A 57,671-nucleotide genomic window follows, 5' to 3' on the forward strand; every position below is an offset into this window, starting at 1 on the left:
TCCCTTTGGCCGGATCCGCATAAAAACTTTCAATATTCCCAGGCTTCACTTGACCTGAAATTAACTTCGTATTATTCAGCTTACGCTCCGTTACCTTCTCAAAACTTACTGCGTCAGCCGTTGTTGCTGCCCCCTTCTTCTTCCCTTGCATTACAAAAATATTAACTGCTGCTACAATAACAATTAGTGCAATAACCCCGATAATAATCCATTTCTTCTTCTTGTTTGGAGTACGAACCGTATTTGGTACCATATTCTCTCTCCTTTTTATAACTTAATAGTTTAATATGAAATTGTATAAAACTTTCTGAAAATGAATTACATATTATTACATTCTTTTTACAAAGTTTTACACATCCATTTATATTGTAACAAAAATTCCAATGATTAGAAATATGACATTATGTCTTTTAAGATAGATTTAAGGAAAGATTATAGTAATATAAAAAAAACTATCCTTTATTAATAAACTCCTCACAAAGATAAATTATTAAAATTATTTTCCTAATTGCATCACTATCATTTTTGTCATATATATTTGACTTTTCATTTATTCAATTATAAAATGTCACATATACATGACATTTTGATGCACAAGGTCTACAACTATTAACTAGGAGGTTTATATTTGAATAACGTTAAACAATATCGAAAATCTGAAGGTCTCTCGCAGCTAGAATTAGCTAAAAGAGTTAAAGTGGCGAGACAGACAATAAACTTAATTGAAAACAATAAATATAATCCCTCTTTAGCCTTATGTATCGAATTAGCAAAAGCACTAAAAACAGATTTAAACAGTCTATTTTGGGAGGGAGATTAAATGATGAAAATTGAATGGAAAGAAAGAGTTTATAATAGTTTTGTTGGAACAATGAGTGAGCGAGATGAATATCAAAAACAAGAAATCAATAAAGAATTATCTGTAGCTGGAATTGGTTTATGGTGGTTAAATATGTTGGTCATGCTTATTATGTTACTCGTTGATACTATGAACCATACAATATCTATAGGAACTATATTAGTTTTTCTATCTAATATGATTTACGCTAATTATTTAGCCTTTAAATTTAAGAAAAAAGGTTTAAGTGATACTGAATGTGCAACAAAAGAAGAATATTTACAACACAAGAAAAAATTAAGAAAAGCTGGCTTAAAAGCAGGTTTTCTTTGGGGCTTTCAAATGTTTGTTTTTATGAATTATATCCTTCCCTATGTAGGTTCGGAGGAAATCTCTATTTCTTTATTTAAAGTTGTAATTTTCATCTGTGGTGGCGGATTTTTCGGTCTAACTATGTACGTAATTGGTTTATTAAATCTAAAAAAATTATATTAATTAATAAAAATCATTTACATATTAAACTGCAATTTTACATACTGATTTTCCTCGTATAAAAATATAAAAGCTATCCAGTATATAAACTGGATAGCTTTTTAAAATGAAATATTATGCTACTTTAGAAGCTTTTCTCTCATGTCCTATTTGAACAATCAATAAGAATATTGTTGATAAAATACCACCTGCTAACAGTAACATGAAGCAACCATCCCAGCCAGAACGATCAACAATAATACCAATTGCGGCGTTTGCTATGAAACTTCCTCCAACATAACCGAACAGACCACACATACCAACTGTCGTACCTACTGCAAATTTCGGTACTAATTCCATTGCACTTAAACCGATTAAGAATTGTGGTACATAAATTAAACAACCGATAATAGAAACTGCAATACTCACAACTATAATATTAGTTGCTTGCCAATACACGATTGTTCCAACAACAACCCCAGCCATACTTATAACACATAACGGCATACGTTTCCCTTTGAATAATTTATCACTTAAAAAACCGACAATTAAAGAACTTGGAATCGCTGCTGTTTCAAATATTGAATACGCAAAATGCGCCTCTGTTTTTGTAAAACCTTTAACTGTTGTTAAATAAATTGGTACCCAATTAATAACACCGAAACGAATTAAGTAAACAAATGCATTCGCAATACATAAGAACCATACAAATTTATTTTTCACTACATACTTCATTAAGATTTCTTTTGGTGACATCTTGTTAGCGTTATCTACTTTTTCAAGCTCTTCATAGTCATTACGATATTCATCAATTGGCGGAAGACCTTCTGATTCCGGTGTATCCTTCGCATTAATCCAAACAAGAACTGCAATTACCATTGCGATAATCGCTGGGAAAATAAATACGCCACCTTGCCAATGACTTTCCCCAAAAATACCTACACCAATTCCAATGAATGGCGGAACAAGTAGTGCTCCAACGTTATGTGAAATATTCCAAAGACCTGTTTTCGTACCGCGTTCTTTCTTTGAAAACCATTTCGTCATAACGATACTACAAGGTGGTGCACCCATACCTTGCACAATACCGTTTAGAACAAGTAATGTTAAAATCATCCCAAAGGAAGATGCATAGCCGAAACAAATATTAACAAGTCCAGATAAAAATAAACCTACTGCAATAAATCGTTGAGCAAATGCCTTATCAGATAAATTACCCATAAAGAATTTACTAAGTCCGTAAACAACAGCCATTACTGCACCCAATAACCCAATTTGTGTAGTGCTAAATCCGAACTCATCAACTAAATATGTAGTAGATAAATTAAAATTACTACGAACTAAATAATAAGCAGCATATCCAACTGAAATTCCGATTAACACACGAATACGTAGTAATCGATATACACGGTCGATCATATCCGCAGGCAATCTTTCAATTGCAGGTGCTGGCTTGAGCCATTTAAACATATTCTTTCGTCTCCTTTTCTCACTTCTGAGAGAGACGTTGTCTATTCCATATCTCGATTATTCCACTATTTGATATATGTTGGTTCGTTCTTCTAACCGGCTGTCCTTCTATTTCTTTCTCGTTCTTCGCAAACATCGTTGGCACGCCAAACGAAACCTTTTCTAAAATGTGACCCGCTTCTTCTGATAAACAATAATCAATAAATAAATCCGCAATAATACCATTCGGTGCACGTTTTAGTTTCGAAATCGCATTAACAGATAGACCTGTTTGCTCAGGTACGATACTTACAACTGGAAAGCCTTGTTTTTGAAGCATTCTTTGATCTCCCATGAAATTGATGCCTATCATATACTCACCACTCGCAACAAGCTCTACTGGCATGTAACCATTCACTGTTACTTCACCAACTTGCCCTGCAAAGTTCTTAACATATTCTTTTGCTTTCTCTTCACCTACAGTATCAATAAGTGATTGAAAAAACGTATAGGCTGTTCCTGAAACATTTGGATCTGGCATAACAATCTTTCCCTTATATACTGGATTTAATAAATCTTGCCACCTTGATGGATAAGGAAGTCCGAGCGGGGCTAATTCTTCGTTCCACCGCTCTTTATTGATCGCAATTGCCAGCTTCTCTACTTCATAACCGTACCAATAACCATCTTTATCTTTCACAGTTTTTGAAATACGGTTCGCATGCTGACTCGTAACAGGAATAGATAGATTTTTTTGCTTCATCATTTGATGCGCGTCTACCGTACCGCCAATAATAATATCCGCTTTCGGATTTCCAGCTTCCTCTTCTACCCTTCGAAGAAGCTCTTCTGTCGAAAGACGAATAAATTCATACGTACAGCCGCGTGGTTTACAAAATGATGAAAGCAACGCTTCCCCAACTTCCTCGCGAGCCGCTACATACGCAACAAGATGACGATCATTCAAAATAGGGAGACCACTTTTATTATATTTAATAGAGGTTGTATCTCGAGAGCAACTAGACATCGCTCCTCCAATTACTAGCAAAAAGAAGAAAAAGGCTATCTTTCTCATGACACATTCTCCTTTACAAATACATTTGCGAGGGAGCTTTTCATATACATGACATTCCCATTATTATCACCGAGATATTGCACAACAAAATACGATGGATACACAGAAATAGTAAGAATGTCTTCACGCTCATTCTTTATACGCTTACCAGTTTTATAAGCGGTAATATAAGCGATCGGTTCATTCTGTGATTGTAATAATTTCTGGATTTCTCCGTAATCTGTAATTTGCTTTGCATACCGAATCGAATCAAGTATGTGCGTAACATTCACCACACGTTCTACATCACCTTGGCGTACTATGACATCTTGTGCTGACGCAAAAAAATCACCAATACGTTCTGGTGTGTAATACAGACTTAACAAATACGTTTGAAATGCTGAAATCATTGGATCCGTACCATTCCTTCCGTACATATCAGCCCCGTACTGGAACAAGTCACCTACTGCAAAAGTACGCTTCTGTCCATTCAAGTACGTTACTTCTCCAGTAAATACTTGTTCTTGATTCTTAGCTTCACTCGGATTGATTTGAATTCGGTCAAAGAATGAAACAATCGTATGCAAACGAACTTCATCCGTTATAACAATTTCTCCCCACTTTTCATGCCTAACCTTCATTTCAGTAGGCAGGGATTCATTCACTCTTTGTAAAACAGCTTGTTTGTCATTCACGATTGTGATCCGATTATATATTTGCTTCTCCATCACATAAAACAAAATAAGAGAAACGATTATACAAAGGACAAATATAAGAATTTGAAATGATAGCCTTTTCATTTCTGCCTACCTCCAAGATAAAAAAACGTTGTTTCGAAAATACCGCATAATTGTTTCATAAATGTATCATTTAACCGCTTTCAAGTTTTTTATGTCTTCCATCCGTCTCGGAAGTAAAAATGTAATAAATATGGTAGTACCAACCTCTTCACTACTCTCAATTCGCATACTTCCGCCCTGCTTATTCATAATCTCCTGACAAATATACAAACCATACCCATTCCCGTAACTAGAAGAAAGTACCTTCCCTTCTGGCGATTCATTCCACTCTGCCAGCACACCTTCATCTATACCAATGCCATCATCATGAACAAACACCTTCGCCTCACGTTCATTTACAATGACATTCATACGAATTTGCGTAGCGTCGCTATATTTTATCGCATTATCAAGCACATTTAAGAAGATCTGTTTCGTCTTATCGAAATCGGAAACAACATATACATCTGTTAACTCATTGATAACTTCAATCTCAAATTTCTGCAAGCGAGGTTTCACGATTGAAACTGCTTCTTCGGCTAATTCCTTTATATTCACAACTGTAGGTGATATTTCAAACGTACTCGTCCCGTACTTTGAAGACTTAAGTAATTCCTCTACAAGTGATAATAAACGCTCACTTTCTACAGCTACATAGCGCAAGCTCTCCTGTACATCTTCCTTCGCCTTTAACTTCGGAATTAAATCCACATAGCCAATAATCGCCGTTAGCGGTGTTTTTAGCTCATGCGTAATACGGTCTAAGAAATCTTTCTGCTTCTCTTTCTCTTCCTTCAATTGCTTAATATGTAGTTCAATCCCATCAGCCATCGCATTAAAAGACGCTGAAAGCTGCGCAATTTCCACATATTCATTTAGCTCAATCTTACTTTTATAATCACCATTCGCAAGCCGGTGCGCCATTTGTCTTAACTGATCAATCGGCTTATGAAGAGACTTTGCCAAACGAATCGCAAAGAAAATACCCGCAGCTACGAGACAAAGAGACGTCATTAAAAACGTCCAACCGACATTTGTTAACACTTCCTTCTCACCCGTTAACTCATTTATAAAACGAACACTACCAATGACATCGTTTCCATAATAAACCGGGCTTGAAAACAAAAGAATTGGAGCTGGGTCTCCCTCTTCAAACACATAAGATTTCTTTCCCTTCAAAGAACTCTCAATATCAATATTCCGATGAAGAAGCGCTCCCTTTTGCGTATCCGCCACAACATCCCCATTCTTCCCGATCATCTGTACACGGACATCCATGCGCTTTGCTAAATACGAAGCAATTAAAAGTGAATTCGGACCGAGCGTCTCTACCTCTGCTTCCTTCTCTAAATAATTCATCGTATAAATTTGTGCTTCTACACTTAACTTTTCTAAAGAATTTGCCGCGTTATGATACATATTCTTTTCTAACGTAATATAAACAACTGCGTACAAAAGAACAAATATCGGGATTAATAGTCCAACGATTCCAAACACCATATTTCTTTTTAAAGACATACCATCACCACTTAACAATCCAGTTTATAACCAACGCCATAAATTGTCTTAATATATTCTCCGCTATTCCCTAACTTCTTCCGCAGTCTTTGCACCATAATATCAACCGCTCTCGTATTTCCGATATACTCAAATCCCCATACTTTCTCAAGTAACTCATCTCTCATAAATACACGCTGCGGATTGGAAACAAACAACTGACATAAATTAAACTCTCGGTACGTTAACTGAATCTCTTGCCCACTCACATGCACTTTTCTTTCCTTAGGACAAATCGTTATCTCTCCCGCCCCAATTACTTCATGGCTTACCGTTACCTCCTTCTTCTTCACGCGCCGCGTCATATTCTTGACCCGAAGAATAAGCTCCGCATAATTAAATGGCTTCGTCACATAATCATCTGCACCAAGCTGCAAGCCAAGCAATTTATCATTCATCTGACTCTTCGCAGTTAACATGAGCACTGGAATATCCCGATCCTTCTCCCGGAACAAACGAAGTAACTCATACCCATCTGTATCTGGAAGCATAACATCCAAAATCAAAACATCCGGCCCTTCATTCCATCTCTCTAAAGCTTCTCTCCCGTCAGCCGCCGTAAGCACTTCATATCCTTCCATCTCAAGCTGCATCCGAATCAAATTACGAATACTCGATTCATCATCCACTACAAGTATTTTCATCATTCTCCTCCTTCCATCCTGTATTATAGTACAGTTTAGTATAGCAAAAATCTTATAAAAAAAGAGAGGGTATTGTCGAACATATGTTGAACGACAATACCCTCTCCTTCACTTATTAGTCTTACTTATCATACCCATTAGGTTTCTTCTGATGCCAATTCCAAGCATGCTCAATGATTGTCTTCACATTTACATACTGAGGATCCCAACCTAACTTCTCTTTCGCTTTCTGAGAAGAAGCAACTAAACGTGCTGGATCTCCCGCACGGCGCGGTGCTACTTCAGCTGGAATTTCATGATTTGTAACTTCACGAACTGCATCAACGATTTCTTTAACACTGAAACCATTACCATTTCCTAAGTTATAGAAATCACTTTCTCCGCCGTTTTGTAGATCTTTAAGACCTAAGAAGTGAGCTGCTACTAAATCTTCAACGTGAATATAATCACGGATACAAGTACCGTCTGGTGTATTATAATCATCACCAAACATCATAATCTTCTCACGTTGACCTAACGCCACTTGCAATACAAGAGGAATTAAATGCGTCTCTGGACGGTGATCTTCCCCAATAATACCATTTGGAGTTGCACCAGCCACGTTAAAATATCTGAAAATCTTATAACGTAAATTAGAAGCTTGGCTATACCAATGAAGCATCTTCTCGATTGCTAACTTCGTCTCTCCATACGTATTCGTTGGATTTGTCATCGTTTCCTCAGTAATAAGGTCTACATCTACCTCACCATACGTCGCCGCAGTAGAAGAGAAAATAAACTTATCTACCTTAAACTCATCCATTACCTCTAATAAACAAAGTGCACCATACACGTTATTATTATAATATTGAAGAGGCTTCTCCATACTAACTCCCACTAAAGAATCAGCCGCGAAATGCATAACCGCCTCAATATTTTCTTGTGTAAACACATCTCTTAAAAATGCTTTATCACGAAGGTCGCCATTATAAAACTTCGCACCTTCCGTAATTGCATCCTCATGACCCGTTTGTAAGTTATCTACTACTACTACAGATAAACCTTCGTCTACTAATTTTTTCACAGCGTGCGAACCGATATAACCAGCTCCACCGCAGATTAGAATCGAACTCATAGTTCTCCTCCTACATATATTAAGATTTCTTATTCACTCTCTTATTATAAAAGGTATACGATTGCTCGTATACCTTTTGTGTACCTTTATTACTTAGCAACGAAATAATCCGTTACATATTGTGCCCAAACTTCGTGGCCTTTAGCACTTGGGAAACCGAATTCTTCTGTTAAATATGGCAAGATAGCCTTTGTTGACGCATCAGGCCATGCTCCCCAATGATCCACATATGTATAACCATTTTGCGTCGCAAATTGCTTTAACGCCTCAATTGCCTTCGGATAATTCTTCGCACCATACACTGGGTTTGATGGTTGAATCATAATCGTAGCACCTTTTGCACTAGTAGAAAGTGCTTGTACAAATTTTTGCGTACTCGGAACTGAGTTTCCATTACCAGTCTTACCATTGTCAGTAATAAACGGTGGCTCGAATAAAATCACATCTGGATTTTCTTTCGCAATCTCTTTATCACGCTTATTTGCGATTAACTCTTCTGTACTTTCACCCTTATATTCTTTGACTATCACATTCCATAACCCTTTACCATAAGAAGCATCTAGGTTAGCAGTTAACTTAGCTGCCCAAGCATCTTTTGCAGATGAAGAAGCTTCATCACCAACAATAACAAGATTTACTGCCTTCTTGCCCTCAGCGGCTTTCTTTAACTTCTCTTTCACTTCATCCGGTAAATTCTTCGCATATGCTTCATTAAAAGATGACTTCGCATCTTGTTTTTTCTCTGTTTTCTTCACACCGCTATCTTTCACTTCAGACTTCGTTTTCGTCACTTCACTCGTCTGTCCTGTCGCATTCGCAACTTTCTTATTCCAATATAATTTACCGCTCACAACCGAAGCGACAAACAATACAAAAATAACTAGGACAAGTACCGCTTTCTTATTCATCGATTCACCTCATCTATTATTCTCACAACATATAATACTAATATAAATTCACGCAAAAATAAACCCAACTCCTACCAAGGGAGTTGGGTTATTACATATTACTTAGTCAATTCAAGATGAGCTCTTAACTTATTCGTAATATCTTGTTTCGCTGCATCCGGAACATAGTAGTACCAAATACCATCAGCGGCTTTGTGACCGTCGCCTGGAATTTGAATTTCTTCACTGTTCTCCATACAATCTTTATAATTCTTTTGAATATCAAACATTTGATCTTGCGTTAAGCTTGTTTTAACATTTTTCTCAATCGCTTTTAATACATCACCGTAATTTGCTAATGAAGAAACACTAGCACCCTTTTTAATTACTGCTTGGATTACTTGACGTTGGCGCATTTGACGGCCAAAGTCACCGCGTGGATCTTCATAACGCATACGAGTATACTTTAATGCTGTTTCACCATTTAAATGGATATTCCCTTTAGCAAAATGTTGCTCTCTTGACGTAAACTCCAAATCGTTATCTACATCAACACCACCAACAGCATCTACAATATCCCTAAATCCAGCCATATTTACTTCAATGTAATGATCAACCGGTACATTTAGGAAATTCTCAACTGTTTTTACAGACATATCAATACCACCAAATGCATAAGCATGGTTGATTTTATCTTTTTTCCCTTTACCTACAATCTCCGTATAAGAGTCACGTGGAATACTCGTAATTTTCATAGATTTTGTTTTTGGATTTAAGGTAAATAACATAAGTGAGTCTGATCTACCTGTCCCATTATCTTCCTGATCTACACCCATCAATAAAATAGAGATAGGTTTATTATCCGAAACGTCTACTTTCTTATCTCGTTTATCAGACTTATCGCGATCCAAAGGCTTATGCACCGTATTTAACGTATTAGATACATTAGAGTAAACAGTATATGCATATACACCACCAGCAATAACAAGAACACCAATGATACCTAGGATCCAAAATAGAATCTTTTTCTTCATTATTTTCTCCTTCTTTCAATTCAAAACTTTAATTAAATCAGTTTGAAGTTTTCTACATAAAATATTAACAAATTATATTATCTTTAGTTTCAAACACTTATATATTATTAGCATCTAGTAATCCTTTATTCCAATTTTATTTTTATAAAATATTAGCTTAATCCACACCACTTCAAAAATTCATTATAGTCTTTGAACATTGGTTTACTATTTAAGAATCCTTCCATATCCTTTTTAGCGTCTAAACTATCCCCAAATGAATAACCACTTTCATAAAATTTTTGCTCATTCCGTTCAAGGAACAACGGGAAAAACTCATGAAACTTGCCAATAGGCGGCAATTGATTATATTTTTTATAGTATTCTACAGCCAATTCTTTTGCTTCATTTATATACTCTTTTTTTCTCTTTTGATAATATTCTTCAATAGACATTATAACCCTCGCTGGATTACCTGCAATAACTACATTATCTGGCACTTCCTTATTAACAAGTGAGTTAGCTCCAATAATGACATTATTCCCTATACTAACTCCTTTTAATATTGTCGAATTTGCACCTACAAAGACATTATTCCCTATTTTCACTTTTCCTGAAGAACCAATTACTTCATGATACATATTTTTCAAGACAGACCAGTCGTAACCGTGAGTTAATATAGTTACCCCTTTTGCAATTTTTACACCTTCTCCAATATTAATAAGCCATGGGCGTGTAACATCAATAAAAGTACTAGGTGGATCATAGATTACAGTTTTATCTCCTATTGAACATCCAGCATTTCTTAGAAAGGATACATACGAACTTGAATCTGCTCGATTTCCATATATAATTTTCTTCACAATCTTTTTTACATACGACATTTGAATTATCTCCTATTTTATAGTACGCAAAATTTTTGCGATTTAAAATCATCTCAAATATTATATATCTAGCTTCTCTCACTTCCTAATAAGTACTATTGGGAAGCCCTAACTCTATATATTATCTTTAAAATCGCTAAGATTTAATTCGATACTTAACAATATAAAGCAAAAACAATGGAATACCAATTACATATCTTTTAAACATTCTCTTTGGTTCCAATAACAAACGAAATACCCATTCTAACTTACAAGTCCGCATCCACTTAGGTGCTCTTCTAACCTTATTTGCAGAAAAATCTAAAAAAGCTCCTACGCCTATTAAAACCTTTGTATTTAACCCTTCAAAGTGTTTTGAAATCCAATTTTCCTGTAATGGCACCCCGAATCCTACTATTAAAATATCTGGGCTATGTTTATTAATATCTTCTATAATCTCTGCTTCATCATCAAAAAAATAGCCATGATGGGAACCAACAATATTCAATTTTTCAAACTTTCCCTCGAAATTTTTCTGAGCCTTCTTAACTACGCCCGGTTCTCCCCCCAAAAGATATACAGTTAATCCTTGTTTCTCTGCATATTCTAATAGTTTAGGGGTAAAATCTGTCCCATTCATATTTTGCGGAAATTTAAAACCAAACAATTTGGAAGCAATGTCCAAACCAATTCCATCATTTAAAAGTAGGTGAGCGTTGTTAATATTTTCTTTATAGGTATTATTTGCCTGAGCAACATTAAAGCAATGTGCGTTTAAAAAAAATACTTTTGTCTTTTCTTCTTTATTTATTCTTTTATCTAGATATTCTATTACTTCATATTCGTTTGTAATATTAACTTGTATATCACCGATTATTTTCTTATCCATTTTTCCCCTCTAGAATACTGATTTTGTTATTTTAATACCGGCATGTTATTTTTTCTTTGCCCGGTTCCATGCACCACGCACACTATTTCTTCTACATTCATTTAATAATATTTCACCTTCACCTTTTAAAAGTGGAGCCTTTATATTTACATAAATAAATTTTATAAATGTTTCTATAAATAGTTTGATTTTGTCTTTTTTATTTGTACACATTAATTTTTTTGTTACTCCTTGGAAATAAAATCTTTCCAAAACCCATTTTTTTGTTAATCGTTCTTTTGGAACAAAGTGCTCCACAACCATACCTGGAATATAGCAGTAGTTCCATCCTTCTTCCTGAATTTTACTAAACAGCCACGTCTCTTCTCCTGAAATAAGTGTAGTACCTTTTCGACCTAAATGGTTGGGAAATTCATACTTATTAAAAACACTCGTCCTAAATGCCATATTAGCACCAAATGGATACAGTTTAGATGGGTATTGTTGCTTATTGGAACCTAAATCCACAATAGTATACGAGTATTCTAAACCTTTAACTAACCAGTCAGGACGATCAGTCTCAAATTTAGGGATTATTTTCCCACCAATTGCATATAAGGTCAAATCTTTCTCAAAAGCAGCGATAATTGTATTTATCCATTCTGAGTCAGGTATGGCATCATCATCTAAGAATGCTATATATTCACAACTTGCTCTTTGAATTGCAGTATTCCTTGCATAAGAAAGTCCTTGACGTTTTTCATTTATATATTCTAAATTATAGTTCAAATCTCCAATTAATTTCTCCACTTCAGCCCTTGTACCATCTGTAGAATTATTGTCTACAATTATTACTTGAGCATCATTGATATTCTTTAATTCGGAAAGTGATTGGATTGTCTCTATTAATAAATCGACCCTATTAAAAGTGCAAATTGCAATGGTCAGCTTTGATTTTCTCATACTTTCTCTCCTTAATACAATTATCATTTCCAGATACTATTATATTTTAGTTATAAATAGATTTTTATCCGAATAAATAATAGTACCCCAACTTTGGTTTTTATTAATAATACTAAAATTAAAATTTATCCTTTAAATTTAATTATACTCCGATATAAAAATAAAGGTGTGATACACTTGATAATCCCTTTAAACAATTCACTTATATTAAGAACGTTATTTTTCCAAGCCTTTAAATAAATTTGAAAAGCTTTTTTTCTCTGTTTATCAAATATTAGAGGTTTAGTTACTACTTGAACTAAGAATGCGTGCTTAGCCTTCTCTGAAATACTATCTTCAACACTCGCTAACCACTTTAAAGATTGTAAATATTTATTGTTGTTACCAATCCTTCCATCTCTTTCATCTAGATAATACGTAGTTAAAGGCTCAGGGAGATTAACAAAATTTGCCCCATTATTACTTAATCTTAAACAAAAATCCCAATCTTGATGTTTTTTTAAAGTAGGATTAAATAAAGTTTCTTTCCCCAACTTACTCGAAAACATATAAGTACTAGTTTGAACCCAATTTTTATCTATTAAAATATATTCTAAAATATTAGTTCCATCCACAAATTCATTATTATTGGAATATCTTATTTTTTTTGCTTCTTTTAATTTTAGATCTGTAAAACATACCATCTTCTCATCATTGAATTGCTGAAGAAATTTCAATTGTCTTTCTAATTTAGTTGGTAACCACTCATCATCAGAATCCAACAATGCTATATATTGTCCTTGGCTTTCCTGAATCCCAATATTTCTAGGTTTTGTTCCTTGAGAATTTTTATCTAATTTAATAAATTTTATTCTACTATCCTCATAACCCTTAATTATTTCCACTGTGTTATCTGTAGAAGCATCATCTACAATTATTAATTCAAAATTTTCATGTGTTTGATTTAATACACTATCGATAGTATTTTTTATCAATGTTTCCCTATTATACGTTGGTACAACTACGCTTACCAAAATATTTTCAACATTCAATAAAAACACCTCCTTTAAAGATTTAAGACACGACTAATAATTATGTCTTCCACTCATGTTCAATTTACAATTTTCCTCACTATCAATCTAAGGATTCTAGATACAATTTTTTCATTTGTTTTCCATATTTAACTGGACAATGCTCTTCTCTTATTCTTTCCAAGCATTTAATACCTTTTTCTTTTATTACATCTCTATCTACTACAATACTCTCTATTATATTTTCCAGATCATTAATTAACTTCTTTCTAATAAAACTTCTAGCTTCTACCCCTACATATTCAGCTTCCCCAGTATTACTTAAAGGCAAATTAATCATCCAGCCCACTTCTTCGCTATTAATCTCTGGCAAGGCTCTTATATTTGTCGTAATCACAGGAACACCTGCCGCTTGCATTTCTAAAACTGAATATCCATAAGTATCGGACCAACTAGGAAGTAAACCCACATGACTCTTTTGCAATAAATTCACTATTTCTATATGTGATAATTCCTTATAATGAATAATCCTATTATTTTTTTGTATTATTTGTTTTATTTCATCAATCTCTTGTCTTGTTACTGGTTTGGTATTATCTTCATATGCCTCTATATCTCCCACTAATATTAATTCTGCTTTTATATTCGGCTCCTTATTACATATCTCATCAAATGCTCTTGTTACTTCATATCCACCTTTTCTAAAAAAATGTCTACCAATAAAAATAAACTTAATCACTAATTCATCTACTGACTTTTCTTCATAACTCTCAACAATTAGCGATTGTGGCGGATGTATAACAACTATTTTATTTTGAACCTCCCTTTGTTTCTCCAAATTACTTTTTTCTAATAAATTCACTTGAATTTTCTTTGCATTTTCAGAAAGAGAAACTATTTTTTTACAATTATCAGATGTTAATACACTTAATTCCGTTTGAAGTAACTCTTCTTTCAAATGATCATGACTATTAGATGTTAGATAAGAGAAAAAAAATTCGTCCCTTCTTGGGACGAATGACTCAAAACTTGTTATATATATAACATCGGACGAACTTACCAAGTTAAAAAAATGATATAAATCTATATCTTTTCTTCGAAAAATACTTCTATGATTAAAAGTATTCCTCACTCCTTTATGCGCCCTACCAAAAATCTTTAGTTGACTATTAATTTTATTTTTTAGAGAGAACCAATTATTATTTTTATCGTAAATATAATCAACATCCTCTACTTTCCCTATAATATTCCTGATTTCGGGATACTTACTTGATACATAACCTACTTTCATTATAAATACTCCTTTTCCAATTAGTAATATTATTAATTTCTTGTATTAAATATCTCTCCCGATTTCATCACTTATAAACATATCTTCTATAAAGATGAAAACCTTATAAAATTACACCTATTATAATTTATTGGTACGCCTACTGTATTTTTTACTAATAATAGGTATTAATACTATTATAAAGTATATAATGCATACTTGAATTGAATGTATAATTTGAGAAGTAAGAAAAGAACAAATTATTAAAAATGGAATATACACTATAGAAATAATCATGAAATATTCATCTTTTGTGTTTATAAAACATTTTATATTAACCCCAAAAGCATATATCATAATTATTATTACAATTCCTACTCCAACTAATCCGAATTTTGAATAGAAGGAAATAAAAAAATTATCTATCCAACTTCCCTCACTAACTAAATGTCCTCCAGCATTTAAAAACTTTAATGGGTAACCAATTCCATTACCTAAAATAGGAGATTGCATTCCTTCTAATATGTTGTTATTAGTATACAATCTAGAATCAATTGATCCACTTCCCTCATTAAACCTATTTAGTATATCTACGGCCACTGAATCCTCCATTAAATGTAAAGTTTTCACACCAACTAAAAGGACTACACATGTTAAAGGAATACATATTAATATAAAAACTAGATGTTTTAATTTTAAGGTTTTTGATAATAAATACTTCATGAATATACATAATCCTATAATCAAAAAGCATACATAATACAATGCAATAATACTTCTAGTCTGTGATAATAAAATGGCTATATTAAATAACACTATAGCAAAAAAATTGAGTTTTACATTTTCCCCTCTGAAAATCATATATAAGGAAAAAAAACTTATCATAAACAATACTGTGACATTCTGAAAGGTTACCCTGCCAGTCGCTCCCCAAATTTCGCTATAAAAATCGCCATAAACACTTGGCAAATAATCCTTCCAAAATAGAGAAAGAAGAATAGCAATAACACTGTATACACTTCCTCCAACTATACACATATTTAGTAAATCTAACATTTGTATTTTGAATTTTTTAATCCAAACCATTAGGGTAAATAAAGTTATAGAAATTTGAATGTACAATACCATCTCTGATTTAATTAACGGATTTCCATTAATTAACCCTTTAATTAATGAAATCATAAATAAACATAAAAGTACAAAAAACCAAATTAAATTAAACATCTTAAATTTAATTCTACTTTTATCTAATTTCAACATGATAAAGACAAACATGATTATCACTATTAACCATCTAAGATCAAAGAAAATACTTCTATGTATATCTATACCTATACCAAACATTTTTTCTATATCGTTATTTCTAGGAATCCCTAATATACTTATTATATAAACACTTAAGGCAAATACATAATTCTTCTTTATTAAACAAATAATAAAGATACCTAATAAAACAAATCCCATATTTTTCTCCTATTTAGAGTAATATTATTTATTTTGAATCAATATTATTTACTTTTTTAAATATTTTTTCGGAAAATACTCTATTAAAACATTCCTATACATGACATTAAGTAATACAAAATTCATCACAAAAAATAAAATGTAATAAATATCAAACTCTTTAAAAGTTGCATATAATGCAAATAAACATAACCCCATAGTTATAACATAAAATTTAAATAGCGAATACTTAACACTATATAAGGATTTGGAAATTAAAGTTCTCATTGTAAAAAACACGATATAGGATATACCTGTAGAGATTGCCGCACCTTTAGCCCCAAAACTAGGAACAAGCACTATATTTCCCACCACATTAGTAATTGCCGCTATTACCGCTATAACTATATGATAACTTGATTTCTTCAAAAAACTTATCCCTAACACTGTCGTCTCAGAAATCGTATACATTACTGGCATAAAAACTAGAAAAGGTATTATTCCACTTGCTTCTCTAAATTCTTCTCCCAATAGAACTACTATTAGATCCTTAAACATAATAATTAAAATACCCATCAAAAACATAATATACGTTACTAAACCATTTATTTTCTGGAAAAATTGAACGTTTTCTTTGTCCTTATGATACGCTTCATATGCTACAGGTACCCAAAAAGTTGTAAAGGCACCCTGTATCGCATTTAATAAAGCAATTATGGAAAAAGCAGCTGAATATATACCTAATTCATTATAATCATTGTACTGTTGGATGAAAATTCTATCAATTGACTGAAACAACCAAGTAACTAAAAATGTAAATACCAAAGGTGCTCCAAATTTTAAAAGTTCTACATTAGAGGTATTCAATTCACCCTTTTTCTTAATACTACTCCATAATCTTCTTTCATAGTACATTGCAATAATGGTAACAACTATATTAGCAATTACAAAAGCATATACTAACACTATAAAGTTATTTTGAAAAAACATAAAGAATATGATGATTAAAGCAATATTTAAAACTTTTTGGATTACTTGTGTACTAGAATATAATTTACCTTTTTGTTGCATACGTATAGCCAGCAATGCAAAGCGATTAAGAATCATAAAGAAATTATTTAAAATTAATAAGATTAACAGTTGATTATTTGATACACCAAAAATTCCATCAGCTAATTGTTTATAAAAAATTACTATCACCATACAACTTACTAAACACATTAACATTGGAATTTTTAAATTTTTATATAATAATTTCCCTCTAACCTTTTCTTCTTCTTCATAAAAATATCGAACAAAAGACTGATCTAATCCTACCAATAGAAGGGCGTTAATTACATTTGTTATTAATAAAAACATTGAAAATTTCCCAAATTCCGTAGGAGAAAATAATCGGGTATTAAGTGGAGATGAAATGAACCCTATTATAAGTACTATTCCACTTCCTAGGGCGTATTCCATAAATTTTTTTAATAAATTGTTTTTTGGATACAAAACTATCACCTAAATCCCTTGACTGGACTTTAATAAACTCATTTCAAATTGATTATTTTGTCTAATTCTTTTTCAATCGTTACTTCATAACTGCATATTTCATTTATTCTATCAGATGCCTTTTTAGACATCTCTTTAAAACCCACTGGGTCGTGATATAAACTTAATATAGCGTTAGCTATATCTTTAGGTCCTTTTGTCAAAAATCCTGCTCTATTCTGATCAACAAATTCCGGAATAGCTGTATTATTTGATGTAATTGGTACTAAACCGCTTGCCATAGCTTCACACATTGAGACCCCTTGGGCATCTTGTCTAGTAGGACATAAAAAAACACCAAATTTTTTGTGCATATCGGCTATCTCTTCTTGTTTTAAAAATCTATTATTTATTTTCACATTTTGAAACCTTTTTAATTGTTCAGTATCTTTCTTGAAATATTTACCTTCTCCATAGATACTAAATTCTAAATCCTTAAACTCTGGGAATTTACTTAACTCTATAATTGCCTTAGCAGCAATATCATTGGCGTATTTTCTATTATGAAAAGGACGAATTAACAGTATTTTTTTTCGTTGCTCTTCATTTTTATGTTCATAATTAAATAACTCTGTGTTAATATAATTTGGAATTATATAGTTATTCTTAAATTTAGTATTAATATCTTTTTCGGCTATTTCTTTCATCCAATTAGAAACAAATATATATGATACGTGTTTTAACTTATTCTGTTCATTAAAACGCTTAAAAGCTTTCAGCTGGTTATAATTCTCTTTTATCTTTAAGCCTCTCCATGCCGATAAATTCCATGGATTAAATAATCGGTGATTCCATTTCAAAGCCTCATATCCATGCACCCATACTAAAACCGGAATATTAATATCTATATTAAGTAAAGCATCAACCATATTCTCTAATAAAAAATGTATTAAAATCCTATCAATTTTTTCTTCTTTCATATATCTATTAAACTCTTTAGGATTCCCTTCAATAACCATCACACCGTCAAAATAATAGACTTCTTTATCCTTTTGATCATTCATAACCCATATAACTGTATTATGTCCGTTCTTAGAATAAGCTTTTACTCTCTGATGAACAAATCCATTTCTATACAAGTTCGTTTTTTTAGGATATTGGTTTGTTAATATAAGAAAATTCATCCTCAACCTCAACCTTCAATAAAAAATTTATAAGTTAAACATCCGAAGTAAGTTACCTAAAAAAGAGGCTAAATTCAATTTGTAGTTATCTACTACTGATTTGACTTAGCCTCTATTTCCCTTTATCTATGATAACACAGGTGAATTAATGATTACTCGATTTCGCCCTATAGAATAATAATTAATTCCTGCCTTTTCCATATTGTCATTATCAAAACAATTTCTACCATCGTATAGATTCGCAAATTTCATCTCTGTTTTAAACACTTTTGCTGGAATCTGCTTAAATTCATCCCATTCTGTTAAAATAAATACCATATCAGTATCCTTTATAACTTCAGTACTGCTATCACAATATATTACATCTGATGGTAACTCTTTTTTTGCATTTTCAATTGCCACTGGATCGTATACCTTTACTCTAGCACCCATCCCAATTAAAGTTGGTATAATAGCTAAAGAAGCCGATTCACGGATATCATCTGTATTGGGTTTAAATGCAAGTCCTAGTACGCCTACTTCTTTATTCTCTAACGAACCAAAATCCTTTATAGCCTGTTCTAAAAGTTTATATTGTTGCTTATTATTGAATTCAATAACTGCACTTAAAAGACTAAAATCATACTCCACATTATCTGCAATTTTCCTTAAAGCTTTGGTATCTTTTGGAAAACATGATCCACCGTAACCAATTCCGGCTTTTAAGAACTGATTTCCCACGCGACTGTCTAATCCCATCCCATATGCAACCTCTTCTATATCTGCATTCACCTTCTCGCAAATATTTGCAATTTCATTTATAAATGAAATTTTTGTAGCAAGAAAGGCATTAGAAGCATATTTAATCATTTCTGCACTACAAATGCTAGTGCGATAAATCATTAAACCAAAAGGTTGATTAATTTTTTCAATTACATCTCCTGCTTCTTTATTATCTGCACCAATGACAATTCTATCTCCATTAAATACATCATAAATTGCCGAACCTTCACGTAAAAATTCAGGATTTGATACTACTTCTACCCCAATTGATTTTCCATTAAGGCTTTTTTTAATATGCTTTTTAATTTTATGATTGGTTCCCACTGGTACTGTACTTTTCACAACTACAATAATATCTTTAGTAACTGAGCGAGCAATATCCTCACATGCACTATAAATATATTCTAAATTTGCTGAGCCATCATCTAATTCAGGTGTTCCAACAGCAAGATATATGATATCAGTTTCTTTATATGCATCTTCATTTGCAATTCCGAAAGCTAAAGTCCCTTTAGATAAGTTTTTTGCTATTAATTCCTCAATCCCTGGCTCATAAATAGGCGAATTACCTTGTCTTAACTTATTAATTTTGTTTTTATCTAAATCCAGACAAGTAACATTATGTCCAATTTCAGCAAGAGATACACCTGTTACTAATCCAACATAGCCTGTGCCAACCACCACTATCTTCATAGTCTTAGACTCCTTTTTATTAAGACGCACCATTAGATTTAAAGATAACTACTATAGTTTTAAATATTATTTTTAAATCTAATGTTAATTTTCGTCTTTTTATATATTTTAAATCTAATTCAACCATTTCTTTAAAGCCAACATTATTTCTTTCAGTCACTTGCCAAAGCCCCGTACAACCAGGAGTTACTAGTAATCTCTGTTTATCGTACGAAGTATATTCTTTCACTTCTCTTAGTAACGGTGGCCTTGGGCCAACTAAACTCATATCACCCTTTAGTACATTAAATAATTGTGGTAATTCATCAATACTTGTTTTACGAATAAATTTTCCGATCCTAGTCACACGAGGATCATCTTTCATTTTAAACATTGCTCCAGATACTTCATTATGTTTTAATAAATCATTTAACCGCTCTTCTGCATCTACTATCATTGAACGGAATTTATACATTCCAAATTCTTTTTCATCCTTTCCAATACGGACCTGCTTAAAAAAAACAGGACCTTTAGGATCTTCTAACTTAATAAGTAATGCTACGATAAGAAAAACTGGAGAAAGAAACACTAGACCCATTACCGAACCAAATATATCCATTAAACGCTTCGTAAATAAATAAAATCCATTTTGGTTTACCTCTTCAGCAACAAGTAACCCTCGTTCTTTTACAGTCCCACTTGATACTTTAGTTAAGGCCAATGCCTTTTCACCTCACTTTATATATGTACATTCTCTTTTTTTACAAGTTCACTCATATAGCTTATTAACTCTTCTCTTAATGATTCGTGTTGAAGGGCCATCTCGATCGTCGTCTTAATAAAACCAAATTTTTCCCCAACATCGTAACGCGTACCTTCAAAATCATAAGCAAATACTCGTTGAATTTCATTTAAACGTTGAATTGCATCTGTTAATTGAATTTCCCCACCAGCACCTGTTTGTTGATTTTCAAGGAACATAAAGATTTCTGGTGTTAATACGTAACGTCCCATAATTGCTAAATTTGATGGTGCTGTACCTTCTGCTGGCTTTTCAACAAATTGACGTACTTGATAACGACGTTCATTTTTTTCAATTGGATCGATAATACCGTAACGATGTGTTTCGCTCTCAGGCACTGTTTGTACACCAATAACTGACGACTGTGTCCCTTCATATTGATCCATTAATTGACGTAAACAAGGTGTTTCAGCTTGTACAATATCATCACCAAGTAATACCGCAAATGGCTCATTTCCAATAAATTTACGCGCACACCATACTGCATGCCCTAGACCTTTTGGTTCTTTCTGTCTTATGTAATGAATATTAATTTTTGAGGAAGCTTGTACTTTTTCTAGCATCTCATACTTTCCTTTTTCTAATAAGCTTTGCTCTAATTCAAAGGAATGATCAAAATGATCTTCAATTGCACGTTTTCCTTTTCCTGTTACAACAATAATATCTTCAATTCCTGATTCTATCGCTTCTTCTATTATGTATTGAATTGTCGGTTTATCAACGATTGGTAACATTTCTTTCGGCATCGCTTTCGTTGCTGGTAAAAATCTTGTTCCCAGACCAGCTGCTGGAATAATTGCTTTTCTTACTTTTTTCAAATCTAGTACCCCCAAAATAAATTATTATATTTATATGTAGCAATAACAAAAAACCTACCTATAAAGTCATAGTTATTACTCCATAGGTAGAGTTTCTGTTAAAAATAAATTATGGGCATCTAACCCATCCTCACGTCATACTCCCGACGACAAGCGTCTAAGGTAGGTTCGAAAATAAATTTTCTACCCACAGCACGACCGAGTGCCCCCGTTGATAACGGTTAGGAGACATCACCAATTCTTTATTTAAAAAATACCGAACAATTTTTTACGACGAATTTGTTCTGGATCTTCTTTGTAAATTGCCTTCCCGCTAATTAATAAGTACGGATTTTCTTTCAAATCACTCATAACATTCATTCCAAATTCTTTCTCAATTAGTTCATAGCTTTCTGCTAAATGAAATCCTCTTGACGTTATGTTATGTGCATCTGAAGCAACCATATGTGTTAAGTTGTGTTCTACAAGTTGAATTGAAAACTTTTTAATTTTTTTACCGAATTTCCCTAATAAACTACCTGCCGTTACTTGCGTTAATGCCCCTTTATTTACAAGGTTATATAACTTATCTGGCCGCTCGATTAACTCGGCATTACGTTCTGGGTGAACGATAATTGGAATCATTCCCTTTACACGTAATTCGTATAATAATTGTTCGGCATAACGAGGTACGTGATTCGATGGAAATTCAATGAATATATATTTATTTGTTTCATTTAAAGTAACGATTTTACCAGCTTCATAGTCTTCTAATAAATCGCCATATAACCTGACTTCTTGCCCAGGTAAAATAGTAAGTGAAATATTATGTTGTTGTAGTTCATCATTTAGTTGTTTTACTTGATGAATAATTGAGGTACGTTCATTTACATATTTTCCATTTTGATGGTGCGGTGTTGCGACAATTGTATGAATTCCTTCCTCTATTGCCTTTTGCGCCATCACTAAACTATCTGTTACTGTTTGTGCACCGTCATCGATACCAGGTAAAATGTGACAATGTAAATCAATCATTTTTTCACCCTCCCTCTCGTATAAAGATCCTTTTTTCCCTTGAATATGAGATAAATCTCATATTCAAGGGAAAAAAGGAGATATGTTCTTGCCATATCTCACTTTTAAGTTAGTTTGCACCGTAATAGTAGTATAAGCCGTGTTCTCGCTCACGATCGTTCAGAACAACGCCTAACAATTTACCTTTTGCCGAATCTAATAATCCTTTTGCTTTTACAGCCGTTTCTTTCTCTGTCGCTTCACTACGTACGACAAGAATAGATGCATCACATACATTTGCCATAATTTGCGCATCCGTTACAGCTAAAATTGGTGGTAAGTCAAAGATAACTAAGTCGTACATACTATATGCTTGTGCAAGAAGTTCTTGCATCGATTTTGAACCTAATAATTCCGCTGGATTTGGCGGGATTGGCCCACACGCTAAAAAGTGTAGATTATCAACTGATGTTTTTTGCACACACTTCTCAAAACGCTCACTATGTGTTAATACGTTCGTCAATCCGAAAATATTATCAACTTGGAACATTTGATGCATCGCCGGTTTACGCATATCTGCATCAATTAATAATACTTTCTTACCTTGTTGAGCAAATACAACTGCCATATTCGCTGTCGTCGTTGTTTTCCCTTCACTTGGGTTCGCAGACGTTACCATTAATGAATGTAAATTTGTATCAACAGACGCAAACTCAACATTCGTTCGAATATTACGATATTGTTCGGAAATTGGTGATTTCGGTTGTTGATGAGCAATTAATTGACGACGTTGACGATGATTCTTTTTCTTTTTAAATAAATTAAGAGCCAATTGTTTGTCCCCTCACTTTTCTTGATGATGGAGCGTGCGATTTCACACTTGGTGTTTCTTCATCCATGCGAGCTACAATACCTAACACTGGTAAACCAAGTAAGTTTTCTACATCTTCTTCTTTTTTCACTGTGTTATCTAAGTATTCTAGTAAGAATGCAAGACCAACTGCAGCCATTAAGCCAACAACGAAGGCAATTGCTACATTTAACATTGGACGTGGTTTAATCGGAGATTGATTTTCTGCAACTTCCGCTTTAGATAGTACTGTTACGTTATCCACGTTCATAATTTTTGCAACTTCACCTTTAAATACATCTGCAGTAGCATTTGCAATATCACGAGCTAATTTCGGATCTTTGTCCTCAGCTGTTACAGAGATTACCTGTGAATCTTTTTCATTCGCAACATTAATCTTTCCTGTTAACGCTTGCGCTGTCATATTTAATTTTAATTTTTCATTTACTTGATCTAAGATTACTGGGCTTTTAATAATAACCTTATATGTATTCGTTAATTGAATATTCGTTTGAACTTCACCAGCTTGAATCATTGCACCTTCTTGTTTCTTCTGGTTAACAAGAATTTGCGTCGAAGATTGATAGATTGGTGTCATAAAGAAGAAGCTAATGATAGCACTTACAATGGCTGCACCAAAGGCGATTACGAGGATCATTGCTAAACGTTTTTTTAAAATATGAAATAACTCTTTCAAACTAATTGTTTCTTCCATAAGTTCCTCCAACTTTCTAAAATTTGCACATAAGAAAAATTATAACATATAAATCTTACATTTTTTATTTTGATTGATTTCGTTCGACATTTATTCACATCAAGCACATATAATCTTACAAAATAATCTTAAATCTGACAACACATTCCAACAAATTTCCAAAATTTCCATTATATCATGTTTTTTATATAATGCAATTATATACTTTACAAAAATTCGAAAAAGCCGATAAAATTATTTATCAGCTCAGAATTTACTATTCTACACATTATTTTCTAATAATATCCATATTGTTCCTTTTCTTCTCTCTTATCGTTTAAAACGACACCAAGTTGTTTACCAGATGCCTTGTCTAATATTTGCTTCGCCTTTACGATTTTATCTTTTTCTGTTTTTTCACTACGTACGACCAGTACAATTCCATCACATTTATTTGCAAGTATTTGTGCATCGGTAACCGCAAGGACTGGTGGTGTGTCGATTAAAATAATATCAAACATGTTATATGCTTCTAGTAATAGCTCGTCCATTGCCCGGCTACCTAATAGTTCAGCCGGGTTTGGCGGGATTGGACCTGAAGTCATTAAGTATACATTCTCTATATCTGTTTTTTGAATACATTGCATGAATTTCGCTTGTCCTGATAATAGGTTCGTTAAGCCATTAGGGCTATGAACAGCAAATAAGTTTTGAATTGTTGGCTTACGTAAGTCTGCTCCAATTAACAATACCTTTTTCCCTTGTTGACCGAAAACAACTGCTAGATTGGAAACGGTCGTTGTTTTTCCTTCACCCGGATTTGCCGAAGTGACAACAATAGAACGGATACTGCTATCTATAGATGTAAACTCAATGTTTGTACGGATGTTACGGTACTGTTCCGCAATACGTGACTTAGGCTCTTTATGTGTAATTAATTGTCGTAATGGTTTTCTTTTTTTTCTCCCGAACATGGTATGATCTCCTCTTTTCAAAATGCGACACTTTCCCCTTTATCTCTCTATGTTCGATATGCTACGCTCATTTTTCATTTTTTTATACTGTTAATTTCCCCCATCACTTTCCTCTACACTTCATCATAACCAATCATAATAAGCTTTGTCCTAGCTCATACCCTTTATAATGTGACAACCGCGTCTCTATTTTTATCGCGCTATCATTTATCTTAGTTTCAAGATATTTATAGCGTCATTATATACGAACTTCCATTCATTTACAACAAGAATTCTGATTAATCTGTATTTTAATATTTCGGATAAAAGATATATAAATTAAAAAAATTCTCCTGCATGTTGCAGAAGAATTTTTTTAATTCACATCTATTCTTTTTTATCACCAATCGCAAATGTAATTTCAGCTTCACAAGCAATTTCACCATCTACTGTTGCGATTGCTTTTCCTTTTCCGATTGGACCACGTACACGCGTCATTTCTACTTCTAGACGAAGTTGATCACCTGGACGTACTTGTTTTTTGAAACGACAATTGTCGATACCTGCGAAGAAAGCAAGTCTTCCGCGGTTTTCTTCTTTCTTTAATACAGCAACTGCTCCAACTTGTGCTAATGCTTCTACAATAAGTACACCGGGCATAACTGCGTAGTCAGGAAAGTGCCCGTTAAAGAATTCTTCGTTTGCGGATACATTTTTAATTCCAACCGCTCTTTTTCCTTCATCTACTTCTAATATTTTATCAACAAGTAAAAATGGATAGCGGTGAGGAATGATTTCTTTAATTTGTTCTATATTTAGCATATAACAATCGCCCCTTTTGTAATATTGGTCTTACCACTTGGACATATTGTCTATTATCCCATTTTGTTTATTGTTTGTCATTATAAAGTGAAACTTTACTTCCTATTTATAAAAAAATGCATACACTCTATTCTCTTAAAATAGTTGCATATCCTTGCAACTGACACGGAGGTAGAAAAGAGTGTATGCCCAGATTAGGGAAAGGCAATATGTATTTGAACATGATTTGCCTTAATGTCGTATTCGACTCATTATATTATAAACGTTTTCAAATACGGAAATATTAAATTTAACCATATATATGAATATTTTACCTATATTCTTCGTTTTTCTTTATTTTTCTTCTATTTTCTCAATAAATCGAAATACAAAAATAAAAATACAAAAAAAGAACTAAGGCTTACACCTTAGTTCCTTTCACTTTATCGTAAAGCACGCTTTGGTAATCTATCGATATTCTCTAACATAATACCTGTACCAACCGCAACGCAGTGCATTGGGTTTTCAGCAATTAATACTGGTACTTTTAGCTCTTCTGCTAGAAGCATATCAATACCGTGTAGTAAAGCTCCACCGCCTGTTAGAATAACACCGCGGTCGATGATGTCCGCTGATAATTCTGGTGGTGTGCGCTCTAGTACGCCTTTTGCAGCTTGTACAATAACAGCTGCATTTTCTTTTAATGCTTCTGTAATTTCTTCAGAGCATACTGTAATTGTGCGTGGTAAACCTGTTACCATGTCGCGTCCGCGAATTTCAAGTTCTTCGCTACGTGCACCTGGGAATACTGTACCAACTTTAATTTTAATATCTTCTGAAGTACGTTCTCCAATTAATAGCTTATACTTACGTTTAATGTAGTTTAAAATCTCCATATCAAACTTATCGCCAGCCATTTTGATAGAGGAAGAGGTAACAATATCACCCATAGATAGTACAGCGATATCTGTTGTACCTCCACCAATATCAACAACCATGTTACCGCTTGGTTGGAAGATTTCCATACCAGCACCAACTGCGGCTACTTTTGGTTCTTCTTCTAAAAATACCGTTTTACCACCTGAACGTTCAGCAGCCTCACGAATTGCTTTTTGTTCTACTGATGTGATATTTGTTGGACAACAAATTAAAATGCGAGGTTTTGAAAAGAAGCTCTTTACGTCCAATTTGTTAATGAAATACTTCAACATTGCTTCTGTAATTTCGAAATCTGCGATTACACCATCTTTTAGTGGACGAATGGCTACAATATTACCAGGCGTACGTCCCACCATACTTCTTGCTTCTTCACCTACTGCTAATACTTTACCTGTGTTACGATCAATAGCAACAACAGATGGCTCATTTAATACAATACCTTTACCTTTAACATGGATTAATACGTTAGCCGTACCTAGGTCAATTCCGATATCTCGCGCAAACATTCCCGTTTTTTCCTCCTCGATATTCAAAATCAGGTTACACCCGAATTCTTTTACACCTAATTTCTGATTTTATCATAAATTTAACAGAAACGTAATATTCGCAAAAAGAATTCTTCTGAAAAATATTACCGAATTGAAACGGAATGCTTGCGATCGCATATTTATTGACGTACCGGCTTTTCTACATCTTCTTTTCTATACTTTTGCTTTGTTGCTTCTCCGCCTCTTAAATGACGAATAGACTTATGATAATCAAGAATTTCTTTCACTTCATTTGCGAGCTCTGGATTAATTTCTGGTAGACGCTCCGTTAAATCTTTATGGACTGTACTCTTTGATACCCCAAATTCCTTTGCAATGACACGCACTGTCTTTCTTGTCTCCACGATATACTTACCAATCTTGATAGTTCTCTCTTTGATGTAATCGTGCACACCACTCGCCTCCCTAAATTGGATGTGAGAAGTGTGAAATGAGCCTCGCTGCATACGACTTAGAAGTAAGTGTGAGTGCTGTTTGTAAGCGTTAAACATTCTTGGATTTATAATGAAATGATTCACGATTTCTCACCTCAAACACTCTCTTTGCTTTGGTTTATACCATTGTATTGCCCGCACTACTGATATATGCTACATGTTCACTATTTTTGCGGACTAAGTTAAGAAAAATTACGTTTTTTTGTGAGAAATACGTTAACAGTGACTATTTTGGCAAAAAAAATGACACCTTGTATATAAGGCGTCATTCTTCTCTTTCAAATTCTTCTTCTAACAATTGATGGTGGGGAACCTCTTTCTTACCGGCAATGTAATAATATAGAGTGAATAAAACAAACAATAAAATAATAGCAGTCGACAGAACAAACAAAAATGACACAGTATCCCCTCCTTTTTGTAATATATATTCGTGAATCTCGTCATTTTTCCTTGTTATTGCAACTTTTTTCTCGAAATTGAGTATTTTTATATAGAAATAAAAAAATCAGCTCTCTATTGAGAACTGATTTTTTCACTTTCTTATTCTTGTGAAGAAGAACTGTTAGATGATTCTGTAGAACCATTTGTTGATTTTTCTTCTTTCTTCGGTTCTTCTTTTTTGTCACTAGTTGAACCGCTAGTTGATTTCTCTTCTTTTTGAGACTTGTCTTCTGTTTTACTTTCTGGTTTCGTGCTCGTTGACTTTTCTTCTTTTTGAGATTTGTCATCAGCTTTTTTACCAGAAGCGTTCGTTGCCTTTGCAGCACCTGCATCAGCTTTAATTTCTGCTACTGACTTATTTAAGTAGCGCTCAGGGTTCACAGCCACATTGTCTTTACGTACTTCAAAGTGAACGTGAGAACCTGCTTCTTTATTCATTGCACTTAGACCGGATTTTCCTAATACTTCACCTTGTACAACTCGTGCACCTTTTTCTACTTTCACACTGCCTAAGCTTTGATAAGAAGCTGCTACACCATTTCCGCTATCAACTGTTACAACATAACCAAGAAGTGAATCTTTTTCAGCTTTCGTTACTGTACCACTTAAAGCAGCTGTAACATTGAATTCTTTTCCATTCTTCGCAGCAATGTCAATTCCTTTGTTCGGGGAATATGTGTTGTTATAAAAGACAAGTGCTTTTTCTTGTTCCGCCTCAGTTGCTGCATCTTCATAGAACTTCTTCTGTACAACTACTTCCGCATTAGCAGGAGCTGGCATTTTCACTACTTCTGAAGACTTCGTTACTGGTACTGCTGGATCTTCCGTTTGTGTATACGGCGTTGCTTGATCTTGGTTCGGAGTCTTCTTCGGATTAGCTCCTTGGAACCATAGCGCAACCATTAAAATTACCGCTGCACAAGCAATGTATAGTGCCGGAAATACCCATCTTTTTTGAAATAAATGTACTACCTTTTGCGACTTTTTATTATTTCTTCCTCGCATTCCATCATCACCTCAGCAATCATTTTGAACAATATTCACGCATCCTATACAACCTATAACTAATTACTTTTCGACAAAATATGTAAAAATATGTATAAGAATTGTAAAATTTCCGAGGAAATGATAGAAAAAAGAAAAAACTGAGCGTTTTGGCTCAGTTTTTAGTCCATTTGTTTCTTTTTGTAAACTACAATACAAAGAATAATGGAAAGCACACACCAAATTATAATATTGATTAAATCACCACTAACAGTCGAAAATCCTTTTCCAGCCAGCAATTTCGGCATTGCGTCCGCAAGATGCTTCGTTGGAAGGAAATCGATTGCCTTTTTTACAAACTCACTTTTAATAAATCCGCCTAACATTGGAGCTAGAAAAAAAACAAATAGAATCGGCATACCTACTACTGATGTTGACGCCGTTGTTTTAGCTATTAATCCAATCCCCGTACCTAACATAAGGAAGAAAAATATACTAACAAGTAAAAATAGAGCAATTAAAACCATATTCCCCTTTATTACACCTAAAATCGCAAAGTTACTAATACAAATTACGAATGTAATAAGAGCTGTTAATGCGCTTTTTCCTAGCAATACTTCTAATGTTGATGCTGGAGATAACATCATTACACGTAGCGTTTGTTTTTCTTTTTCCTCCGCAATTAAAGCTGCTTGAACAAAGCTTCCTACCATTGTTAAAGCCATTAAAGTTACCATATTAGCGATTTGCTCTTTCGGTCCATCCATCTGTTGATAAACAAAAGAAAATACGAGTGGCAGTGCCGCCATTACGAGTACAGATGCATTTGCTTTAATATCCTGTACCTCTTTCCGAAAAATAGCTGAAAATCTTCTCATTGAAAATGTCATTATAATCCCCTCCCAGTAACTTCAATAAAGATATCGCCTAGCGTTGGTTCGTGTGAGTGAATGGATAGTAATTCACCTTTTTTCATCCATTCTGAAATACGTTTTGCACCTAATTCATCTTTTTGCACCACTTCTTTTTGCTTATCTTTTAATACGACTTGTATTTGATCTTTCGCATATTGTAAGCGAAGGTTCTCTGGTGTATCAAGTGCTACAATTTCTCCGCCACATAGAAAGGCGATGCGGTTACAAAGCGTCTCTGCTTCTTCCATATTGTGAGTCGTTAAGAAAATCGTCGTTCCTTCTTTATTTAAATCTTTTAAGACCTTATGAATGTTTTGTACGTTAACTGGATCGAGTGCAGATGTTGGTTCGTCTAAGAAGAGGATATCTGGTTTATGAAGGATTGCTCTAGCTAATGTAACGCGCTGCTTCATTCCCTTTGATAGTTTTTTTACTAATGTTTTTTTATCATCTAATAAGTTTACTTGCGCTAGTACTTCATCGATTCGTTCTTTTTTGCAATCGTATAAGTCACAAAATAATAGTAGATTATCATAAATGCTAAGTCTCTCATATAAACCGCTGTTGTCTGTTAAAATACCAATTCGTTTATAATCGATGCTGCTTGGCCCTGTAATATCTTTCCCTAATACTTTTACCGTTCCAACGCTATGAAGTAATTGAGAAGTTAAAATTTTTACTGTTGTCGTTTTCCCAGAGCCACTCGGTCCGAGGAATCCGAAAATCTCTCCTTGCTTCACCTCAATATTTACATTTCGAAGTGCCGTTTTTTCATTGAAACTTTTCATTACATCTTTCATTTCAATTGCCAATGTCATCTCGTCATCCCCTTTGTTTTTTCTTTTATAGATGAAAGTCGCTTTAGCGCTTTTCGTTTGTTTGTTTCGCTTTTCTTGACTCAATCATATGAAAATCAAAGGGTTTACGCAGTAAAATACCGGTAAAAGGAGTATTTTTACCGATGAATGGATCGTATTTTGAGCTTATTGGAGCACTTTTTATAGCCCAATTACACCTTTCAACTCATCCATTCGTCCTTTCGAAAGCGGGATTGAACTTTTTCTTTCGTCATCCAAAATTAAACTAAAGCTATTACGAGTCCACGTAATCACTTCTCGTACTCTTTGCAAATTTACAAGATACGAGCGATGACATCTAAAGAAACCAAAACCTGTTAATCTTGCTTCTAGTTCACTTAATGTTAATGCGCATACGAAATCCCCTTCACGAACGTGAATATGTGTTACTCCGTTTTGCGTTTCAATGAAATGGATTTCCATTGGGTCTAATAAGATGATTTTATCGTTTACTTTCGCTGGTATTCTTTCTAACTTCATTTGCGGAATCATTTGAACGACTTTTTCTTCATCGACCTCTTCTGCTTCCTCTTGTTCAATTTCTACTTTTTTCACACCATCATTGTTTAATATGTATACATCTTCTGTTAACGAAAGAGCGTCCGATAGGAAAGATGATGTAATAAAAATCGCCTTTCCTTGCTCTTTCATTTTCATAATTGCTTTTCGAATCACAATCGTACTCTCTGTATCTACATTTTGCTCTGGTTCTTCCAAAATAACTAAATCCGGATTATGAATCATAACTCGCCCAATATGAAGACGACGTTTCTCTGAAAATGATAGTTTTTCTATTTTAACGTTTAATTTATCTAAAAGGCCGACATATTGTACAACTTCTTCTATACTCATATTCGATTCATAGAGCCCTATTAAAAACTTAAAGTATTCCTTCACCTTCAAACGATCATATGCCTCATCTTTCAAAAAACAAAAGCCGATGCGAGAATAGTTTTTCTTTCCAATCGACTCTCCCTCAAATAGCACATTGCCAGTTGAAGCTTCTTCCTCACCAATAATAATACGGTGTAACACTTTAGCTGTATGGTTATTACATTGCAAAACAACACATTGCCCCTTCTCAACCTTCAGTTCAACTGCCGGTAACTGGTTCGTCTTACCTAATTGTTTCAACTCCAGTAACGCCATTTTGTCTCCCCCAAATACTTTTTATCCTATTATACCAAACAATTAATGGAAAATTATGATATTTTAAACAAAAAGCAGGTGCCAGGAGACCCTGACACCTACTTCTTCACCATCAACTTACCTTCATAATCGTTCATCGTCTTTATTTCAACGCCTTTATAGTAATGAGCGACGATATCTGTATATTTCTTACCTTCCGCCGCCATGCCATTCGCGCCGTATTGGCTCATACCAACGCCGTGGCCGAAGCCTTTCGTCGTAACAATGATTTTATCTCCATCTTGTTTCCACGTGAAGTCAGAAGAGCGTAACTCTAATTTGTCACGTACATCTCTTCCGGTTAATGTTTTCCCTTGAAACGCTACTTCTTTTACACGTTTTCCTTCTGTACGCCCTTTAATATCACCAACTTTTCCGTCTGCTAGCACTTTCACACCGAGACGTTTTTGAAAATCAGCTACGGTAAAGGTTTGCTCGCTCGTAAATTTCGGAGAAGCTTGATCCCACGGGCTATCTACACTCTTTAAGTACGGATAATCATTTCCCCAGTAATCGGCTGCATTTTCTGTCCGGCCATTACTCGTTGAGAAGAATGATGCTGAGATTGGCTTTCCGTCATACGTTAAAACTTGTCCTGCGGTTTTCGAAACAGCTTCTTCGATTTTCTTCAAATTATTTTCGTAGTTATTGCCCCATTGTTTTTTCAATTCTTCTTTGCTTTTGTACACTTGATCTTTCACCGTATCTGTCACGTCCGCATTGTTTTTCTTACCTCCGCTTAGCATACGCTGCACGACAAATGTTCTCGCTGCTAATGCCTGCGCCTTTAGCGCCTCTATTTCAAAACTGGCATTCATCTCAGAAGCTACTACACCGGTCACATACTCCTCCATAGGTAATGACTCTACCTTCTTTTGTTTCTCGCGATATACAGCAACTTGAACCGCTGTATCCACTTTTCCTGGAGCTGGTATACTTTCTATCGCTGGAGGAGTTTTAGAAGCTGCTTTTCCCTCTACTTTTGCTTTCGCAAACGGAATCACAAGAGCAGCAGGTACAATGATAACGAGCGCTATGAGAAGCGCTACTGTAATAAAAAGTGGCTTTGAAAATTTCATCTTATTTCCCCCAATATAAAGTGAAACTTTAATCAGTGGGGGTTTCCTTCATCCCCCACTGATTATTAGTTGAACCAATCGGGCTTTTATGGGCAGTTGATCCCCCACCTAACTTCTTTGCTTTTGCTGAATTTTGAGGTGGGGGTCTTACTGCCCATTAAAGCGGGATAAAAAAAGCTTTACTCCATTCATTCTTATGGAACAACTCTTTCTTTTAGAACATACTTAAGGGGATCCATATAAAACAAAAATTTTCTAAATATTTTTACTGGTACGTGCATAAGTATAGAATTTCTTGACTATAACAGTAATAAGCCCAAAAAAATAGCCCCTATGTCAAAAGACATAGAGACTATTTCAATTAAGCATGAAGATCAGAAACTTCTTGTTCTTTCACTTCTTCTACTTTTTCGTTTACACGTTCAATAGTTGCACCTAATGCAGCTAATTTCTTATGGAAGTTTACATAGCCACGGTCAAGATGTTTTAACTCAGTTACACGAGTGTAACCTTCTGATACTAAACCAGCTAAGATTAATGCAGCTGCAGCACGTAAATCAGTTGCTGCTACTTCAGCACCTTGTAAGCTGTTTGGACCGTTCATAATAACAGAACGACCTTCGATTTTAATATCAGCATTCATACGACGGAATTCTTCAACGTGCATAAAGCGGTTTTCAAATACCGTTTCTGTAATCATACTTGTTCCATCAGCTTGTAGTAATAATGCCATCATTTGTGATTGCATGTCTGTTGGGAAACCTGGGTGAGGCATAGTTTTAATATCAACCGCTTTTAACTTATCTGGGCCGATAACACGTACACCTTCATTTTCCTCAATAATTTTAACACCCATTTCTTCCATCTTCGCTGTAATTGAGCGTAAATGTTCAGGCACAGCATTTTCAATTAAGATGTCTCCACCAGTAATTGCCGCTGCAACCATGAATGTTCCCGCTTCAATACGGTCAGGAATAATAGAGTGGTTTGCACCATATAATTTATCGACGCCTTCGATACGAATCGTTCCAGTTCCAGCTCCGCGTACTTTCGCTCCCATCGCATTTAAGAAGTTAGCTAAGTCAACGATTTCTGGTTCTTTCGCTGCGTTTTCAAGGATTGTTGTCCCTTTTGCTAATGTAGCTGCAGACATAATGTTTTCTGTCGCGCCCACGCTTGGGAAGTCTAAATAAATTTTAGCTCCTTTTAGTTCTCCCTCAACGTATGCCTCAACAAAACCGTTACCAACCTGTACTTTTGCTCCCATTGCTTCGAAGCCTTTTAAATGTTGGTCAATTGGACGTGAACCAATTGCACATCCACCAGGAAGTGCAATACGAGCACGACCGTTACGTGCTAATAAAGGTCCCATTACTTGAACAGATGCACGCATTTTACGTACATATTCAAATGGTGCTTCAATGTTTAGCTCTTTAGAAGCATCGATTGTTACTTGGTTATTTTCAAATACGACTTCAGCATTTAAATGACGTAATACCTCATTAATTGTGTATACATCAGACAAAACTGGTACTTCAGATAGTACATTCTTTCCATCACTCGCTAATAGGGCTGCAGCGATTATAGGTAATACAGCATTTTTTGCGCCCTCAACACGCACTGTGCCGTTTAACCGCTTTCCGCCACGGACGATGATCTTTTCCAAATTATTCCCCTCCGTGTCCTTTTTTCAGTATCTATTCACTCAATACTCAGAAGTTATGATCGGTGTGCCAACCACAATTGTATCTTTGTTGTCTGTAGAACGTATTGCTATTTGCACATTTATTTTCTCTCTATTTGTTGAAAGAGCGTCATCCCACTTTTTATTGTATGCGGAGACTGACACAAATGCTCTTTCTTCTATCTGTTCGATCGCTCTTGCTGAAAGATCTTTCAAAACCTGATTGGTTTTATTTTGCAAAACACCTTCAATCTTATCATTCAGTACACCTTGAACACAAGTGTAAATTATAGGTTTTTCACTAAAAATTTTATTCGTTTTCTGAATATACTTCGGGTCCCATTTTGCCCCGCTTACTTCAAAGATAATGAAAGTGTTTTCTTTAGTATTTTCCTTACTCCAAGTTACTACTACTCGTTCTTCATAGGAAGAAAATTTTTTATAGGATGTAGCTTTATATCCATCTGGAGATTGCTCTAATTCCCACTTTTGAATATTCGCCTTATCCTTCACATCGTTTAACAACTTTTGAAACGTATGTATATTAGAAATTGTTTTTGTTTCTCGTGCTAACCATGACCATTTCTCTACTTTAGCATCATTTTTCTCTACAGCTGCGATCATGTTCTCCATCTTCTGTTCATCGCTCATTGGTTTCATCTCTCTATACCCAACCAAAAATAAAACAACACTTAATGCAACAATAAGAATGGCTTTAAGCTTCAATTTCATCCCCTCCTATCCCCATTGTTAACGGAGATATGAGGTTCTATACACTTACTTTACTAAATACGTTAAACTCTTTGAATAGCCTAAATAATCAAGGAAAAAGTTACTTACAGATGTCCCAATTGCAATTGTAATTAAGATAAGTAATACTCTCGTCTGCATCACCTTTCCAGGCTTCATTAAACGCTCAATGTGAATACCTTGTAAGGCCCACCACGTAATGGTAATAAACAATAAATGCGAAACGATAGCAATCAGTGCTTGTTGCCCTAAAAGATGTGCCAAAAAACCGACTCCTTTTTACCTAGCTACTACTTACGAAATCATATAAAAACGATACCATAATAAGTAGGAGCCACACTTTTTCAAATACAAATAAGCATCTTACATTTTACATCGTAATTTTCTTTTTAAAAGCGTATACTTATATGCATTTTCAATCGTAGTTCACACAAAATAAAAAGCGCAGAGTAACGACTCCACACCTTTTATTTTCACTATTGTACCACGTTCCCTAAGAAGAAGAAATCTTTCATTAATGGAAAATATTCATAAAAGAAATTGTACCCAATCATCGGCATAATCCCCAGTATTACAATCGAAATTGCGCAAAGGCTCATCACAACCTTTATATTGAGTGGCAAACGAATTTTCTCTTCTACTTCTCCTGTACGGAAAAACATTTGCTGTAAAATACGGAAATAATATACGAATGAAATGACTGTCGTCCCCATCATAATAGAAGCTAGTACGTAATGAGCTGGCTCTACATGAAGGGCCCCTAAAAAGATATTAATTTTCCCAATGAAACCAGCTGTTCCTGGTATCCCCGCTAGCGATAAAATAAAAATCGTCATCACGATTGCTGTAAATGGCGACCTTTTATATAATCCGGTAAAAATGGTGATATTTTCTTTGTCGCTTTGTAAGATTAAGCCGTGGATAATTGCAAACGCACCTATATTCATAAGCATATACGCAAGCATGTAAAACCACATGCTATCCATCGTAAATGGTGATAATGCTACAAGCGGTACGAGTAAATATCCTGCATGCGCGATTCCTGAATAAGCAAATAAACGTTTTACGTTATATTGCTTTAATGCGACTACATTTCCAATAATCATCGTAATACTAGCTAGCACAGCGATGTATATGCTCATACGTCCGTATAAAGATTGCATGTCTCCTTGTACCGATACGCTTGCAAAAACCATGAGGAACAAACGAATAATGAGTAAGAACCCCGCAATTTTAGAAATCGTTCCAAGAAAAGCAGTAACAGGTGTAGCCGCTCCCTCATATACATCAGGCGCCCACATATGAAACGGCACTGTCGCAATTTTGAATGAGAGCCCAACGAGTAATAATAGAAATGCAAGAGCTAGCAATAACTGAATGCCACCAGCCAGTTCCCCAGCAAATACCTTTTGCATACCCACGATATTAGTTGATCCTGTAATGCCGTATAAATAACTCATTCCAAAGAGCGTAATTGCCGTTCCAATTCCTCCATTAATGACATATTTCATTGCTGCCTCATTTGATGTACGGTTCTTTTTTCGTATTCCTACTAAAATGTAGGAAGAAAGTGAAAGCAATTCTAAACCGACGAAAAGTGTAATGAAATCGACGCTAGAAGCCATAAACATCGCCCCAAGAAGCGCCATTAAAAATAAGTAATAATATTCTCCCTTATCTTCAATTGGATTTTTCTTATCATCGCTCATTGCGATGCATAAAATGAGGGCCGCCCCGCCTAACAACAACGTTTTAAATCCTTTTGAAAATCCATCTAACACAAATGATCCATTTAAAATATCTCCTGCTGGTTCGCTATATAGCGTAATTAGTGACACGATTGCTAATACGATCGCCGCGATGGCACCAAGCCCTACGTATCTATGGTTCAGCTTAAAAAACAAATCACATATGGAAAGAAGGATGGCAGCACCGAGAATAATGAATTCTGGCACCATGAGATGCCACGATAAGCTAAGTAACGTATTCATATCCATCCTACTTCACCCCCAATGTTTTCAACGTATTTTGAAGCGGATCCCCTAGTATTTCTGGCATTACGCCAATTGCAATAATGCAGAAGATAAGTAGCAATATAGGAACATACTCCCATCCGTGTATATCAGCTTTCGCTTCCCACTCTTTCTTACCAAATGTTACTTGCAGTGTTGCCCTTAATACGTATACAGCGGTTAAAATGATGCCAAGTACTCCGGCCACTGCAACGACTGGCTCTCCTTGGAATAAACCGAGAAAGGCAAGAAATTCGCTAACAAATCCGGACATCCCCGGCAATCCAAGCGATGCCATTCCTCCCGCTAAGAAGAATCCGCTAAGTACCGGTACACTTTTTGCAAGTCCGCCAAGCGCTGTAATATCCGACGTTCCAAAACGCTGTTCTATAACACCAAGTAAGAAAAAGAGTAAGGCCGCAATTAAACCGTGCGAAACAACTTGGAATAGAGCGCCTTGTGTACCTGGTGCATTTAACGCCCCAAGGCCCATTAATACAATACCCATATGTGAAATACTAGAGTAAGCAAGCACCTTCCGGAAGTCCGTTTGAATGAGCGCTAAGAAGGCTCCGTACAATAAATTGATGACTCCTAAAATCGCAATGAGCGTTGCAAACTCGCGAAAGTATTCCGGGAATAGTCCCTGGCCGAAGCGGATTATACCGTATGCTCCAATCTTCAGTAAAACACCTGCATGAAGCATAACTACAGCCGGATGTGCTTCAATATGTACATTGACCATCCAGCGATGTAACGGGAAAACGGGTAGTTTAATCGCAAAAGCGATCATTATGCTAAGAAACAAGCCGAACTGTAAGCTATTTGGGACAGCCATTCCTCCGCCAGCACCTACACTCGTTAATATTTCTTTAAGCTCTGTAATATTGGTTGTACCTGTTTTCGCAAATAAAACCGAGAAAACGATGAGCAAAATAGCGGAGCCAATACCGTTATATATTAAATAACTATAAGCAGCCTTTTCACTCGACAATTTCCCCCACTTCCCAATTAATAAAAACATCGGTGGCAATGTAATTTCAAAGAAGATAAAGAACAACATTAAATTTTGAGCAGCGAAGACACCGAGCATCCCTATTTCTAACATGAGTAACAGCATATAAAATGCTTTCAAGTTTCTTTTAATAGTAAATGCTGCAATTGCTGCAAGCATCGCTAGAAGGGCCGTCAGTACCATCATAACGAGCGATAAACCATCAATACCAAGCTCGTAATAAATGGAAAACCATCTTTTATCCACCGCTGCTAAATCCCCAAATGTAATCCATTTCACTTTTTCATCAAATAGAGACAAACTCTTTCCAGAAGCATATGTACAAGCGAGGACGATAGCCATTCCGAATGGAAGCGCCGTTCCAAATAAACCGAGCGCTCGCACTGTACGCGATTCTTTTTTCGGTGTGAATGCAAGTAAGAGAATTCCTAAAAGCGGGGAAAAAATGAAGAACGTTAATAACAAATCATTCATCGTAAATCCCCTCCCGTATAGAGCAAAATAATGAAGAGTACTGCCAGTGAAACAGCTGTTACAGTCCCGTACACTTGTACATTTCCGTTTTGGAGTCTAGAGCCAATTGTACTTATCCCTTTCACTAAACTCCCTATTAAAATGGCAATTCCTTCGACTACATACACTTCAAATAGGCGAAGCACATGAGCGATTCCTTTCGTAATAGGGAGCACCGTCATATTGTATAGTTCATCCACATAATATTTTTCTTTCAAAAGTTTATAAAGAGGCGAGTCCTCGCCACCAGCCCAATCTCTAGAAATAGATCTCTTGCCATATATGACATATGCAAGAGCAATCCCTGTCAAAGAAACGAGCGTCGCAACAATCATAATCCAAACTGGCCCGTGCCCCTCTCGCACTTTAAACGCTACATCTTTCGTAAGCCAATCTCCGAGAAACGTTCCAAACCACGGTGTATTTATATAGCCTGCCACGACTGCAAGAACGCCAAGGACAATCATCGGATACGTCATGATGCGGGGCGATTCATGCACATCTTCCTTCGTCTTCGCTTCCCCCGTAAAGACAAGAAAGTATAGGCGGAACATGTAGAACGCTGTTAGGAATGCTGCAAGTATCGCTAAGACGAATAAAACGTAATTGCCGTTCATCCAAGCTGCCGCTAAAATTTCATCTTTACTAAAGAAGCCAGAAAGGAGTGGCACACCACTAATTGCAAGAGTACCGATTAAAAATAAGGCACCCGTTACTTTCATCTTCTTCTGTAAACCGCCCATTTTATTAATGTTTTGCGTATGCACTGCATGAATGACACTTCCTGCTGCCAAAAATAGTAATGCTTTAAAAAAAGCGTGTGTCGTTAAATGGAACACACCAGCTACATAACCGGCAGATCCTAGTGCAAGCATCATATACCCGAGCTGGCTAACTGTAGAATAAGCAAGCACTCTCTTTATATCCGTTTGTACAAGACCGATGGAAGCTGCAAAGATTGCAGTGAAAGCTCCAACAATTGCTACCGTCTGCATCGCCACCGCACTTGCTGAAAATAGCGGAAACATCGTTGCCACTAAATATACGCCAGCTGCGACCATCGTCGCCGCATGAATAAGTGCCGAAACAGGCGTCGGCCCTTCCATTGCATCTGGTAACCACGTATGAAGCGGGAACTGACCTGATTTCCCCATCGCCCCGATAAAAATTAATATCGCCGTTATTGTAATCATTGTCGGAGTCAAATCACCCGTATGAATCGCTCTAAAAATTGCGTCATATTCAAAACTACCTGCATGCCAGAAAATTAAGATCATCCCAATAAATAAACCGACATCGCCAATACGTGTCATAATAAAAGCCTTTTTCGCAGCAGCCTTCGCTTCTTCTTTAAAGAAATAAAAACCGATGAGTAAAAATGAACCAAGGCCGACTAACTCCCAAAATATATAAAGCTGTAATAAATTCGGTGATATAACAAGCCCGAGCATCGCAAATGTAAAGAGTCCTAAATAGGCATAAAAGGTTGGTAATCTTTCCTCACCTTTCATATAACCTTTCGAATACACGTGTACAAGTAAACTCACAAGTGTAACGATAAACAACATTAAAGCCCCTAATGCCGTCACTTCAAAGCCAAATGATATATCAATATCTCCAGCTCTAAGCCATACCCACTTATGCTTCACTGGTACTGTCGAAAACCGTTCTATTAATACAAGTACCGCAAATATAAAGGAGAGAAAGACGAAGAAAATACTAAGTACACTGCTTCCTTCTCTAATTTTCTTCCCGAATATAATTAATAACAAAAACGAAACAAGCGGGAAAAGCGGTATGAGCCATGCATAATCGATCATTGTTTCCTTCCCCCTTTTCGGTCACAATGTTATCCTTTAAGCGTATCCATTTCATCTACATGAACTGTCGTACGATTACGATATAAAGCAATTAAAATGGCGAGTCCTACCGCCGCCTCCGCTGCCGCTACGGCCATCGTAAACAGAGAGAAAATTTGCCCTGTTAAATTTGGGAACAAACCTAATTTACTAAACGCTACTAAATTTAAATTGGCTGCGTTCAGCATTAATTCAATACAAACTAATACAATTACTGTATTGCGCTTCGTTAAAGCTCCAAATAAACCGATGCAAAATAAAATAATCGCAAGCGTTAAATACGCAGAAGCAGGAACGCTACTCATTGGAATCCTCCTCTTTCTCATCCTTCTTCGCAAGAATAATTGCGCCAACAAGTGCTACAAGTAAAATAACTGAGGTTAGCTCAAATGGAATAATATATTTTGAATAGAGAAGTGTACCGATTTGAAGTGTGTTTTTTTCATGGAGAGGTAAACTTCCTTGTGTGCTTTCATTTGCAAAATCAATATTGTTAACAGCGAAATACATAACTGCCCCAAATGCTACAACCGCAAAGAAGATAATCCATTTTCGAAGAGTAAGACGTGATTCATTTTCTGCGTTATGTTTCGTTAACATAATGCCAAAAATCATAATAATTGTGATCGCACCTGAGTAAAGTAAAATTTGTGCAACCCCGATAAATTCAGCTGATAAAAGAAAGTACAAACCTGCAATGCTGAGAAATGTTAGAACGAGAGCTAGCATCATATGCATGACTTTCGTTAAATTCAACATAAGAACGCCGCCGATAATTGCAGACAAGGATAGTATAAAGAATGCTATAAACTCGCCATTCATGCTTTATTCTCCTTTCTGACGTTTTCGTCGTTTTCATCAAGCCACTGCAAATTTTTAAATAAGTCATCCCGTGAATATTCCGCGAGTTCAAAGTTATTTGTCATAACGATCGCTTCTGTCGGACAAACTTCTGTACATAAATCACAAAGAATACAAATTTCAAAATTAATATCGTACGTGTCGATAATTTTTCCTTTTTTCGTAGGATCCGGATGTTTTTTCCCCGTTAACTGAATACAGTCTGTCGGACAAATATTGGAGCACTGGTTACAAACAATACACTTTTCTGGATAAAACTTTTGAATCCCTCGAAAACGATCTGGCAATGGCAACGGTTGATTCGGATAATCATACGTCACTTTCTTTTTACTCAAATTGCTTAATGTATATTTTAATCCTTTAAATAGCCCTTTCATCTCTTACTGGCACCCCCCTCATAGATTAGAAGAATAACTCCTTAATCAATGCCGTTAAGAAAATATTTGCAAGTGCAATTGGCAATAATACTTTCCAGCCAAACTCCATTAACTGATCACCTCTTATACGCGGAAACGTAACGCGGAACCAAATTAATAGAAAGACTACACTGCTAAACTTTAAAGCAAACCATACGGCACCTGGGATAAATCCAAGGAACATAACTGGATTCCATCCGCCTAAAAAGAGCACTGTAATTAAAGATGCCATCCCGAAGAAATATACGTACTCTGAAAGCATGAAAAACGCCCAGCGAAACCCTGAGTATTCCGTATGATATCCAGAAACAAGCTCCGACTCAGCTTCTGGTAAATCAAACGGCGTCCTATTTAACTCCGCTACCGCTGCGATTAAAAATACGACGAAACCGATTGGTTGCACGAAAATGTACCAAACATTCTCCTGCGCCGCTACGATTTCATTTAAATTTAGGCTACCCGCTAACAAAACGATGCCAATTACACTCATTACGAGCGGAATTTCATAAGAAATCATTTGCGCCGCTGCACGCATCCCTCCTAAAAGGGAATATTTATTATTCGATGCCCATCCTCCGGTCATGACCCCAATCGTCGTAATGCCAGAAACAGCAATGTAATACAGTAGACCTACGCCAATATCCGCGAACTGAAATTTATCAGTAAACGGGATGACTGCAAGAACCATAAATGCTGGTGCGAATGCAATGACAGGTGCTAATATAAACAACGGTTTATCTGCCGCCTTCGGAATACTATCTTCTTTCAATAATAGTTTTAAAACATCGGCTACCGTTTGCAGTAAACCGAACCGGCCTCCGACTTGGTTTGGCCCAATCCGCCCCTGCATAAAACCCATCACTTTCCGCTCTGCCAAAATACCATATGTAACAAAGCCAAGGACCGCAAATAGTAGCAGCACCGCTAACCCGAAAAAAATGAAGAAATTCGTCCAGCTTGAAGGTGATTGTAAGAGCGTTTCAATCATCAGCCATCAACCTCCCCAAGTACAATATCAACTCCACCTAAAATCGTAATTAAATTGGCGATGTTTTCACCTTTCAATAACTTCGGTAAAATTTGCAAATTGTAAAAAGACGGCCTGCGGAACTTCAAACGGTACGGCTCTTTCTTTCCGTCACTAGCAATATAGCAACCAATCTCTCCTCGCGGCGACTCTATACGGACGAATGCTTCCCCTTTAGGAGCCTTAATAATCTTCGGTACTTTCGCAAGTACTGCTCCTTCTTTCGGGAACTGCTGGACAGCTTGCTCGACAATTTTTAACGACTCCTCAATTTCCTTCATGCGGCAAACGTAGCGATCCCAAGCATCCCCCACGCTCCCAACAGGAATATCGAAATCAAAACGGTCGTAAATGGAGTACGGTTCATCCTTGCGAAGATCCCAGTTTACTCCGGTGCACCGCAAATTCGCTCCGCTTAAAGAATACGAAATCGCATCTTCTTCGCTATATATACCAACGCCTTTTACACGATTTAAGAAAATCTCATTGCCACTAACGAGATCATGGTAACCCGCCAATTGTTCTCTCATATACGGGACAAATTCTTCCACTTTTTCAATCCAACCGTCCGGCGCATCCCACTTTACACCGCCGACTCTCATATAGTTAAAAGTAAGCCGGGCACCGCATAACTCGTTTAATAAATTAATAATCATCTCCCGCTCACGGAACGCGTATAAAAACGGGCTGACCGCTCCTATATCGAGAAGATTTGTCCCCCACCAAACGAGATGACTCGCAATCCTTCCGAGTTCCATTGCAAGTACTCGCAAGTATTCAGCTCGCTCTGGGATTTCAAGCCCCATCATCGTCTCTACAGCGTGGCAAATGACGTAATTATTCGTCATAGCCGATAAATAGTCCATCCGATCTGTATAAGGGATAATTTGCGTATACTGTAAACTCTCTGCAATCTTTTCGGTCCCGCGATGCAAATATCCAATAACCGGTGTAGCTTCTTTAATAATTTCCCCGTCAATTTTAATAACAAGCCTGAACACACCGTGTGTACTCGGATGCTGAGGACCTACATTCAAAAGCATTTCTTCCGTACGGATCATTTAGCTACACCTCCACATCATACGGTTCATAATCTTTTCTAAGCGGATGACCTATCCAATCATCGGGCATTAAAATACGCGATAAATTCGGATGTCCCTTAAATACAATGCCGAGCAAATCATACGCTTCCCGCTCTGGCCAGTCCGCCCCTTTCCAAAGCGCTGTCACCGATTCTACTTGCGGCGCTTCCCGATCCAGCTTCACCTTCACCGCTACTGACTGTTTCTTTCCATATGAAAATAAATGAACATACACTTCCATATGTGTCACAAAATCCGTCGCATGTAACTCTGACATATAATCAAATGCGAGTTCCTCATGGGATCGCAGTAACTCCATTACTTCATAATATTTTGAGGGCTCCACTACAAGAGTTGGTACATCTTTGGAAAGTTTATTAATGTAGCAATCTACTAAAGCATCCTCTCCTACTTTTCCCTTAATAACTTCAACATACTGATTTAAATACGGTTGATTCACGGATGGCTCTTCCTGCTTCGCTTCCTCTTCCTTCTTACCTTCAGCACCCTCCATCTTCGCCCTTGCAGCCGCTGCCGCTTTCGCCTTCGCTGCTGCAATTGCCTTCGCCTTTTCATCTCCCGAATCCCCATCACCTTGCGAAGCTTTCTGCTTTGCTAGCGCCGCTGCTTTTGCCTTTGCGGCCGCCACAGCCTTCGCTTTCGCCTTGGCCTTTTCTTCTTCTGTTACTTCTTCCATTCCTTCTCTTTTTTGTTTTGCTAACGCCGACGCTTTCACTTTTGCGGCTGCTGCCGCCTTCGCCTTTGCTTTGGCTCTTTCCTCTTCCGTCACTTCTTCTGTTCCTTCTCTTTTTTGTTTTGCTAACGCCGCCGCTTTCGCTTTTGCGGCTGCTGCTGCCTTCGCCTTTGCTTTTGCCTTTTCTTCTTCTGTTCCTTCTTCCATTCCTTCTCTTTTTTGTTTTGCTAGCGCCGCCGCTTTTGCTTTTGCGGCCGCTGCTGCCTTTGCTTTCGCCTTGGCCTTTTCTTCTTCTATTCCTTCTCCTTTTTGTTTTGCTAACGCCGCCGCTTTCGCTTTTGCGGCTGCTGCAGCACGGTGTTTCGCTTCTTCCACAGTCATACCATCATTTTTTGATAGCGCTTTCTCTTTTTCTTGATTTTCTTCCTCAAGTTTACTTATTTCCGCATTATGTTTCGCAACGAGACGCTTTCTCGCCTCTTCTTTCGCACGCCTAGCCGCTTCTCTTTTCAAATCCTCTAAATCTTTGTTTGGATCACTCATTTATTCGTCACCTGCTTCCCCGTCTTTGCCTCGTAACGAATTTTTTCTTTTAATTTATTAATGCCATAAATTAAAGCAGCGGGATTTGGTGGGCAACCAGGGATATACACGTCAACTGGTACAATTTGATCTACACCTTTTACAACAGCATATGAATTTACATACGGACCCCCTGCTGTCGCACAAGATCCCATTGCAATAACCCATTTCGGTTCAGGCATTTGATCATATAAGCGCCGAACAATAGGAGCCATCTTCTTCGTTACCGTTCCCGACACAATCATAACGTCCGATTGCCTTGGTGAAGTCCGAAAAAATGACCCAAATCGATCTAAATCATAATGTGATGAACCTACTCCCATCATTTCAATTGCGCAACATGCCAGTCCAAATGTCATTGGCCATAAAGAATTACTTCGCGCCCATCCCTTCAACTGTTCCAATGTAGAAAAAAAGATATTTCGTTCTAATTCCGCTCGCTCATTTGGATGTAATTCCTCAAAATTTATAACCATTGTAACACCTTCTTTTTCCAAGCATACGCTAACCCAACTAGCAACATTACAACAAAAATGAACATTTCAATCAGTGCAAATAAACCGAGCTTGTCATATGCAACAGCCCATGGATATAAAAATAAAGTTTCTACATCAAAGATGACAAACAATAAAGCAAAAATATAGTAACGAGCATGAAACCGAATATTTGCATCATGAAAAGGCTCAATCCCACTCTCATACGTCGTCGCTTTCGCTGCACTTGGTTTACTCGGGCGCAGCATCCTTCCTAATGTAAGAGCCACTACCGGAAGCAATATGCCTAATAGCAAGAAAATCAAAACGATCATATAACTATTTTCATATACACTTGCCATTGTGAAACCCTCCCCCCTAAATTAAGAACAAGTTCACTTAGTAAACAATATGTCCTAGTTGCAGTAATTATTATTTTTAAATTTTTCTAAATAATGCAACTATTTTAATCATTATAGCAAACTTCAAATTCCCATGTCGATATGTTGGGGACAGAAACGAGAATTATTAAAATCTATTTTTATAACTCGCTATACCTGTGCAAAATAAGTATAGAAACTATAAAAAATAAAAAGAGGAATTTATATGTATATACCGTGGGTGAGATAAATGAAAAAACAAACACATGTAAGCATTCTTATAAGCATTATATTGTTGTCTATAATGATTCATTACGTGACAATGCCTTTTCTATATGAATACTCATTTCCTTTTCAAATATTAATTGGTATGAGTACATTATTCATTGATGTTATCGCTTGTAGTTATATACTTTATTTTTCAAACATGAAAGAAGGGTTACCTCGTTTATTTTGGACCATTTTATGTGTTGGAACCCTCTCTTATTTCATTGGTGATATCATCGTTGCCTATCAACGTTTAATTTTAAAGGACTACTATACATTCGTTGATCCGTCTGATTTTTTTTATCTACTTTTTTTAATTAGCTTTGCATTTGCCTTTCTATATGAAATCATTTATAACCGAGATTTATTAGAAAAGCTTTTTATGATATGTGATATTTGTATTATTGTTACAGCACAGTTCACTTTAAGTTACTACTTACTTATTGAACGAACCATTTACATTTCTTCAACATCCTATATCGACATATTTGTTCAACTTACCTATCCAATGACCGATTTACTCTTTTTTCTCATAGGAATTAACCTTTTATTCAAACCACTTTCCTTATTACCGAAAAAAGTCGGTGCGCTCCTTGGTAGTGCTTTAATTTTGTATGCGACTACAGATGCGATTTATGCTTATATCAAATACTTCACGCCCGAATATTCTATGTTTACAATTACTCCTCTCTATCAAGTAACTTTAGTGCTAGTAGCAATCGCCTGTATTCTTCATACAAAAGAACCTGAAAAACAAGAACAAGTGCTATTAACACCTAAACTTGGGGAAGCGATCAGATTATCATTACCTTATATTTCTGTCGTAATGCTTATTGTTTTCATATTAGTCGAATATGTTTTTGCACCTATTGTAGTAATCGGGCTTATGATAACTTTCTCCTTCGTTCTCATTCGCCATAGTTTAGTTCGAAAACAAAATAAAATATTATTATTAGCCCAAATGCAATTCAACTCAGAACTCGAAAAACAAATTGAACTGCGTACAGAAGATTTAGTAGAACAAAAAAATGAACTATATCATAACCAACAAATGTTTAAATCTTTATACGAGCATCATCCAGATCCCATTTTCACATTAGATTTATACGGTAATTTTCTTAAAGTGAATAACGCTGGTACGACTTTACTCGGTTATCAAACGAATGAATTATTAAATCAACCTTACTATTCACTTACGTATGAAGAAGATTTGGAAGAAATCATCAATGCCTTCCATCGCGTAAAAAAGGGGAAATCTATTTCTTTAGAAATACGAGCATATCATAAAAATAGAGATATTTACTATTTGCATGTGACAGCTGTTCCTATCTTTTTAAAGGATCATATTTCTGGAGTTTATTTAATGATTAAAGATATTACGGAAAGCAAACAACAACAGGAACAAATTAATTTTCTAGCATATCATGATACACTAACAGAGCTTGCAAATCGACGTGCATTTCATCAATATGTAGAACAAGCAATTGCGCGATCCAAAATATCAAAAATGCCTTTTGCTGTTATGTTTCTTGACCTAGATCGCTTTAAAGTTATTAACGATACCCTCGGTCATAGGGTAGGCGACCTTCTATTAATTGCAGTAGCAAAAAGACTCGAAAGTATAGCGACACCAAATATGAAGCTTGCCCGATTAGCTGGAGATGAGTTCACAATCCTTATCGAAAATTATAAAAAGAGGCCAGATGTAAAAAAAATAGCTGATACAATTGTAGCAGCCATGAACGAACCATTCGAAATTGAAAATCAACATTTACAAATCTCACCTAGCATCGGGATAGCAATATACCCTGAAGCAGGTGAAGATCCGTTATCGATTTTACAACATGCTGATATGGCCATGTACGAAGCAAAAAATAAAGGGAAAAATGGTAGCTCTCTGTACACGAAAGAATTGTATAAAAAAATGGAACGAAAAGCTCGAATTGAAAAAGATTTACCACTCGCTTTAGTAAACGAAGAATTTTATCTCGTCTATCAACCACAAATTGATATTACGAAGAAAAAGATCATTGGTGCCGAAGCATTGCTACGCTGGAAACACCCACTCCTAGGTGACATTCCGCCATGTGAGTTCATTCCAATTGTAGAGGAAACTCCCCAAGTCATTCCACTTGGTCATTGGGTATTAAATGAATCTTGTCGTCAGCTAAAAATATGGCATACTTTTGGCTACAAAGATTTAAAAATAAGTGTTAACTTATCAGCTAAAGAGTTCCAGCAAAATAATTTAATTGAGAACATTTTACAAATAATAACAGACGTTAAAGTCGATCCAAAAGATGTAACACTTGAGTTAACAGAACGAATTGCAATGATCGATGAAAAAGAAACGTTATCCAAGCTAAAGCAATTAAAGGAATATGGTATTCAAACGTCCATTGATGACTTCGGAACCGGCTATTCTTCTCTTGCTTATTTATCCATTTTCCCTATTGATACATTAAAAGTACCGAGAGAATTTACACAACTCGCCGATCATCGCCCTGAAGAAAGGGCCATCGTTTCCACTATCCTTTCTCTTGCAAATACGTTAAACCTATCTGTCGTTGCTGAAGGAATTGAAACAGAAAAACAACTTAAGTTTCTACAAAAGAACAACTGTAAATATATGCAAGGTTACTATTTCAGCAAACCACTTACTAGTCATCAATTTATAAAATTTCTACAAAAAACACCCAGTATGAATCAATAGCTCATACTGGGTGTTTTATAAAACGAATCATCAATGTGGGATGCCCCACTTTATAGTGTCGGAATTGTTTTCTCGTAATATTCCTCTGCAATCTCTTCATAAAAGGCTGCTGACGTCGTATAAAAATATGGAATTAGCCATAAGAATCCAATCCCGAGTGTAATACAACTTAATATAAACCAACCAATAAAGCTCAGACATAAAATGAAATACTCCATCTTATGCCCATCCATCATACGACGGCTTTCTGTAATCGCTTGATTTATAGAATACTCAGGGTGATCATTTATTATAAAGTACGTCATCGCATAAGAAAATGATTTAATAATGCCTGGGATAATGAACAGTAACGTCCATAAGAAAAGATAAAAATTTACTAATAAATATAATAAAAATGATTTTAAAAATCTCTTTCCCTCTGAAAACCAAATGAACACATTACCGATACTAGCTTGCTTTTCACGAAGGATATTTAAAGCAAGATAATATCCACCTAAAGTTAAAGGCCCAGTAACAAAAAATGTAATGATATTTATTGAAATTGAATTTTTCGTTTCTTTCCAATCAAAAATTGAAGAAAATACCCACTCAATACTAAAACTAAAGGTCGTAAGAAGAATCGAAATCAGTAATGTTGCCCCGACAGCTAATCCCCATTTCCCTTCTAATGAGTCCAGTGCTTCTCCTTTTAAATCACTAATCATGTTTAGCCTCGCCTCCTATACACAATAATTCTATTAGTATAGCATATTCCTACTGCAATTCACCCTTTGAAATGTAGCGATAAAAATGCGCTGTCGTTGTACTCACATACGGACTAAGCCATAGAAAACCTATTCCAAGTGTAAAAATCGCTAAAATAGCCCAACCGATAAAGCTTAGCCATAAAAGAAATAGATCTAATTTGTGCCCCTTCATCAGATTCTTACTTTCTTTCATTGCCTGCGAAACACTATATTCTGGTTTTTCAACCATCACATAATATGTCATCGAATATGAAAAATACAAAATAGCCATTACAACAAACGAAATAGCTAATAAAACAAAGAAAACGATTATGAATGATGGGTTTGCACTCTCATCAAAGAATCCTAATATTCCACATACAATCGTTCCTAGCATTGGAACCCATGTACCTGTATATAACAAAATTGCAAGCATAGCCCACATTGTTTTCATCATTCTTTTAAAACCACGAAACCCTTCAAATAAATAATCAACTCTAGCATCTTCTCGTTTACTTATTTGTAGAAACAAATTTGTATAACCGTATGAGGTAATGCCATAAGCCGCATAACTTAAAATTATCATAAGGCAGTAAAAAAGCCCAAACGTAATAGCAGCTCCAATTGCCATCGTGTCTTCTTCAATGGAACCAGTTGAAATAGACAATAAAAGAACTATTATAACTACTGGAATTAATAGTATAAGCATTACAGCCATTGAAACGACATAACTTATAATATGATATAAAATCGTTGATCCAACACCTAGTCCCCATTTTCCTTTTAAAGATTGCAATGCTTCTCGTTTCATTTCACCAATCATTTATTCATCTCCTTTATAAATTGTTGTACATTCTCTACTTATACGAGCACTGATATAATTATACCATTTTTGTAAAATTATCCATAAAATCCATAAAAAAATCCGTAAAGGCAAAGCCTTTACGAATTTTTATTTCATATCGGAAACGTTTAAACGGTTCACAGCACGTTGTAATGCCATTTCTGCACGTTTAAAGTCAACATGTGCTTGTTTATCTTGCAGACGTTGCTCAGCACGACGCTTCGCTTCATTTGCACGATGGATATCGATATGGTTTGCTTCTTCAGCAGATGATGATAATACAGTTACTTTATCTGGACGAACTTCGATAAAGCCACCACTTACTGCTACATAATCAGTGTGTCCACCATTTTTCAGACGAACTGCACTAATTTTTAATGGTGCAACAGTTGGAATGTGACCTGGTAAAATCCCCATTTCCCCACTCTCTGCTTTTACACTTACCATTTCTACTTCTTTTTCGTAAACCGGTCCATCAGGAGTTACAATACTGACTGGAAATGTCTTCATACTTCGTCCCTCCTAAGGCCTTACGCCATCATTTTCTTCGCGTTTTCAATAACTTCTTCAATGCCACCAACTAAGCGGAATGCATCTTCTGGAAGGTCATCATATTTTCCTTCTAGAATTTCTTTGAAACCACGAACTGTGTCTTTTACAGGTACGTAAGAACCTTTTTGACCTGTAAACTGCTCCGCTACGTGGAAGTTTTGAGATAAGAAGAATTGAATACGACGAGCACGATGTACAACTAACTTATCTTCTTCAGATAACTCATCCATACCTAAGATAGCGATGATATCTTGAAGCTCTTTGTAACGTTGTAAAGTTTGCTGTACTTGACGAGCCACTTCATAATGCTCTTCTCCTACGATTTCTGGAGAAAGTGCACGAGATGTAGATGCTAATGGATCTACGGCTGGGTAAATACCCATTTGTGTTAAACGACGCTCTAAGTTTGTTGTTGCATCTAAGTGAGCGAACGTTGTAGCTGGTGCTGGGTCAGTATAGTCATCGGCTGGTACATATACCGCTTGGATAGACGTGATAGACCCTTTATTTGTAGATGTAATACGCTCTTGTAATTGACCCATTTCTGTTGCAAGTGTTGGTTGGTAACCTACCGCAGATGGCATACGGCCAAGAAGGGCAGATACTTCAGAACCTGCTTGCGTGAAACGGAAGATATTATCGATGAACAGAAGTACGTCTTGTCCTTGCTCATCACGGAAATATTCAGCCATTGTTAAGCCTGTTAATGCAACACGTTGACGTGCTCCAGGTGGCTCGTTCATTTGTCCGAATACCATCGCAGTTTTCTTAATTACGCCAGAATCGCTCATTTCGTGGTATAAGTCATTACCCTCACGAGTACGCTCACCTACACCAGCGAATACAGAGATACCACCGTGCTCTTGTGCGATGTTGTTGATTAACTCCTGAATTAATACTGTTTTACCTACACCGGCACCACCGAATAGACCGATCTTACCACCCTTAATGTAAGGAGCAAGTAAGTCTACTACTTTAATACCAGTTTCAAGAATTTCTACTTTAGTAGATAACTCTTCGAATGCAGGTGCTTGACGGTGAATTGGATCACGGCGTACATCCGCAGGAACCTCACCATCTAAGTCAATAGCATCACCTAATACGTTAAATACGCGACCAAGTGTTGCATCACCAACTGGTACAGAGATTGCTTTACCAGTATCTTCTACTTCTGTGCCACGAACAAGTCCATCTGTGGAAGACATCGCAACTGTACGAACTGTATCATCACCTAAATGAAGTGCAACTTCAAATGTTAAGTTAAGTTCACCGTTTTCGTTGCTCTGTTTTACCGTAAGGGCGTTGTAGATTTCTGGTAGCTTTCCGCCATCAAACTTAACGTCTACAACCGGACCCATGATTTGCGTAACGCGCCCTTTATTCATCGGGTTCCCTCCTAGCTTTCTTTTAATTAGCCAACTTTCTACGAGCAGCTAGCTTTTAATTTTTTATTGGTTTATAAGCTTACGCGGCTCTTTTGAATGAGCCGCTTCCGCTTTTTATTGAATCGAGCTCCGGTGGCTAGAAGGGTCGGCCATTTCACTCCTTCCTACGAGGCAAAGAACGCCTCTTTGTCAGGAGTTCCAATGCCCTCCCCTTCTGGACAAGCCACCTACGCTTTTTATTACTACTCTAACGCTGCTGCTCCACCAACGATTTCCGTAATTTCTTGCGTAATCGCTGCCTGACGCGCACGGTTGAATGAAAGTGTAAGTGAATCGATAACTTCCATTGCGTTGTCTGTAGCACTCTTCATTGCTGTCATACGCGCTGCGTGCTCACTTGCTTTACCGTCTAGTAATGCACCGTACACTAAGCTTTCTGCGTATTGTGGCAATAGTACTTTTAAAATTTCTTCTTCAGAAGGTTCGAATTCATAAGCTGTCGTCGGTTTATCAGACGCCACATCAGTAAGCGGTAAAATTTTATTTTCCGTTACTTCTTGTGAAATTTTACTTACGTAATGGTTGTAGTAAATATACAGCTCATCATAAGCACCATCTGCGAACATCGCAATTGCTCGAGAAGCAAGGTCTTTAATATCAGTGAATGATGGGTGATCAGATAATCCAACTACTTCATCAATGATGTTAAAGCCGCGACGTTTTAAATAATCACGTCCTAGTCGTCCAAGCACAATAATTGAATATTGGTTTGAATCCATATTATGACGTTCACGAATTACGTTACTTACTGTACGTAATACGTTACTGTTATAACCACCTGCTAGTCCGCGATCAGATGTAATAACGATGTATCCTGTACGCTTTACAGGACGCGCATTTAGCATTGGATGATTAATTCCTTTACTTCCTTGCGCAATGCTCGCTACTACTTCTTGAATCTTTTCCATATACGGAACGAAAGATTTAGCATTTTGCTCTGCACGGTTTAACTTAGATGCAGATACCATCTCCATCGCTTTCGTAATTTGACTCGTTTTCTTTGTCGAGTTAATCTTCGCTTTTATATCGCGTAAAGATGCCACAGGTTTTCACCACCTTTTTTCCGGAAGTTGGCACGATTAGTAAGAATCCTCTTCCTAATCTACGTTGCAAGATATTCTTGCTCATGATTGAAGGAAAAGAATAGGTGCACCTACTCTTTTCCTTTCACAACCGTCGGCAATCCCAAAGCCCGAGATGCCTTTATATTATCTAGCTCCAGCGGCTTGAATGCTCGGTGGCTTCACTTCTTCCTACGAGGCAAAGACCGCCTCTTCGTCAGAAGCTCCATCCCCCTCACATTCAGGACGAGCCGCTTCCGCTTTTATTTATTATTCAGAAGCTACGAATACTTTTTTAAATCCATTAATTGCTGCTGCAAATTTGTCGTCATCCGCAAGTTTCTTAGTTGTGCGGATTTCTTCTAATAAGTCAGTCGCATTAGAATCTAACCAAGCATGGAATTCTTCTTCGAAACGAGTGATATCTACTACTGGGATATCATCTAGGAATCCACGTGTTAAAGCGTAAAGAATGATAACTTGTTTCTCTACACGTAACGGTTTGTGTAATCCTTGTTTTAATACCTCAACAGTACGAGCACCACGGTTTAGTTTCGCTTGAGTTGCTTTATCTAGGTCAGAACCGAACTGAGCGAACGCCTCTAACTCACGGTAAGATGCAAGGTCAAGACGAAGTGTACCTGATACTTTACTCATTGCTTTAATCTGAGCAGATCCACCTACACGAGATACAGAAGTACCCGCATCGATCGCTGGACGTACGCCAGAGAAGAATAGGTCAGATTGTAAGAAGATTTGTCCATCCGTAATCGAGATTACGTTTGTTGGGATGTAAGCTGATACGTCCCCTGCTTGTGTTTCGATGAAAGGTAGTGCAGTTAAAGAACCGCCGCCTTTTGCATCACTTAATTTTGCTGCACGCTCTAATAAGCGAGAATGTAAGTAGAATACATCCCCTGGGTAAGCTTCACGACCTGGAGGACGACGTAATAGTAATGACAGCTCACGGTAAGCTGCTGCTTGTTTTGATAAGTCATCATATACTACTAATACGTGTTTACCATTGTACATGAACTCTTCACCCATTGTTACACCAGCGTAAGGAGCTAGGTATAATAATGGAGCTGGTTGAGAAGCAGATGCAGTTACAACGATTGTGTACTCTAATGCACCATGCTTACGTAGTGTTTCTACTACGTTACGTACAGTTGATTCTTTTTGTCCGATAGCTACATAAATACAAATCATATCTTCATCTTTTTGGTTAATGATTGTATCTAGTGCAACTGCTGTTTTACCTGTTTGACGGTCACCGATGATTAACTCACGTTGACCACGGCCAATTGGTACAAGAGCGTCGATCGCTTTAATACCTGTTTGAAGTGGCTCATGAACAGATTTACGATCCATTACACCTGGTGCTGGACTTTCGATTGGACGAGTGTTTGTTGTATTGATTGGGCCTAAACCATCAACTGGTTGACCTAATGGGTTTACAACACGACCAATTAGTTCTTTTCCTACTGGTACTTGCATGATGCGACCAGTACGACGAACTTCGTCACCTTCACGGATTTCTGTGTAAGGTCCTAAAATGATAATACCTACGTTGTTTTCCTCTAAATTTTGTGCTAGTCCCATAACGCCGTTAGAGAACTCTACAAGTTCACCAGCCATAACGTTATCAAGACCATGAGCACGCGCGATACCGTCACCAACTTGGATAACTGTACCAACATCACTAACTTCGATTTCAGACTGATAGTTCTCGATTTGTTGCTTTATCAGTGCGCTAATTTCTTCAGCTCTGATGCTCATGTGCTTCACCCCTATCTATTCTTCATTAATTCACGCTGAATACGTGCTAATTTTCCTTGTAAACTTCCGTCATAAATGCGATTTCCAATACGTACTTTAATGCCGCCTAGTAAATCTTCATCTACAACATTTTTTACGCGAATTGCATCTTTTCCTGTTCTCTTTGCAAATGCTTCTGCAATGTTAAGCTTCTCTTCTTCTGATAGAAGACGAGTAGAATATACAGTTGCGTCCGCTACGTTACGTTCTTCATTAGCAAGAACAACATATTCATCTGCAATTTCAGGTAAGATATCAATGCGCTTGTTATCAATTAAAATGTATAACGTATTTAAAATAGATTCAGAAACAGACCCGAATACGTTTGCAAGAAACGTTTTCTTTTGTTCCTTTGAAATGTTCGGTTGCGTTAAAAAGCTATGTAGTTCTCCGTTCTTTACATAAACGTTTTGTACAAGGCGTAATTCCTCTTCAAACATTTCTAATACGTGTTTTTCTTTAGCAATTTTAAAAAGAGCGACAGCATAACGTTTTGCTACAATCCCATTGCTCATCGCGCTTCTCCTACTTCTTTAATATAATCGCGAATTAACTTCACTTGATCTTCTTCTTTTAATTCTTTTTCAATTACTTTAGAAGCAATTTGAACAGATAAAGAAGCAACTTGTTCTTGTAAAGCAGCAATCGCTTGCTCTTTTTCGCGTTGAATTTCTTGTACAGCAGATGCTTTAATTGATTCTGCTTCTTCTTTCGCAGCAGCAACAATAGCATCTTTTTGATCTACAGCTTGTTTTTTCGCTCTTTCGATTAACTCTTGTGCTTCAACACGTGATTGTTTTAACATTTCACGTTGTTCTTCTACTAACTTCTTCGCTTCAGCGTTACTTCTTTCTGCAGCGTCGATTTCATTAGTAACATGCTCTTCACGTTCTTTCATAATCCCCATTAAAGGACCCCACGCGAATTTGCGTAGCATTACTAATAGAAGTAAGAAAATGAACAATGTATAAGCAATCGTTCCAAATGGAATGGCAGCCCCTAATAATAAAGTTGGCACAAGGATTCACTCCCTTCAAAATATCTAAATTGATCATATGAAAAAAAAAGACATACGTTTCGTTCATAAAGCAATGGCGAAGAAAGTTCGGAAAAACACTCTTCGCCATCTATGTAAGGGGAGTCTCCCTTATTTGTTCATTACGATGAATGCAATAACTACACCGATGATTGGAAGTGCCTCAACTAAAGCAACCCCGATGAACATAATTGTTTGAAGTGCGCCTTTTAATTCTGGTTGACGAGCAACACCTTCGATTGTACGTGATACG

The 57,671-nt window shown here is 36.1% G+C and carries 59 protein-coding genes (2 of these 59 cut by a window edge); 3 read left to right on the plus strand and 56 right to left on the minus strand.

What is annotated here, in order from left to right:
- Positions 1 to 253 carry the beginning of an efflux RND transporter periplasmic adaptor subunit gene (locus ACTFRN_RS15140; protein WP_088106311.1) on the minus strand. Its footprint begins 941 nt before the window's first position, so only the first 253 of its 1,194 coding nucleotides appear in the window; its start codon is at positions 251 to 253; the stop codon falls past the left edge of the window.
- Positions 254 to 628: 375 nt separating this feature from the next.
- Here ACTFRN_RS15140 and ACTFRN_RS15145 point away from each other — a divergent pair, with 375 nt between their 5' ends.
- Positions 629 to 820 carry a helix-turn-helix transcriptional regulator gene (locus ACTFRN_RS15145; protein WP_001067018.1) on the plus strand — a complete coding sequence of 64 codons (192 nt, stop codon included), beginning with the start codon at positions 629 to 631 and terminating at the stop codon, positions 818 to 820.
- The gene (locus tag ACTFRN_RS15150) at positions 821 to 1,333 is read left to right on the plus strand and encodes a DUF3278 domain-containing protein (protein ID WP_014893405.1); all 513 of its coding nucleotides are present in this window, start codon (positions 821 to 823) and stop codon (positions 1,331 to 1,333) included.
- 111 nt (positions 1,334 to 1,444) lie between these two features.
- Here ACTFRN_RS15150 and ACTFRN_RS15155 read toward each other — a convergent pair whose 3' ends face one another.
- From ACTFRN_RS15155 to nuoA, 46 genes are all read right to left on the minus strand, one after another.
- Positions 1,445 to 2,779 (minus strand): MFS transporter, encoded by a 1,335-nt coding sequence (locus ACTFRN_RS15155; RefSeq protein ID WP_000477581.1) that lies wholly within the window; start codon positions 2,777 to 2,779, stop codon positions 1,445 to 1,447.
- A gap of 19 nt (positions 2,780 to 2,798) precedes the next feature.
- Positions 2,799 to 3,833, minus strand: a complete 1,035-nt coding sequence (locus ACTFRN_RS15160; protein ID WP_001225633.1) for an ABC transporter substrate-binding protein — start codon at positions 3,831 to 3,833, stop codon at positions 2,799 to 2,801.
- Positions 3,830 to 4,612, minus strand: coding sequence for a DUF3919 family protein (locus ACTFRN_RS15165; RefSeq protein WP_049111886.1), 783 nt, complete (start codon positions 4,610 to 4,612; stop codon positions 3,830 to 3,832). The genes ACTFRN_RS15160 and ACTFRN_RS15165 overlap by 4 nt, the downstream gene beginning before the upstream one ends.
- A gap of 66 nt (positions 4,613 to 4,678) precedes the next feature.
- Positions 4,679 to 6,109: a HAMP domain-containing sensor histidine kinase gene (locus ACTFRN_RS15170; RefSeq protein WP_074567499.1), complete on the minus strand. Its 1,431-nt coding sequence runs from the start codon at positions 6,107 to 6,109 to the stop codon at positions 4,679 to 4,681.
- A gap of 11 nt (positions 6,110 to 6,120) precedes the next feature.
- Positions 6,121 to 6,792, minus strand: a complete 672-nt coding sequence (locus ACTFRN_RS15175; RefSeq protein WP_000699577.1) for a response regulator transcription factor — start codon at positions 6,790 to 6,792, stop codon at positions 6,121 to 6,123.
- A gap of 121 nt (positions 6,793 to 6,913) precedes the next feature.
- On the minus strand, positions 6,914 to 7,906 hold the full coding sequence (galE, locus tag ACTFRN_RS15180; protein ID WP_000095013.1) for a UDP-glucose 4-epimerase GalE: 993 nt from the start codon (positions 7,904 to 7,906) through the stop codon (positions 6,914 to 6,916).
- An 89-nt stretch (positions 7,907 to 7,995) separates the two neighbouring features.
- On the minus strand, positions 7,996 to 8,814 hold the full coding sequence (locus ACTFRN_RS15185) for an SGNH/GDSL hydrolase family protein (RefSeq protein WP_074567500.1): 819 nt from the start codon (positions 8,812 to 8,814) through the stop codon (positions 7,996 to 7,998).
- 98 nt (positions 8,815 to 8,912) lie between these two features.
- A complete protein-coding gene (tagU, locus tag ACTFRN_RS15190; protein ID WP_074567501.1) occupies positions 8,913 to 9,827 on the minus strand; it encodes a polyisoprenyl-teichoic acid--peptidoglycan teichoic acid transferase TagU in 915 nt (304 codons plus the stop codon).
- Between the two features lie 152 nt (positions 9,828 to 9,979).
- On the minus strand, positions 9,980 to 10,690 hold the full coding sequence (locus ACTFRN_RS15195) for an acyltransferase (RefSeq protein WP_074567502.1): 711 nt from the start codon (positions 10,688 to 10,690) through the stop codon (positions 9,980 to 9,982).
- A gap of 136 nt (positions 10,691 to 10,826) precedes the next feature.
- Positions 10,827 to 11,558 carry a WecB/TagA/CpsF family glycosyltransferase gene (locus ACTFRN_RS15200; RefSeq protein ID WP_074567503.1) on the minus strand — a complete coding sequence of 244 codons (732 nt, stop codon included), beginning with the start codon at positions 11,556 to 11,558 and terminating at the stop codon, positions 10,827 to 10,829.
- A 45-nt stretch (positions 11,559 to 11,603) separates the two neighbouring features.
- Positions 11,604 to 12,500 (minus strand): glycosyltransferase, encoded by an 897-nt coding sequence (locus ACTFRN_RS15205; RefSeq protein ID WP_074567504.1) that lies wholly within the window; start codon positions 12,498 to 12,500, stop codon positions 11,604 to 11,606.
- 125 nt (positions 12,501 to 12,625) lie between these two features.
- Positions 12,626 to 13,531 (minus strand): glycosyltransferase family 2 protein, encoded by a 906-nt coding sequence (locus ACTFRN_RS15210; RefSeq protein ID WP_074567505.1) that lies wholly within the window; start codon positions 13,529 to 13,531, stop codon positions 12,626 to 12,628.
- A gap of 82 nt (positions 13,532 to 13,613) precedes the next feature.
- Positions 13,614 to 14,801, minus strand: coding sequence for a glycosyltransferase family 4 protein (locus ACTFRN_RS15215; protein WP_074567506.1), 1,188 nt, complete (start codon positions 14,799 to 14,801; stop codon positions 13,614 to 13,616).
- Positions 14,802 to 14,921: 120 nt separating this feature from the next.
- Positions 14,922 to 16,244 (minus strand): hypothetical protein, encoded by a 1,323-nt coding sequence (locus ACTFRN_RS15220; protein ID WP_088106310.1) that lies wholly within the window; start codon positions 16,242 to 16,244, stop codon positions 14,922 to 14,924.
- A gap of 48 nt (positions 16,245 to 16,292) precedes the next feature.
- A complete protein-coding gene (locus ACTFRN_RS15225; RefSeq protein ID WP_088339396.1) occupies positions 16,293 to 17,717 on the minus strand; it encodes an oligosaccharide flippase family protein in 1,425 nt (474 codons plus the stop codon).
- A gap of 38 nt (positions 17,718 to 17,755) precedes the next feature.
- The gene (locus ACTFRN_RS15230) at positions 17,756 to 18,880 is read right to left on the minus strand and encodes a glycosyltransferase family 4 protein (RefSeq protein WP_074567740.1); all 1,125 of its coding nucleotides are present in this window, start codon (positions 18,878 to 18,880) and stop codon (positions 17,756 to 17,758) included.
- 126 nt (positions 18,881 to 19,006) lie between these two features.
- Positions 19,007 to 20,335, minus strand: coding sequence for a UDP-glucose dehydrogenase family protein (locus ACTFRN_RS15235; RefSeq protein WP_074567739.1), 1,329 nt, complete (start codon positions 20,333 to 20,335; stop codon positions 19,007 to 19,009).
- A gap of 19 nt (positions 20,336 to 20,354) precedes the next feature.
- Positions 20,355 to 21,035, minus strand: coding sequence for a sugar transferase (locus ACTFRN_RS15240; protein WP_074567738.1), 681 nt, complete (start codon positions 21,033 to 21,035; stop codon positions 20,355 to 20,357).
- A 17-nt stretch (positions 21,036 to 21,052) separates the two neighbouring features.
- Positions 21,053 to 21,934, minus strand: coding sequence for a UTP--glucose-1-phosphate uridylyltransferase GalU (gene galU / locus ACTFRN_RS15245; RefSeq protein WP_074567737.1), 882 nt, complete (start codon positions 21,932 to 21,934; stop codon positions 21,053 to 21,055).
- A gap of 246 nt (positions 21,935 to 22,180) precedes the next feature.
- Entirely contained in the window at positions 22,181 to 22,948 is a 768-nt protein-coding gene (locus ACTFRN_RS15250) for a tyrosine-protein phosphatase (RefSeq protein WP_074567736.1), read from the minus strand.
- 109 nt (positions 22,949 to 23,057) lie between these two features.
- Positions 23,058 to 23,759: a CpsD/CapB family tyrosine-protein kinase gene (locus tag ACTFRN_RS15255; RefSeq protein ID WP_001207185.1), complete on the minus strand. Its 702-nt coding sequence runs from the start codon at positions 23,757 to 23,759 to the stop codon at positions 23,058 to 23,060.
- On the minus strand, positions 23,749 to 24,492 hold the full coding sequence (locus ACTFRN_RS15260) for a YveK family protein (RefSeq protein WP_000393144.1): 744 nt from the start codon (positions 24,490 to 24,492) through the stop codon (positions 23,749 to 23,751). Before ACTFRN_RS15260 ends, ACTFRN_RS15255 begins: the two co-directional genes overlap by 11 nt.
- 275 nt (positions 24,493 to 24,767) lie before the next feature.
- Positions 24,768 to 25,445, minus strand: coding sequence for a CpsD/CapB family tyrosine-protein kinase (locus ACTFRN_RS15265; RefSeq protein WP_000467927.1), 678 nt, complete (start codon positions 25,443 to 25,445; stop codon positions 24,768 to 24,770).
- 366 nt (positions 25,446 to 25,811) lie between these two features.
- Entirely contained in the window at positions 25,812 to 26,246 is a 435-nt protein-coding gene (gene fabZ, locus ACTFRN_RS15270) for a 3-hydroxyacyl-ACP dehydratase FabZ (RefSeq protein WP_000931956.1), read from the minus strand.
- Positions 26,247 to 26,668: 422 nt separating this feature from the next.
- Positions 26,669 to 27,670, minus strand: a complete 1,002-nt coding sequence (locus ACTFRN_RS15275) for a rod shape-determining protein (RefSeq protein ID WP_000457987.1) — start codon at positions 27,668 to 27,670, stop codon at positions 26,669 to 26,671.
- A gap of 161 nt (positions 27,671 to 27,831) precedes the next feature.
- Positions 27,832 to 28,104, minus strand: coding sequence for a sporulation transcriptional regulator SpoIIID (gene spoIIID, locus ACTFRN_RS15280; protein ID WP_000544012.1), 273 nt, complete (start codon positions 28,102 to 28,104; stop codon positions 27,832 to 27,834).
- A 307-nt stretch (positions 28,105 to 28,411) separates the two neighbouring features.
- A complete protein-coding gene (locus ACTFRN_RS15285; protein ID WP_000008901.1) occupies positions 28,412 to 28,546 on the minus strand; it encodes a hypothetical protein in 135 nt (44 codons plus the stop codon).
- A gap of 140 nt (positions 28,547 to 28,686) precedes the next feature.
- Complete coding sequence (locus ACTFRN_RS15290; protein ID WP_001214941.1) at positions 28,687 to 29,592, minus strand: M23 family metallopeptidase; 906 nt, start codon at positions 29,590 to 29,592, stop codon at positions 28,687 to 28,689.
- Positions 29,593 to 29,753: 161 nt separating this feature from the next.
- Positions 29,754 to 30,461: an ABC transporter permease gene (locus ACTFRN_RS15295; protein ID WP_000144429.1), complete on the minus strand. Its 708-nt coding sequence runs from the start codon at positions 30,459 to 30,461 to the stop codon at positions 29,754 to 29,756.
- Positions 30,461 to 31,303 (minus strand): ABC transporter ATP-binding protein, encoded by an 843-nt coding sequence (locus tag ACTFRN_RS15300; RefSeq protein WP_000170842.1) that lies wholly within the window; start codon positions 31,301 to 31,303, stop codon positions 30,461 to 30,463. Before ACTFRN_RS15300 ends, ACTFRN_RS15295 begins: the two co-directional genes overlap by 1 nt.
- Before the next feature lie 180 nt (positions 31,304 to 31,483).
- Positions 31,484 to 32,491 (minus strand): LytTR family transcriptional regulator DNA-binding domain-containing protein, encoded by a 1,008-nt coding sequence (locus ACTFRN_RS15305; protein WP_001185955.1) that lies wholly within the window; start codon positions 32,489 to 32,491, stop codon positions 31,484 to 31,486.
- Positions 32,492 to 32,589: 98 nt separating this feature from the next.
- Positions 32,590 to 33,609: a stage II sporulation protein D gene (gene spoIID / locus ACTFRN_RS15310; RefSeq protein ID WP_000672638.1), complete on the minus strand. Its 1,020-nt coding sequence runs from the start codon at positions 33,607 to 33,609 to the stop codon at positions 32,590 to 32,592.
- A gap of 361 nt (positions 33,610 to 33,970) precedes the next feature.
- Entirely contained in the window at positions 33,971 to 35,275 is a 1,305-nt protein-coding gene (gene murA, locus ACTFRN_RS15315; RefSeq protein ID WP_000411263.1) for a UDP-N-acetylglucosamine 1-carboxyvinyltransferase, read from the minus strand.
- 39 nt (positions 35,276 to 35,314) lie between these two features.
- Positions 35,315 to 36,019 carry a YwmB family TATA-box binding protein gene (locus ACTFRN_RS15320; protein WP_000767919.1) on the minus strand — a complete coding sequence of 235 codons (705 nt, stop codon included), beginning with the start codon at positions 36,017 to 36,019 and terminating at the stop codon, positions 35,315 to 35,317.
- Between the two features lie 51 nt (positions 36,020 to 36,070).
- Positions 36,071 to 36,307, minus strand: a complete 237-nt coding sequence (locus tag ACTFRN_RS15325; protein WP_000940742.1) for a DUF1146 family protein — start codon at positions 36,305 to 36,307, stop codon at positions 36,071 to 36,073.
- A 212-nt stretch (positions 36,308 to 36,519) separates the two neighbouring features.
- Positions 36,520 to 38,034 (minus strand): NADH-quinone oxidoreductase subunit NuoN, encoded by a 1,515-nt coding sequence (nuoN, locus tag ACTFRN_RS15330; RefSeq protein WP_041184560.1) that lies wholly within the window; start codon positions 38,032 to 38,034, stop codon positions 36,520 to 36,522.
- Between the two features lie 7 nt (positions 38,035 to 38,041).
- Complete coding sequence (locus ACTFRN_RS15335) at positions 38,042 to 39,544, minus strand: NADH-quinone oxidoreductase subunit M (protein ID WP_000998900.1); 1,503 nt, start codon at positions 39,542 to 39,544, stop codon at positions 38,042 to 38,044.
- On the minus strand, positions 39,541 to 41,403 hold the full coding sequence (gene nuoL, locus ACTFRN_RS15340; RefSeq protein WP_088106309.1) for an NADH-quinone oxidoreductase subunit L: 1,863 nt from the start codon (positions 41,401 to 41,403) through the stop codon (positions 39,541 to 39,543). Before nuoL ends, ACTFRN_RS15335 begins: the two co-directional genes overlap by 4 nt.
- Positions 41,404 to 41,432: 29 nt before the next feature.
- Positions 41,433 to 41,747, minus strand: coding sequence for an NADH-quinone oxidoreductase subunit NuoK (gene nuoK / locus ACTFRN_RS15345; protein WP_000100078.1), 315 nt, complete (start codon positions 41,745 to 41,747; stop codon positions 41,433 to 41,435).
- Entirely contained in the window at positions 41,740 to 42,264 is a 525-nt protein-coding gene (locus ACTFRN_RS15350) for an NADH-quinone oxidoreductase subunit J (RefSeq protein WP_001012803.1), read from the minus strand. The genes nuoK and ACTFRN_RS15350 overlap by 8 nt, the downstream gene beginning before the upstream one ends.
- Positions 42,261 to 42,680 (minus strand): NADH-quinone oxidoreductase subunit NuoI, encoded by a 420-nt coding sequence (gene nuoI, locus ACTFRN_RS15355; protein WP_000677191.1) that lies wholly within the window; start codon positions 42,678 to 42,680, stop codon positions 42,261 to 42,263. Before nuoI ends, ACTFRN_RS15350 begins: the two co-directional genes overlap by 4 nt.
- 25 nt (positions 42,681 to 42,705) lie before the next feature.
- Positions 42,706 to 43,707 carry an NADH-quinone oxidoreductase subunit NuoH gene (nuoH, locus tag ACTFRN_RS15360; RefSeq protein ID WP_000573423.1) on the minus strand — a complete coding sequence of 334 codons (1,002 nt, stop codon included), beginning with the start codon at positions 43,705 to 43,707 and terminating at the stop codon, positions 42,706 to 42,708.
- On the minus strand, positions 43,707 to 44,807 hold the full coding sequence (gene nuoD / locus ACTFRN_RS15365) for an NADH-quinone oxidoreductase subunit NuoD (RefSeq protein ID WP_000621448.1): 1,101 nt from the start codon (positions 44,805 to 44,807) through the stop codon (positions 43,707 to 43,709). Before nuoD ends, nuoH begins: the two co-directional genes overlap by 1 nt.
- A gap of 4 nt (positions 44,808 to 44,811) precedes the next feature.
- Entirely contained in the window at positions 44,812 to 46,065 is a 1,254-nt protein-coding gene (locus ACTFRN_RS15370; RefSeq protein WP_088106308.1) for an NADH-quinone oxidoreductase subunit C, read from the minus strand.
- Entirely contained in the window at positions 46,062 to 46,580 is a 519-nt protein-coding gene (gene nuoB / locus ACTFRN_RS15375; RefSeq protein WP_000236331.1) for an NADH-quinone oxidoreductase subunit NuoB, read from the minus strand. The genes ACTFRN_RS15370 and nuoB overlap by 4 nt, the downstream gene beginning before the upstream one ends.
- A complete protein-coding gene (nuoA, locus tag ACTFRN_RS15380) occupies positions 46,571 to 46,939 on the minus strand; it encodes an NADH-quinone oxidoreductase subunit NuoA (RefSeq protein ID WP_000179276.1) in 369 nt (122 codons plus the stop codon). Before nuoA ends, nuoB begins: the two co-directional genes overlap by 10 nt.
- Positions 46,940 to 47,207: 268 nt before the next feature.
- Here nuoA and ACTFRN_RS15385 point away from each other — a divergent pair, with 268 nt between their 5' ends.
- Entirely contained in the window at positions 47,208 to 49,937 is a 2,730-nt protein-coding gene (locus tag ACTFRN_RS15385; protein WP_016718998.1) for a putative bifunctional diguanylate cyclase/phosphodiesterase, read from the plus strand.
- A gap of 50 nt (positions 49,938 to 49,987) precedes the next feature.
- Here ACTFRN_RS15385 and ACTFRN_RS15390 read toward each other — a convergent pair whose 3' ends face one another.
- From ACTFRN_RS15390 to atpE, 9 genes are all read right to left on the minus strand, one after another.
- Positions 49,988 to 50,641: a DUF975 family protein gene (locus tag ACTFRN_RS15390; RefSeq protein ID WP_000622475.1), complete on the minus strand. Its 654-nt coding sequence runs from the start codon at positions 50,639 to 50,641 to the stop codon at positions 49,988 to 49,990.
- A gap of 49 nt (positions 50,642 to 50,690) precedes the next feature.
- Positions 50,691 to 51,485, minus strand: coding sequence for a DUF975 family protein (locus ACTFRN_RS15395; RefSeq protein ID WP_000578817.1), 795 nt, complete (start codon positions 51,483 to 51,485; stop codon positions 50,691 to 50,693).
- Between the two features lie 129 nt (positions 51,486 to 51,614).
- Positions 51,615 to 52,016, minus strand: a complete 402-nt coding sequence (atpC, locus tag ACTFRN_RS15400; protein WP_000847211.1) for a F0F1 ATP synthase subunit epsilon — start codon at positions 52,014 to 52,016, stop codon at positions 51,615 to 51,617.
- A 20-nt stretch (positions 52,017 to 52,036) separates the two neighbouring features.
- A complete protein-coding gene (atpD, locus tag ACTFRN_RS15405) occupies positions 52,037 to 53,443 on the minus strand; it encodes a F0F1 ATP synthase subunit beta (protein WP_001032591.1) in 1,407 nt (468 codons plus the stop codon).
- Between the two features lie 242 nt (positions 53,444 to 53,685).
- Complete coding sequence (atpG, locus tag ACTFRN_RS15410) at positions 53,686 to 54,546, minus strand: F0F1 ATP synthase subunit gamma (protein WP_000157696.1); 861 nt, start codon at positions 54,544 to 54,546, stop codon at positions 53,686 to 53,688.
- 288 nt (positions 54,547 to 54,834) lie between these two features.
- Positions 54,835 to 56,343 carry a F0F1 ATP synthase subunit alpha gene (atpA, locus tag ACTFRN_RS15415; protein WP_000027518.1) on the minus strand — a complete coding sequence of 503 codons (1,509 nt, stop codon included), beginning with the start codon at positions 56,341 to 56,343 and terminating at the stop codon, positions 54,835 to 54,837.
- A gap of 11 nt (positions 56,344 to 56,354) precedes the next feature.
- Complete coding sequence (atpH, locus tag ACTFRN_RS15420) at positions 56,355 to 56,897, minus strand: F0F1 ATP synthase subunit delta (RefSeq protein ID WP_000064683.1); 543 nt, start codon at positions 56,895 to 56,897, stop codon at positions 56,355 to 56,357.
- Positions 56,894 to 57,400, minus strand: coding sequence for a F0F1 ATP synthase subunit B (gene atpF, locus ACTFRN_RS15425; RefSeq protein ID WP_001142617.1), 507 nt, complete (start codon positions 57,398 to 57,400; stop codon positions 56,894 to 56,896). Before atpF ends, atpH begins: the two co-directional genes overlap by 4 nt.
- A 129-nt stretch (positions 57,401 to 57,529) precedes the next feature.
- A protein-coding gene (gene atpE / locus ACTFRN_RS15430; protein ID WP_000052064.1) for a F0F1 ATP synthase subunit C crosses the window boundary here: on the minus strand, positions 57,530 to 57,671 show its 3' portion. Its footprint extends 77 nt past the window's final position; only the last 142 of its 219 coding nucleotides appear in the window; its start codon lies beyond the right edge, outside the window — the gene reads right to left on this strand; it ends in the stop codon at positions 57,530 to 57,532.

The organism is Bacillus cereus group sp. MYBK245-2 (genome assembly GCF_051916145.1).
Lineage (GTDB): Bacteria > Bacillota > Bacilli > Bacillales > Bacillaceae_G > Bacillus_A > Bacillus_A pacificus.

Bases quoted from the DNA above. Each gene is read 5' to 3' on its own strand.
- ACTFRN_RS15150 (WP_014893405.1), top strand. From the start codon at position 821: ATGATGAAAATTGAATGGAAAGAAAGAGTTTATAATAGTTTTGTTGGA.
- ACTFRN_RS15155 (WP_000477581.1), bottom strand. From the start codon at position 2,779: ATGTTTAAATGGCTCAAGCCAGCACCTGCAATTGAAAGATTGCCTGCG.
- ACTFRN_RS15160 (WP_001225633.1), bottom strand. From the start codon at position 3,833: ATGAGAAAGATAGCCTTTTTCTTCTTTTTGCTAGTAATTGGAGGAGCG.
- ACTFRN_RS15165 (WP_049111886.1), bottom strand. From the start codon at position 4,612: ATGAAAAGGCTATCATTTCAAATTCTTATATTTGTCCTTTGTATAATC.
- ACTFRN_RS15170 (WP_074567499.1), bottom strand. From the start codon at position 6,109: ATGTCTTTAAAAAGAAATATGGTGTTTGGAATCGTTGGACTATTAATC.
- ACTFRN_RS15175 (WP_000699577.1), bottom strand. From the start codon at position 6,792: ATGAAAATACTTGTAGTGGATGATGAATCGAGTATTCGTAATTTGATT.
- galE (WP_000095013.1), bottom strand. From the start codon at position 7,906: ATGAGTTCGATTCTAATCTGCGGTGGAGCTGGTTATATCGGTTCGCAC.
- ACTFRN_RS15185 (WP_074567500.1), bottom strand. From the start codon at position 8,814: ATGAATAAGAAAGCGGTACTTGTCCTAGTTATTTTTGTATTGTTTGTC.
- tagU (WP_074567501.1), bottom strand. From the start codon at position 9,827: ATGAAGAAAAAGATTCTATTTTGGATCCTAGGTATCATTGGTGTTCTT.
- ACTFRN_RS15195 (WP_074567502.1), bottom strand. From the start codon at position 10,690: ATGTCGTATGTAAAAAAGATTGTGAAGAAAATTATATATGGAAATCGA.
- ACTFRN_RS15200 (WP_074567503.1), bottom strand. From the start codon at position 11,558: ATGGATAAGAAAATAATCGGTGATATACAAGTTAATATTACAAACGAA.
- ACTFRN_RS15205 (WP_074567504.1), bottom strand. From the start codon at position 12,500: ATGAGAAAATCAAAGCTGACCATTGCAATTTGCACTTTTAATAGGGTC.
- ACTFRN_RS15215 (WP_074567506.1), bottom strand. From the start codon at position 14,801: ATGAAAGTAGGTTATGTATCAAGTAAGTATCCCGAAATCAGGAATATT.
- ACTFRN_RS15220 (WP_088106310.1), bottom strand. From the start codon at position 16,244: ATGGGATTTGTTTTATTAGGTATCTTTATTATTTGTTTAATAAAGAAG.
- ACTFRN_RS15230 (WP_074567740.1), bottom strand. From the start codon at position 18,880: ATGAATTTTCTTATATTAACAAACCAATATCCTAAAAAAACGAACTTG.
- ACTFRN_RS15235 (WP_074567739.1), bottom strand. From the start codon at position 20,335: ATGAAGATAGTGGTGGTTGGCACAGGCTATGTTGGATTAGTAACAGGT.
- ACTFRN_RS15250 (WP_074567736.1), bottom strand. From the start codon at position 22,948: ATGATTGATTTACATTGTCACATTTTACCTGGTATCGATGACGGTGCA.
- ACTFRN_RS15260 (WP_000393144.1), bottom strand. From the start codon at position 24,492: ATGGAAGAAACAATTAGTTTGAAAGAGTTATTTCATATTTTAAAAAAA.
- ACTFRN_RS15265 (WP_000467927.1), bottom strand. From the start codon at position 25,445: ATGTTCGGGAGAAAAAAAAGAAAACCATTACGACAATTAATTACACAT.
- fabZ (WP_000931956.1), bottom strand. From the start codon at position 26,246: ATGCTAAATATAGAACAAATTAAAGAAATCATTCCTCACCGCTATCCA.
- ACTFRN_RS15275 (WP_000457987.1), bottom strand. From the start codon at position 27,670: ATGTTTGCGCGAGATATCGGAATTGACCTAGGTACGGCTAACGTATTA.
- ACTFRN_RS15290 (WP_001214941.1), bottom strand. From the start codon at position 29,592: ATGCGAGGAAGAAATAATAAAAAGTCGCAAAAGGTAGTACATTTATTT.
- ACTFRN_RS15295 (WP_000144429.1), bottom strand. From the start codon at position 30,461: ATGACATTTTCAATGAGAAGATTTTCAGCTATTTTTCGGAAAGAGGTA.
- ACTFRN_RS15300 (WP_000170842.1), bottom strand. From the start codon at position 31,303: ATGACATTGGCAATTGAAATGAAAGATGTAATGAAAAGTTTCAATGAA.
- ACTFRN_RS15305 (WP_001185955.1), bottom strand. From the start codon at position 32,491: ATGGCGTTACTGGAGTTGAAACAATTAGGTAAGACGAACCAGTTACCG.
- spoIID (WP_000672638.1), bottom strand. From the start codon at position 33,609: ATGAAATTTTCAAAGCCACTTTTTATTACAGTAGCGCTTCTCATAGCG.
- nuoN (WP_041184560.1), bottom strand. From the start codon at position 38,034: ATGAATACGTTACTTAGCTTATCGTGGCATCTCATGGTGCCAGAATTC.
- ACTFRN_RS15335 (WP_000998900.1), bottom strand. From the start codon at position 39,544: ATGAATGATTTGTTATTAACGTTCTTCATTTTTTCCCCGCTTTTAGGA.
- nuoL (WP_088106309.1), bottom strand. From the start codon at position 41,403: ATGATCGATTATGCATGGCTCATACCGCTTTTCCCGCTTGTTTCGTTT.
- nuoK (WP_000100078.1), bottom strand. From the start codon at position 41,747: ATGAGTAGCGTTCCTGCTTCTGCGTATTTAACGCTTGCGATTATTTTA.
- ACTFRN_RS15350 (WP_001012803.1), bottom strand. From the start codon at position 42,264: ATGAATGGCGAGTTTATAGCATTCTTTATACTATCCTTGTCTGCAATT.
- nuoI (WP_000677191.1), bottom strand. From the start codon at position 42,680: ATGAAAGGGCTATTTAAAGGATTAAAATATACATTAAGCAATTTGAGT.
- nuoH (WP_000573423.1), bottom strand. From the start codon at position 43,707: ATGATTGAAACGCTCTTACAATCACCTTCAAGCTGGACGAATTTCTTC.
- nuoD (WP_000621448.1), bottom strand. From the start codon at position 44,807: ATGATCCGTACGGAAGAAATGCTTTTGAATGTAGGTCCTCAGCATCCG.
- ACTFRN_RS15370 (WP_088106308.1), bottom strand. From the start codon at position 46,065: ATGAGTGATCCAAACAAAGATTTAGAGGATTTGAAAAGAGAAGCGGCT.
- nuoB (WP_000236331.1), bottom strand. From the start codon at position 46,580: ATGGTTATAAATTTTGAGGAATTACATCCAAATGAGCGAGCGGAATTA.
- nuoA (WP_000179276.1), bottom strand. From the start codon at position 46,939: ATGGCAAGTGTATATGAAAATAGTTATATGATCGTTTTGATTTTCTTG.
- ACTFRN_RS15385 (WP_016718998.1), top strand. From the start codon at position 47,208: ATGAAAAAACAAACACATGTAAGCATTCTTATAAGCATTATATTGTTG.
- ACTFRN_RS15390 (WP_000622475.1), bottom strand. From the start codon at position 50,641: ATGATTAGTGATTTAAAAGGAGAAGCACTGGACTCATTAGAAGGGAAA.
- ACTFRN_RS15395 (WP_000578817.1), bottom strand. From the start codon at position 51,485: ATGATTGGTGAAATGAAACGAGAAGCATTGCAATCTTTAAAAGGAAAA.
- atpC (WP_000847211.1), bottom strand. From the start codon at position 52,016: ATGAAGACATTTCCAGTCAGTATTGTAACTCCTGATGGACCGGTTTAC.
- atpD (WP_001032591.1), bottom strand. From the start codon at position 53,443: ATGAATAAAGGGCGCGTTACGCAAATCATGGGTCCGGTTGTAGACGTT.
- atpA (WP_000027518.1), bottom strand. From the start codon at position 56,343: ATGAGCATCAGAGCTGAAGAAATTAGCGCACTGATAAAGCAACAAATC.
- atpH (WP_000064683.1), bottom strand. From the start codon at position 56,897: ATGAGCAATGGGATTGTAGCAAAACGTTATGCTGTCGCTCTTTTTAAA.